Origin of the sequence: Conexibacter stalactiti (assembly GCF_033542075.1) — a bacterium.
GTDB lineage: Bacteria > Actinomycetota > Thermoleophilia > Solirubrobacterales > Solirubrobacteraceae > Conexibacter > Conexibacter stalactiti.
In genome coordinates, this window is record NZ_JAWSTH010000018.1 from 1 (window position 1) to 55,789 (window position 55,789).

Annotated in this window: 54 protein-coding genes (1 of these 54 cut by a window edge); 29 read left to right on the top strand and 25 right to left on the bottom strand. The window is 73.0% G+C overall.

Going from position 1 to position 55,789, the window contains the following annotated elements; genetic code table 11:
* On the bottom strand, positions 1–606 hold a 606-nt coding region (locus tag R7226_RS09160; RefSeq protein WP_318596770.1), incomplete at its 3' end, for a LysR family transcriptional regulator.
* A gap of 77 nt (positions 607–683) precedes the next feature.
* On the opposite strand from R7226_RS09160, the gene R7226_RS09165 reads away from it, so the two are divergent.
* The 4 genes from R7226_RS09165 to R7226_RS09180 all read left to right on the top strand — a co-directional run bounded on the left by R7226_RS09165 (position 684) and on the right by R7226_RS09180 (position 5,159).
* Positions 684–1,871 (top strand): MFS transporter, encoded by a 1,188-nt coding sequence (locus R7226_RS09165; protein WP_318596771.1) that lies wholly within the window; start codon positions 684–686, stop codon positions 1,869–1,871.
* Between the two features lie 105 nt (positions 1,872–1,976).
* Positions 1,977–2,657 carry a cupin domain-containing protein gene (locus R7226_RS09170; protein ID WP_318596772.1) on the top strand — a complete coding sequence of 227 codons (681 nt, stop codon included), beginning with the start codon at positions 1,977–1,979 and terminating at the stop codon, positions 2,655–2,657.
* 44 nt (positions 2,658–2,701) lie between these two features.
* Positions 2,702–4,078, top strand: a complete 1,377-nt coding sequence (locus R7226_RS09175; protein WP_318596773.1) for an amidohydrolase family protein — start codon at positions 2,702–2,704, stop codon at positions 4,076–4,078.
* Positions 4,068–5,159, top strand: a complete 1,092-nt coding sequence (locus R7226_RS09180) for a zinc-dependent alcohol dehydrogenase (RefSeq protein ID WP_318596774.1) — start codon at positions 4,068–4,070, stop codon at positions 5,157–5,159. Before R7226_RS09175 ends, R7226_RS09180 begins: the two co-directional genes overlap by 11 nt.
* Here the strand turns inward: R7226_RS09180 and R7226_RS09185 are convergent.
* The 5 genes from R7226_RS09185 to R7226_RS09205 all read right to left on the bottom strand — a co-directional run bounded on the left by R7226_RS09185 (position 5,156) and on the right by R7226_RS09205 (position 12,475).
* On the bottom strand, positions 5,156–6,175 hold the full coding sequence (locus R7226_RS09185) for a ketopantoate reductase family protein (RefSeq protein WP_318596775.1): 1,020 nt from the start codon (positions 6,173–6,175) through the stop codon (positions 5,156–5,158). The two genes, R7226_RS09180 and R7226_RS09185, sit on opposite strands and share 4 nt — an antisense overlap.
* Positions 6,176–6,199: 24 nt before the next feature.
* Entirely contained in the window at positions 6,200–8,713 is a 2,514-nt protein-coding gene (locus R7226_RS09190) for an ATP-binding cassette domain-containing protein (RefSeq protein ID WP_318596776.1), read from the bottom strand.
* Between the two features lie 13 nt (positions 8,714–8,726).
* Positions 8,727–9,935, bottom strand: coding sequence for a substrate-binding domain-containing protein (locus R7226_RS09195; protein ID WP_318596777.1), 1,209 nt, complete (start codon positions 9,933–9,935; stop codon positions 8,727–8,729).
* A 72-nt stretch (positions 9,936–10,007) separates the two neighbouring features.
* A complete protein-coding gene (locus R7226_RS09200) occupies positions 10,008–11,060 on the bottom strand; it encodes an ABC transporter permease (protein WP_318596778.1) in 1,053 nt (350 codons plus the stop codon).
* Positions 11,057–12,475, bottom strand: coding sequence for an amidohydrolase family protein (locus R7226_RS09205; protein ID WP_318596779.1), 1,419 nt, complete (start codon positions 12,473–12,475; stop codon positions 11,057–11,059). The genes R7226_RS09200 and R7226_RS09205 overlap by 4 nt, the downstream gene beginning before the upstream one ends.
* 137 nt (positions 12,476–12,612) lie before the next feature.
* Here R7226_RS09205 and R7226_RS09210 point away from each other — a divergent pair, with 137 nt between their 5' ends.
* The 4 genes from R7226_RS09210 to R7226_RS09225 all read left to right on the top strand — a co-directional run bounded on the left by R7226_RS09210 (position 12,613) and on the right by R7226_RS09225 (position 16,014).
* Entirely contained in the window at positions 12,613–13,308 is a 696-nt protein-coding gene (locus R7226_RS09210; protein WP_318596780.1) for a helix-turn-helix domain-containing protein, read from the top strand.
* 114 nt (positions 13,309–13,422) lie between these two features.
* The gene (locus tag R7226_RS09215; protein WP_318596781.1) at positions 13,423–14,136 is read left to right on the top strand and encodes a fumarylacetoacetate hydrolase family protein; all 714 of its coding nucleotides are present in this window, start codon (positions 13,423–13,425) and stop codon (positions 14,134–14,136) included.
* Between the two features lie 11 nt (positions 14,137–14,147).
* Positions 14,148–15,059: an NAD(P)-dependent oxidoreductase gene (locus R7226_RS09220; RefSeq protein WP_318596782.1), complete on the top strand. Its 912-nt coding sequence runs from the start codon at positions 14,148–14,150 to the stop codon at positions 15,057–15,059.
* Positions 15,060–15,108: 49 nt separating this feature from the next.
* Positions 15,109–16,014 (top strand): cupin domain-containing protein, encoded by a 906-nt coding sequence (locus tag R7226_RS09225; protein ID WP_318596783.1) that lies wholly within the window; start codon positions 15,109–15,111, stop codon positions 16,012–16,014.
* 49 nt (positions 16,015–16,063) lie between these two features.
* Here the strand turns inward: R7226_RS09225 and R7226_RS09230 are convergent, their stop codons facing one another.
* From R7226_RS09230 to R7226_RS09250, 5 genes are all read right to left on the bottom strand, one after another.
* Positions 16,064–17,092 carry a ketopantoate reductase family protein gene (locus R7226_RS09230; RefSeq protein ID WP_318596784.1) on the bottom strand — a complete coding sequence of 343 codons (1,029 nt, stop codon included), beginning with the start codon at positions 17,090–17,092 and terminating at the stop codon, positions 16,064–16,066.
* A 37-nt stretch (positions 17,093–17,129) separates the two neighbouring features.
* Positions 17,130–18,113, bottom strand: a complete 984-nt coding sequence (locus R7226_RS09235) for an alpha-ketoacid dehydrogenase subunit beta (protein ID WP_318596785.1) — start codon at positions 18,111–18,113, stop codon at positions 17,130–17,132.
* 72 nt (positions 18,114–18,185) lie between these two features.
* Positions 18,186–19,409 (bottom strand): dihydrolipoamide acetyltransferase family protein, encoded by a 1,224-nt coding sequence (locus R7226_RS09240; RefSeq protein WP_318596786.1) that lies wholly within the window; start codon positions 19,407–19,409, stop codon positions 18,186–18,188.
* A complete protein-coding gene (locus R7226_RS09245; protein WP_318596787.1) occupies positions 19,406–20,443 on the bottom strand; it encodes a thiamine pyrophosphate-dependent dehydrogenase E1 component subunit alpha in 1,038 nt (345 codons plus the stop codon). The genes R7226_RS09240 and R7226_RS09245 overlap by 4 nt, the downstream gene beginning before the upstream one ends.
* Before the next feature lie 2 nt (positions 20,444–20,445).
* Positions 20,446–21,723: a M24 family metallopeptidase gene (locus tag R7226_RS09250; protein WP_318596788.1), complete on the bottom strand. Its 1,278-nt coding sequence runs from the start codon at positions 21,721–21,723 to the stop codon at positions 20,446–20,448.
* A 200-nt stretch (positions 21,724–21,923) separates the two neighbouring features.
* Between R7226_RS09250 and R7226_RS09255 the strand changes: the two genes are divergently transcribed.
* The 8 genes from R7226_RS09255 (at position 21,924) to R7226_RS09290 (ending at position 26,666) form a co-directional block, all read left to right on the top strand.
* On the top strand, positions 21,924–22,202 hold the full coding sequence (locus tag R7226_RS09255; protein WP_318596789.1) for a hypothetical protein: 279 nt from the start codon (positions 21,924–21,926) through the stop codon (positions 22,200–22,202).
* A 70-nt stretch (positions 22,203–22,272) separates the two neighbouring features.
* Positions 22,273–22,851 (top strand): dCTP deaminase, encoded by a 579-nt coding sequence (gene dcd / locus R7226_RS09260; protein ID WP_318596790.1) that lies wholly within the window; start codon positions 22,273–22,275, stop codon positions 22,849–22,851.
* Between the two features lie 93 nt (positions 22,852–22,944).
* Positions 22,945–23,172 (top strand): hypothetical protein, encoded by a 228-nt coding sequence (locus R7226_RS09265; RefSeq protein ID WP_318596791.1) that lies wholly within the window; start codon positions 22,945–22,947, stop codon positions 23,170–23,172.
* An 86-nt stretch (positions 23,173–23,258) separates the two neighbouring features.
* Positions 23,259–24,590, top strand: coding sequence for a citrate synthase (locus R7226_RS09270; protein WP_318596792.1), 1,332 nt, complete (start codon positions 23,259–23,261; stop codon positions 24,588–24,590).
* Positions 24,591–24,740: 150 nt separating this feature from the next.
* Positions 24,741–25,250 carry a GNAT family N-acetyltransferase gene (locus R7226_RS09275; protein ID WP_318596793.1) on the top strand — a complete coding sequence of 170 codons (510 nt, stop codon included), beginning with the start codon at positions 24,741–24,743 and terminating at the stop codon, positions 25,248–25,250.
* 116 nt (positions 25,251–25,366) lie between these two features.
* Entirely contained in the window at positions 25,367–25,672 is a 306-nt protein-coding gene (locus R7226_RS09280) for a DUF4333 domain-containing protein (RefSeq protein WP_318596794.1), read from the top strand.
* Positions 25,669–26,226, top strand: a complete 558-nt coding sequence (locus R7226_RS09285) for a DUF4333 domain-containing protein (protein ID WP_318596795.1) — start codon at positions 25,669–25,671, stop codon at positions 26,224–26,226. The genes R7226_RS09280 and R7226_RS09285 overlap by 4 nt, the downstream gene beginning before the upstream one ends.
* An 86-nt stretch (positions 26,227–26,312) precedes the next feature.
* A complete protein-coding gene (locus tag R7226_RS09290; protein ID WP_318596796.1) occupies positions 26,313–26,666 on the top strand; it encodes a hypothetical protein in 354 nt (117 codons plus the stop codon).
* A gap of 39 nt (positions 26,667–26,705) precedes the next feature.
* Here R7226_RS09290 and R7226_RS09295 read toward each other — a convergent pair whose 3' ends face one another.
* Positions 26,706–27,566 carry a PfkB family carbohydrate kinase gene (locus tag R7226_RS09295; RefSeq protein ID WP_318596797.1) on the bottom strand — a complete coding sequence of 287 codons (861 nt, stop codon included), beginning with the start codon at positions 27,564–27,566 and terminating at the stop codon, positions 26,706–26,708.
* Positions 27,563–28,243, bottom strand: a complete 681-nt coding sequence (locus R7226_RS09300) for a M48 family metallopeptidase (RefSeq protein ID WP_318596798.1) — start codon at positions 28,241–28,243, stop codon at positions 27,563–27,565. Before R7226_RS09300 ends, R7226_RS09295 begins: the two co-directional genes overlap by 4 nt.
* A gap of 220 nt (positions 28,244–28,463) precedes the next feature.
* Between R7226_RS09300 and R7226_RS09305 the strand changes: the two genes are divergently transcribed.
* The 3 genes from R7226_RS09305 (at position 28,464) to R7226_RS09315 (ending at position 32,154) form a co-directional block, all read left to right on the top strand.
* A complete protein-coding gene (locus R7226_RS09305; protein ID WP_318596799.1) occupies positions 28,464–30,863 on the top strand; it encodes a hypothetical protein in 2,400 nt (799 codons plus the stop codon).
* Between the two features lie 10 nt (positions 30,864–30,873).
* Positions 30,874–31,161 (top strand): hypothetical protein, encoded by a 288-nt coding sequence (locus tag R7226_RS09310; RefSeq protein WP_318596800.1) that lies wholly within the window; start codon positions 30,874–30,876, stop codon positions 31,159–31,161.
* A 72-nt stretch (positions 31,162–31,233) separates the two neighbouring features.
* Entirely contained in the window at positions 31,234–32,154 is a 921-nt protein-coding gene (locus tag R7226_RS09315; RefSeq protein ID WP_318596801.1) for an esterase/lipase family protein, read from the top strand.
* A 59-nt stretch (positions 32,155–32,213) separates the two neighbouring features.
* Here R7226_RS09315 and metF read toward each other — a convergent pair whose 3' ends face one another.
* From metF to R7226_RS09330, 3 genes are read right to left on the bottom strand one after another with little or no spacing between them, the layout of a single operon-like run.
* Positions 32,214–33,140, bottom strand: a complete 927-nt coding sequence (gene metF / locus R7226_RS09320; RefSeq protein ID WP_318596802.1) for a methylenetetrahydrofolate reductase [NAD(P)H] — start codon at positions 33,138–33,140, stop codon at positions 32,214–32,216.
* Positions 33,141–33,149: 9 nt separating this feature from the next.
* Positions 33,150–33,926 (bottom strand): GNAT family N-acetyltransferase, encoded by a 777-nt coding sequence (locus R7226_RS09325; protein WP_318596803.1) that lies wholly within the window; start codon positions 33,924–33,926, stop codon positions 33,150–33,152.
* A 4-nt stretch (positions 33,927–33,930) separates the two neighbouring features.
* Positions 33,931–34,929: an MBL fold metallo-hydrolase gene (locus R7226_RS09330; protein ID WP_318596804.1), complete on the bottom strand. Its 999-nt coding sequence runs from the start codon at positions 34,927–34,929 to the stop codon at positions 33,931–33,933.
* A gap of 148 nt (positions 34,930–35,077) precedes the next feature.
* Here R7226_RS09330 and R7226_RS09335 point away from each other — a divergent pair, with 148 nt between their 5' ends.
* The 6 genes from R7226_RS09335 (at position 35,078) to R7226_RS09360 (ending at position 42,285) form a co-directional block, all read left to right on the top strand.
* Positions 35,078–36,289, top strand: a complete 1,212-nt coding sequence (locus R7226_RS09335) for an MBL fold metallo-hydrolase (protein ID WP_318596805.1) — start codon at positions 35,078–35,080, stop codon at positions 36,287–36,289.
* 43 nt (positions 36,290–36,332) lie between these two features.
* Positions 36,333–36,692 carry a hypothetical protein gene (locus R7226_RS09340; RefSeq protein ID WP_318596806.1) on the top strand — a complete coding sequence of 120 codons (360 nt, stop codon included), beginning with the start codon at positions 36,333–36,335 and terminating at the stop codon, positions 36,690–36,692.
* Entirely contained in the window at positions 36,689–37,798 is a 1,110-nt protein-coding gene (locus R7226_RS09345; RefSeq protein WP_318596807.1) for an aminopeptidase, read from the top strand. The genes R7226_RS09340 and R7226_RS09345 overlap by 4 nt, the downstream gene beginning before the upstream one ends.
* 119 nt (positions 37,799–37,917) lie before the next feature.
* Positions 37,918–39,822 (top strand): alkaline phosphatase, encoded by a 1,905-nt coding sequence (locus R7226_RS09350; protein WP_318596808.1) that lies wholly within the window; start codon positions 37,918–37,920, stop codon positions 39,820–39,822.
* 277 nt (positions 39,823–40,099) lie between these two features.
* Positions 40,100–41,653, top strand: a complete 1,554-nt coding sequence (locus tag R7226_RS09355; protein ID WP_318596809.1) for a DNA-3-methyladenine glycosylase 2 family protein — start codon at positions 40,100–40,102, stop codon at positions 41,651–41,653.
* Positions 41,650–42,285: a methylated-DNA--[protein]-cysteine S-methyltransferase gene (locus R7226_RS09360; protein ID WP_318596810.1), complete on the top strand. Its 636-nt coding sequence runs from the start codon at positions 41,650–41,652 to the stop codon at positions 42,283–42,285. Before R7226_RS09355 ends, R7226_RS09360 begins: the two co-directional genes overlap by 4 nt.
* 55 nt (positions 42,286–42,340) lie before the next feature.
* Here R7226_RS09360 and R7226_RS09365 read toward each other — a convergent pair whose 3' ends face one another.
* Positions 42,341–44,599: an esterase-like activity of phytase family protein gene (locus R7226_RS09365; protein ID WP_318596811.1), complete on the bottom strand. Its 2,259-nt coding sequence runs from the start codon at positions 44,597–44,599 to the stop codon at positions 42,341–42,343.
* A 218-nt stretch (positions 44,600–44,817) separates the two neighbouring features.
* Between R7226_RS09365 and R7226_RS09370 the strand changes: the two genes are divergently transcribed.
* The 3 genes from R7226_RS09370 to R7226_RS09380 are packed head-to-tail and all read left to right on the top strand — an operon-like array spanning position 44,818 to position 47,173.
* Complete coding sequence (locus R7226_RS09370; RefSeq protein ID WP_318596812.1) at positions 44,818–45,741, top strand: queuosine salvage family protein; 924 nt, start codon at positions 44,818–44,820, stop codon at positions 45,739–45,741.
* The gene (locus R7226_RS09375) at positions 45,741–46,373 is read left to right on the top strand and encodes a GNAT family N-acetyltransferase (protein WP_318596813.1); all 633 of its coding nucleotides are present in this window, start codon (positions 45,741–45,743) and stop codon (positions 46,371–46,373) included. The genes R7226_RS09370 and R7226_RS09375 overlap by 1 nt, the downstream gene beginning before the upstream one ends.
* Positions 46,374–46,384: 11 nt before the next feature.
* On the top strand, positions 46,385–47,173 hold the full coding sequence (locus tag R7226_RS09380) for an exodeoxyribonuclease III (protein ID WP_318596814.1): 789 nt from the start codon (positions 46,385–46,387) through the stop codon (positions 47,171–47,173).
* Between the two features lie 54 nt (positions 47,174–47,227).
* Here the strand turns inward: R7226_RS09380 and R7226_RS09385 are convergent, their stop codons facing one another.
* A complete protein-coding gene (locus tag R7226_RS09385) occupies positions 47,228–47,983 on the bottom strand; it encodes a TetR/AcrR family transcriptional regulator (protein WP_318596815.1) in 756 nt (251 codons plus the stop codon).
* Positions 47,984–48,072: 89 nt separating this feature from the next.
* On the opposite strand from R7226_RS09385, the gene R7226_RS09390 reads away from it, so the two are divergent.
* Positions 48,073–49,008: an oxidoreductase gene (locus R7226_RS09390; RefSeq protein WP_318596816.1), complete on the top strand. Its 936-nt coding sequence runs from the start codon at positions 48,073–48,075 to the stop codon at positions 49,006–49,008.
* 59 nt (positions 49,009–49,067) lie between these two features.
* Here R7226_RS09390 and R7226_RS09395 read toward each other — a convergent pair whose 3' ends face one another.
* The 7 genes in view from R7226_RS09395 to R7226_RS09425 are tightly spaced (at most 40 nt apart) and all read right to left on the bottom strand, a layout consistent with a single transcriptional unit that may run on beyond the window.
* Complete coding sequence (locus R7226_RS09395; RefSeq protein WP_318596817.1) at positions 49,068–50,174, bottom strand: methyltransferase; 1,107 nt, start codon at positions 50,172–50,174, stop codon at positions 49,068–49,070.
* On the bottom strand, positions 50,171–51,829 hold the full coding sequence (locus R7226_RS09400; protein ID WP_318596818.1) for a phytoene desaturase family protein: 1,659 nt from the start codon (positions 51,827–51,829) through the stop codon (positions 50,171–50,173). The genes R7226_RS09395 and R7226_RS09400 overlap by 4 nt, the downstream gene beginning before the upstream one ends.
* 40 nt (positions 51,830–51,869) lie before the next feature.
* Positions 51,870–52,535 (bottom strand): class II aldolase/adducin family protein, encoded by a 666-nt coding sequence (locus R7226_RS09405; protein WP_318596819.1) that lies wholly within the window; start codon positions 52,533–52,535, stop codon positions 51,870–51,872.
* A complete protein-coding gene (locus R7226_RS09410; RefSeq protein ID WP_318596820.1) occupies positions 52,532–53,167 on the bottom strand; it encodes an urea carboxylase-associated family protein in 636 nt (211 codons plus the stop codon). The genes R7226_RS09405 and R7226_RS09410 overlap by 4 nt, the downstream gene beginning before the upstream one ends.
* A complete protein-coding gene (locus R7226_RS09415; protein ID WP_318596821.1) occupies positions 53,167–53,748 on the bottom strand; it encodes an amino acid synthesis family protein in 582 nt (193 codons plus the stop codon). Before R7226_RS09415 ends, R7226_RS09410 begins: the two co-directional genes overlap by 1 nt.
* Position 53,749: 1 nt before the next feature.
* Positions 53,750–54,505: an isochorismatase family protein gene (locus R7226_RS09420; protein WP_318596822.1), complete on the bottom strand. Its 756-nt coding sequence runs from the start codon at positions 54,503–54,505 to the stop codon at positions 53,750–53,752.
* A 1-nt stretch (position 54,506) separates the two neighbouring features.
* Positions 54,507–55,789, bottom strand: the 3' portion of a protein-coding gene (locus tag R7226_RS09425; RefSeq protein WP_318596823.1) for a dihydroorotase. It continues 223 nt past the right edge of the window; the window shows 1,283 of its 1,506 coding nt (coding positions 224–1,506); its start codon lies beyond the right edge, outside the window; it ends in the stop codon at positions 54,507–54,509.

A 55,789-nucleotide genomic window follows, 5' to 3' on the forward strand; every position in this document is an offset into this window, starting at 1 on the left:
GGGCGCGGCCGGGGCGGCGCGCGCGGCCAGAGCCTCGCTCGCGGCCGGAGCCTCGCGCGCGGCGGGCGCCCCCGCCAGCGGATCGTCGCGCCGGCAGACGAGCACGATCTCCTCGACGCTGAGCGGCACCAGCTCGACGCCCGCGGGCGCCCGCTCCAACGAGACGAACGCGACGTCGAGCTGCCCCGCCTGCAGCTCCTCCAACAGCAGCGCCGAGCCGGCGCCACCGTGCCGCAGCCGCACCGTCACGCCCGGATGCTCGGCGTGGAAGCGCGCCAGCACCGCCGGCAGGTCGAGCGGCGACGCCGACTGGATCGTCCCGATCGTGAGCGTGCCGGCGACCGTGCCGCGCGCCCGCGCGACCGCGTCGGAGGCACGCTGCGCGGCGGCCAGCGCGGCCCGCGCCTCGGGCAGCAGCGCGGCGCCCGCGCCGGTCAGCGCGACCCGCTGCGTTGTGCGCTCGAACAGCGCGGCGTCCAGCTCCCGCTCCAGCGCGCGCACCGACGCGGAGACGCCCGACTGCACGAGGTGCAGCCGTCTCGCGGCGCGCGTGAAGCTCAGCTCTTCGGCGACCGCGACGAAGCAGGCGAGCTGGCGCAGTTCCACGCTTGATCACTCCAACGCATGAACCTCATCCTAGATCGTCGTTGGACGTGCTGAAAGCCCGGCGCCAGGATCACGCTGTGAGACGACGGCTCGACGCACGCGCAGGCTTCCTCGTCGTCGCCTTCGCCTTCGCTGCCACGACGGCGTACTCGACGGTGCCGACCCCGCTCTACGCGCTCTACGCGGAGCGCCACGACTTCGGCCCGCTGGTCGTCACGCTCGTCTTCGCCGTCTACGCCGTCGGCGTCATCGCCAGCCTGCTGCTGCTCGGCCACCTCTCCGACCGGCGCGGCCGCAAGCCGCTGCTGTGCGCGGGGCTCGTGCTCGACGCCGCCTCCGCGCTCCTGTTCGTGCTGTGGCCGGCGCTGGCCGGGCTGCTGCTGGCGCGCGTCGTCTGCGGGATCGCGACCGGGATGGTGACGGCGACCGCGACCGCCTGGCTCGTCGAGCTGTGGGGCGAGCGCCGCCCGCCCAGCCGCCCGGCCGTCACCGCGACCGCCGCCAACCTCGGCGGGATGGGCGTCGGGCCGCTGCTCGCGGGCGTGCTGGCGCAGCGGCTGCCGCAGCCGCTGCGCCTCCCCTATCTGCTCGTCGGCGGGCTGCTGCTGCTCGCGGCGCTGCTCGTCGCGGCCGTCCCGGAGACGGTCGCGCGACCGGAGCGGCCCGCGCCCTACCGGCCGCAACGGATCGTCGTGCCGCGCGCGCAGCTCGGCCGCTTCGCCGGCGCGGCGACCTCCGCGCTGACCTGCTTCGCGACCTTGAGCGTCTTCAGCTCGCTCGGCCCGGGGCTGCTCGCCGACGCCGTCGGCAGCCGCTCGTTCGCGCTCGCCGGCCTGATCGTCTTCGTCATCTTCGCCGTCGCCGCGACGACGCAGATCGCGCTCGCCGAGCTGCCGGCGCCGCGGCTGGCGGCGCTGGGACAGGCACTGGTCGCGGGCGGGCTGGTGCTGCTGGTGCTCGCGCTGGCGCTGCCGAGCCTGCCGCTGTACGTCGGTGCCGGCGTCGTCGCGGGGGCGGGCTGCGGCGCGCTCTTCAAGGGGTGCGTCGCGACCGTCGAGCGGATCGCGCCGACAGGGGCGCGCGCGGAGGCGCTCGCCGGGCTGTTCGTCGCCGCGTACTGCGGCACCGCGCTGCCGACGATCGGCCTCGGGCTGGCGACGCAGGCGCTCGACGCGCACGTCGCGCTGCTGCTGTTCGGCGCGCCGCTGCTCGCGCTGCTGGCACTGCCGGGCCGCCGGCTGCGTCAGCCGGCCGGGATAGGGTGAGCGGCGACACGTCTGGTGGCGTGCAGGGAAGATGCACGCGATACTGATTGCGTGATCGATGCTGAACAGGGGGCGCGCCGGCGCGCCAACGGTGGGTGACGAGCGATGTCCGAGAACGAGACCAGCAGAGACGGCGGCACGAGCGAGCTCGGCGTCCGCCTGCGCGGGGAGCGTGAGCGCCAGAAGATCGGCGTGCGCGAGCTGAGCCGGCGGCTCGGCGTCTCCGCCTCGATGATCTCCCAGATCGAGCGCGGCCGCGTGATGCCGTCGGTCAACACGCTCTACTCGATCACCTCGGCGCTCGGGATCTCGCTCGACGACCTGTTCGCAGAGCGGCCCGGGGGCAGGTCGCCCGCGCCGCTCGGCGTCGTGGCGGCCGTGGCCGGCGACGCACCGGCCGAGCCCGCGCGCGAGGCGTTCGTCGCCGCCGGTTCGCCGGTGCAGCGCGGCGAGGACTGCCAGAGACTGCAGCTCGGCTCGGGTGTGACATGGGCGCTGCTGACCTCCTCCCCGCGGCCCGACATCGACTTCCTGCGCACGACCTACGCGGTCGGCAGCGAGTCGACCCCGGCCGACGCGCTGATGCGCCACGCCGGCCACGAATACGGCACCGTGCTGGAGGGCCGCCTCGGCGTCACCGTCGGCTTCGACACCTACGAGCTGGAGCCGGGTGACTCGATCTCGTTCGAGTCCTCGACGCCGCATCGCCTCTACAACGCCGGCGACGAGCCGGCGGTTGCGATCTGGGTCGTCGTCGGTCGCGGCGGCGACCCGCGCGCCGACTGAGAAGCGTTTATATAGACTGCACGTTGCGTTTATCATGACGCAACATGGAGAGAACGCTGATTCGCCACGCCCACGTCGTCTCGCTCGACGCGGACGTGGGCGACCTGCCGGACGCCGAGATCCTGATCGAGGGCGACACGATCGCCGCGATCGGGGCTGACCTCGGCGTCACCGACTGCGAGACGATCGACGCCCGCGGCGCGATCGCGATCCCCGGCTTCGTCGACACCCACCGCCACACCTGGGAGGCGGTCGTGCGCGGGATCGCGCCCGACGCGACGATCGGCGACTACTTCGACATCGTGCTCGACCGGCTCGCGCCGCGCTACCGGCCCGACGACGTCTACGCCGGCAACCTGCTGGGCGCGCTCGACGCGCTCGACGGCGGCATCACGACGCTGCTCGACTGGTCGCACATCTCCAACACGCCCGAGCACTCCGACGAAGCGATCCGCGCGCTGCGCGACGCCGGCCTGCGCGCCGTCTACTGCTGCGGCACGCCCAACACCTCGGTCGCGGAGTGGTGGACCGACAGCGCGCGCGGCGCGCAGGACGACGTGCGCCGGATCCGCACCGAGCAGCTCCCCTCCGACGCTGGCCTCGTGACGATGTCGCTGGCCGCGCGCGGACCGGGGTTCTGCCTGCCCGAGGTCGTCGAGCACGACTGGCGCCTCGCGCGCGAGCTGGGGATCCCGATCAGCGTCCACGTCGGCTTCGGGCCGGCGGTGCACAGATTCGAGATGGTCCGGCGGCTGTACGAGCAGAGACTGCTCGGCCCCGACACGACCTACATCCACTGCAACCTCTGCGACGACGAGGAGCTGCGGATGATCGCCGACAGCGGCGGCACGACCTCAGTCGCGCCGACGGTCGAGATGCTGATGGGCCACGGCCTGCCGCCGGTCGCGCGGATGCTCGCGCACGGCTTGAGACCGAGCCTCTCGGTCGACGTCGTGACCGGCTCGCCCGGCGACATGTTCAGCCAGATGCGGACGCTGCTGGCGACCGAGCGGGCGCTGACGCACGACCTGCTGCTGCGCGCCGAGGAGGGCCGCCTGCCGGCCGACGCGCCGCCGCCGGGGCCGCTGCTGAGCGCCCGCCAGGTGCTCGAGTTCGCGACGATCGAGGGCGCGCGCGCCTGCGGTCTCGATCACCGCATCGGAACGCTCACGCCCGGCAAGCAGGCCGACGTCGTGCTGATCACGACCGACCGCCCGAACACGTGGCCGGTGATCGACCCGGTCGCGACGGTCGTCTGCTCGGCCGACACCGGCAACGTCGAGACGATCGTCGTCGCCGGCAGGGTCGTGAAGCGCGACGGACGGCTCGTGCGCGACGACTGGGCGCGCGTGCGCGAGGCGGCCGCTGCCGCCAGCGCACGCCTCATTCCGCACGCGAGCGCCTGCGGCCATGCCCACTGAGACGATGCGCGCCGCGCGCTTCCACGGCCTCGGCGACCTGCGGGTCGAGCAGGTCGCCGTCCCCGCCCCCGGTCCCGGCGAGCTGCTGCTGAGAGTGCTCGCCTGCGGCGTCTGCGGCAGCGATGCCGGCGAGCTGCGCCGGCCGGCGATGATCCGGTCGCTCGACGAGCCCCACCCGGCCAGCGGCCATGTCGGCCCGGTGACGATGGGGCACGAGTTCGCCGGCGAGGTCGTCGCGCTCGGAGAAGGGGTCGACGGCGTGCGCGAAGGCGCGCTGGTCGCCTGCGGCGCCGGCGTCTCGGCCGGCGGCGGGCCGGCCCGCCGCGCCGCCCGCACCAACCTCGCGCCGAGCTACTACACGCTCGGCTTCCACGCCGACGGCGGGCTCGCCGAGTACGTCGTCGCGCCGGCCGCGATCTGCTTCGACGTCGCGCCGTACGGGCTGACCGCCGACGCCGCCGCGCTCGCACAGCCGATGGCGATCGCCGTCCACGCTGCCCGCGGCGCCCGCGCGAGCGCCGGCGAGCAGGCGGTCGTGCTGGGCGCCGGAGGGATCGGCGTCAACATCGCGACCGCCCTCGCGGCGTGGGGCGTCGAGGTCGTCGTCGCCGACCTGGCGGCAGAGCGGCTGACGATCGCGGCGGCCGTCGGCGCGCACCACACGGTGCTCGCCGACGAGCTGCCCGATCTGCTCGCGCGGGAGCGGATCTCCCCCGATGTGATCTTCGAGGTCTCCGGCTCACGCGCGGGCCTCGACAGCGCCTTTGCGATCGCCCCGCGCGGCGCGCGGATCGTCCCGGCCGGCTTCCAGAAGCAGCCGTACGAGCTGGACGTGGCGAGACTGACGCTTGCCGAGCAGCAGCTGATCGGGACGGTCGCTCACGTCGCGGCGGACGACATGCCCGAGGCGCTGCGGCTGCTCGCCGGCCGCGCCGACGGCTGGGCCGACGTGGCGCCGCTGGCGATCCCGCTGGAGGCGCTGGTGGAGGAGGCGCTGCAACCGCTGCTGGAGGGCCGCGCGACGCGCGTGAAGACGTTGATCGACCCGCACGTCGCGAGCGCCCGCCCCGCCCGCACCTAGAGCATCAGCTCGGCGTTGTCGAGGCCGGTCTCCAGCTCGCCGGCCTCGATCCGCCGGGCGATGTCGATCAGCAGCGCGTTGACCGGCGCGTCGCGGCCGACGCGACGCAGCACCTCGACGACGTGGCCGTTGATCTCCTCGCCTTCCGCGCGGCGGCCCTTCATCCAGTCCTGCAGCACCGCGACACGGGTGTCCTCCAGCGACCAGCCGGCGAGCACGGCGTCGAGCAGCGCCGCCGCATAGCGCTCGGGCGGCAGCAGCTCGATGCCCTCCTGGCCGAACATCGGGACGATTCTGCAGCCGAGCGCGAGCGCGGCTTCGAGCGCCTCCGTGCCGGCGGCGTCCATCACCGCTCGCATTCCCGGAACGTTCAGCGCGTCGACGAGCGGCACGTCGAGGATCGCCGATGGCACCATCTCGGCGGCGTTGGCGACGAGCTTCATCCACTTCGCCGAGCGGATGTCGTCGGTGACGTCGGTCGTGCCGGCGTGCCGCATCAACGTCGCGACCTCCTCCTCACGACCACGCGCCGCGTCGTCGTAGGCGCCGACGCAGAACCACGTCCCGTCGCGCCCGGTCTGGCGGTTGACGATGCCCGGTTCGAACATGTTGCCGGCGATCTCGATCACCGCGCCGAGCGTCCGCCGCGGGCCGACGATCGACGCGACGTCGTCGATCGTCATGCCGTTCTGGAGGCCGACGACGAGCCCGTCGTCGGCGATCAGCGGCTTGATCAGCTCGCAGGCCCAGCGCGTGTCGTATGCCTTGACGCCGAAGAAGACGACGTCGAACGGCTCGCGCAGCATCGCCACCTCGCAGAGATGGATCGCGTTCACCTCGGTGCGGACCTCCGTGCCGTCGGGCGAGCGCACGAGCAGGCCGCCGGCGCGCATCGCCTCGACGTGCGCCGGCCACTGCTCGACGAAGGTGACGTCGTGGCCGGCGCGAACCATGTCGGCGCCGATCGCGGCGCCGTTGGCTCCGGTCCCGACGACCGCGATGCGTGGAACTGCCATCTGCACTCCTATGTCTCTGTTGATTCAGGCGCCGCCAGGCGCCGCCAGCGCCGAGGTCTTCACACCGCGGGCGCGGGAGTAGGCGCCGGCGGCGAAGAGGATCAGGATCCCCGGCAGGAAGTACTGCCACGACTGGTCGAGGCCGAGGAACGGCGTCGCGGTCGCGATCTCCTGCAGCAGCAGCGCACCGAGCAGGGCGCCGACGAACGAGCCGCGGCCGCCGAAGATCGAGGCGCCGCCGAGCACGACGGCGGTGATGCTCGTGAGCGTGTAGTTGATGCCGGCCGACGGGTCGCCGATGCCGATCTGCGCCGACAGCATCAGGCCGCCGAGCAGCGTCAGCAGCGCGCAGCCGACGTAGGCGCCGATCACGGTCACCCCGACGCGGGCGCCCATTCTGTGCGCGCGCGTCTCGTCGGAGCCGACGGCGCGCAGCTGCAGGCCCCAGCGGCTGCGCAGCAGCGCGATCTCGGCGCCGATCGCGAGCACGACCGCGATCACGAAGGCGAGTGGGACGCCGCCGACTCTCTGCGTCAGGAAGTCGGTGAAGTCGGGCGACAGCGAGCCGTCGGGCTGCGGGCGCAGCAGCAGCGAGACACCCTGCAGCACGATGTAGGTCGCCAGCGTCGCCAGCACCGGCGACAGCTTCACGAACCGCACCAGCATCCCGTTCGTCAACCCGACCGCGACCGCGACCGCGATCACGACGACGATCCCCAGCATCCACTCGCCGCCGGTCGAGCCGATCCCGAAGAAGAACGACAGCACGACGACGACGAGGCCGGCGAGCGGCCCGACCGAGAGGTCGATCCCCGCCGTCAGCAGCACGAGCAGCTGCCCGAAGGCGATGAACGCGAGCGCGCTGGCCAGCAGCAGCATGCTGGAGACCGAGCGCTCGCTGAAGAAGAACTCGTTTCTGCCGGTCGTGTAGATCGCCAGCAGGATGAAGAGCAGTGCCAGCACGAGCGCCGGGGCGCGGTCGCCGGCGGCGAAGCGGCGCAGTCTCAGCGCGCCGCGCGCCCGTTCGGCCAGCGTTCTGCGCTCGCTGGTCGCTGTCAGCGCGGCGCCGGTGATCTGCTCCTCGGTCACGTCGTCGCCCTCGAGCGTTCTGACGATCTGGCCGCGCGAGAAGACGTGGACGCGGTCGCAGAGGCCTTGCAGCTCCAGCGCGTCGGAGGAGACGACCACGACGCAGCTGCCGCCGTCGGCGACGGCGCGCATGACGCGGTAGATCTCGACGCGCGCGCCGGCGTCGACGCCGCGCGTCGGCTCGTCGGCCAGCAGGACGGTCGGCTCCTTCAGCGTCGAGCGCGCGAACAGCACCTTCTGCTGGTTGCCGCCCGACAGCGACCCGACCGGCGTGTCCTCGCTCGGCGTCTTGATCGTCAGCTCGCGGATCTGCTCCGCGACGGTCGCGCGCTCGCGCGCGGTCCGCACGACGGGTCCGCTGGCGACCTTGCCGAGCGACAGCAGCGACGTGTTCTCGCGCACGGAGAGGTCGAGGAACAGCCCCTCCTCGTGGCGGTCGCCGGGGAGGTAGACGATCCCGGCCGCCTGCGCGCTGCGCGGGTCGCGCACCGAGGCGCCCCTGCCGCCGACGGTCACCGAGCCACGCGCGGACTCGATCCCCGCGAGCGCCCGCAGCGCGTCGCGCTGGCCGTTGCCCTCGACACCGGCGAGGCCGACGATCTCGCCCGCTCCAACCGTCAGCGCGACGTCGTGGAAGCGGTCGCCGGAGAAGTCGCGCAGCTCCAGCAGCGGCGCCGCGGGGCCGGCGTCGGCCGGCCGCTTGTCGGGGAAGGCGCGCTCGATCGAGCGGCCGACGATCAACTGCAGGATCTGGTCCTCGGAGACCTCGGCGGCGTCGAAGGTGCCACGCATCTCGCCGTCGCGCAGCACGCTCAGGCGCGTCGCGATCCGCTTCACCTCGGGCAGGCGGTGGGAGATGTAGACGACCGCGGCGCCGGTCGCGACGATCTTCTGGATCCGCGCGAACAGCACCTCGGTCTCGGCCGCGGTCAGCGACTCGGTCGGCTCGTCGAGCACGAGCACGCGCGGCTCGCGCACGACCGCCTTGGCGATCTCCAGCAGGTGGCGCTCGGCGACGCCGAGCTCGCCGACGCGCGCTCCGGGATCGAGCTCGATGTCGATCGCGGCCAGCTTCTCGGCCGCCCAGGCGCGCGCTCTGCCGAGCGACGGGCGCCGCTGCGGCGGCATCCCGAAGGCCATGTTCTCGGCGACGGTGAGGTCGTCGAGCACGGAGGTGTGCTGGTAGACGACGGCCAGCCCGGCCGCCTGCGCGGCGGCCGGGGTCGGGTCCTCCAGCACCGTCCCGTCGATCTCGACGGTCCCCGAGTCGGGGACCGTCGAGCCGGCGGCGACGGCCATCAGCGTCGACTTGCCGGCGCCGTTCTCGCCCACGAGCGCGTGGACCTCGCCTTCGCGAACCTCGAAGCTGACGCGCTTGAGCGCACGGACGCCCGGATACGTCTTCTCGACGTCGGTCAGGCGCAGGACGGCGCGCGGTGTCGTCGACATGATTCGGTCGCTCCTAGTCGGTCTTGCCGAACTGCTCCAGGTCGGCCTCGCTGAGGTCGTTGGAGAAGTAGGTGTCGGGCGGGGACGCGGGATCGCATCTGGGGTCTCTGCCGCCGAGGCTGTCCTCGGTCAGGCCGAGCGCGAACAGCGACGGCTCGCCGTTCTCGATCCCCTCGGCGGAGGCGACGGCCTTGCGCGCCGCGATCCGGCCGAGCCAGTTGCGCGACGAGATCGTCGCCAGCTCGAAGTCGGGGTTCGAGGTCTTCAGTCTTCTGAACTGGCAGGCGAGGTTGTTGGCCTCGGTCGTCGCGATCGGGATCAGTCTGCGGTTGGCCTGCTGGAAGGCGCGCAGCGCGCCCTCGGTCGAAGCGCCGTAGTCGATGATCGCGCCGTCGATCTCGGGGTACTTCGCCAGCAGCGCGGCCATCGTTCTCTGCGCCTGCGCCGGATCCCAGTTGGTCGCCGGGTAGTCCTTGTCGCCGGTCAGCAGTCTGATGTCGGGGTAGTTGGCGCTGAACTCCTCGACGACGCCCTCCAGCTCGTTCTGGCTGACGGGGGTGCCGGCCGGGCCGCCGAGGAAGACGACGTTGCCTCTGCCTCTCAGCGTCTCGCCCATCCATCTCGCCCACGCGGCGCCGTTGGCCTTCGTGTCCCAGTCGACGTAGTCGAGGTAGTCGGTGCCTCTCGTGCCGCCGGGCTCCGAGGCCCACGCGACGACTCTCACGCCGGCCTGCGTCGCGGCCTTGAAGGCCGGCGCCTGCGCCGGGCCGAAGCCGGGCACGACGACGAGCGCGTCGATCCCCTGCGCGACCATGCCGTTGATGTCGGAGATCGTCTTCTGCAGGTCACCGCCGCCGGCGGCGACGATCTGTCTGACGTTGTCGCACTTGGCCAGCTCCGAGCGGACCGTCGCGTACGACGCCTGCGACCAGGCGTTGATGCCGAAGCCGTCGTGGACGCCGACCGTGATCGGTCTGTCACCGCACCACGAGGTGTCCTCGCTCTTGCCGGCGGTCGCCTCCAGCTCCTCCGTCGAGGCGGCGGCCGGCGCGGCCGCGGTCGTGTCGGCGGCGGCCGTGCTGTCGCCGCCTCCGCTCGTCGAACCACTCGACGAGCTGCTCGAGTCGCCGCACGCGGCGACGGTCAGCGCGAGCGCGCACGCCGCGACGACGGCGAGCAGCCCTCGCAGACGGCGCACGGCCGCCTTGAGCTCCAAACCCATGACTACCTCTCCTCCGAATTGATGAACTCGATGCGGTGGACGACCGCCCCACGGCCGTCCGGTGCGGCGGCGCTAGTCCGACCGCTGCGACGTCGGCACGCGCCCTGACGGCAGCGCGCGCCGCACCGCGGCCCAGGGCACGTTGCGAAGCCCCATGCCGAGCGCGATGATCAGCCCCTGGATCAGCAGCTGGACCGACGAGGCGGCGCCCATCCCGAGCACGACCTGGTTGAGCTGCGTGAGGAAGAGCGCGCCGACCGCGGTCGCGGCGACGCTGCCGCTCCCGCCGGTCAGCGCCGTGCCGCCGAGCACGACCGCCGCGATCGACGGCAGCAGGTACTGCTGCCCCGGCTGCAGGCCCGGCGTCTCGAGGAAGCCGGCCAGCAGGATGCCGGCGGCGGCGTAGAGCAGACCCGCGACGACGTACGTGCCGAGCTGGTGCTCGCGCACGCGGATGCCGGCGGCGACCGCCGCGCGCGGGCTGGCGCCGGCGGCGACGAAGCGGCGCCCGAGGATCGTGCGGCGCACGACGAAGGTCGCCAGCGCGATCAGGACGACGGCGATCACGACGGTGTTGGGGATCCCCGCGACCTTGCCGGAGGCGAGGTCGACGAGCGCCGGCGGCGCCGGGTCCGACGCGCTGCCGCTGGTGTACTGCAGCACCGCGCCGGTCAGCAGCGCGTTGACGCCGAGCGTCGCGATCAGCGGCGTGATGCCGAAGCGCGTGATCGCGATCCCGCTGATCAGCGCCGCCAGCGCGCAGGCGCCGAGCGCGATCGCGACCGCCGCCAGCAGTCTCCCGTCGGACCCCTGCGGGTACTTCGAGACGATCACCGCCGACAGCGAGACCATGCCGGGGACCGACAGGTCGAGGCCGCCCTGCTGGACGATCAGCGTCTGCCCGGCCGCGACGAGCGCGAGGATCGCCGCGAACGGCAGCATCCCCAGCAGCGCGCTGCCGTCGAGGCTGCCGCTGGCGAGGATCGGGCTGACCGCGAACAGCAGCGCGGTCGCCGGCCAGATCGCGAAGTAGGGCGTGCGCACGAAGGCGCGCAGCCAGCGCAGCGGGCTGATCTGAGTCGGCACCGCGACCGCGGTCCCCGGGTGGGCGGCTTGCTCGCTCATGCGTGGGTGTGCACCCGCGGGATCCACGTCCCGTCGAAGTTGCAGTCGGAGATGCCGGTGTCGTCGGCGGCCTTCGCGAGCAGGTGGTCGCGCGTCGCGTTGACGAGCGTCTTGGCGCGGTCGAGGTCGAAGTCGACCATCTGGCCGCCGCGCTTGACGACCCTGCCGGCGACGAGGATCGTGTCGACGAGTCCGGGATGGGCGTTGTAGACGACCGCCGCGACCGGGTTGTTGAGCGGGAACATGCCGAGGCCGTCGGCCTTCAGCAGCAGGACATCGGCCTGCTTGCCCGGCGTGATCGAGCCGGTGACGCCGTCGAGGCCGCAGGCGCGCGCGCCTTCGATCGTGGCGAACTCCAGCACGTCGCGCGAGCTGATCTTCAGCTGCTCGCCGCCGGAGAGCGTGCCGCCCGAGGCCTCCAGCGCCGCGTTGTCGATCGCGTGCTGGGTCACGAGCGTCGTGCGCATCTGGCTGAACATGTCGGTCCCGACCGCGGAGCAGACGTCGACTGAGAAGCTCGGCCGCACGCCGGCGTCGAGCAGCCGCCCGGTCGCCGGCCAGCCGTGGCCCATCTGCATCTCGACGATCGACGCGATCGAAGCGGTGCCGCCAGAGGCGGCGATCATCGCCAGCTCGTCGTCGCCGAGCGTGTTGCAGTGGACGTAGGTCGTTCTGTCGTCGAGCAGGCCGTTGGCCTTCATCCACTCGATCGGGCGCGTCTTGCCCAGCTCGCCGTCGCCGACGTGGACGGTCACGCGCAGGTCCAGCTCGCGCGCGATCGCCCAGTCGTGCAGCGCGACCTCCTCGGTCGTGAACTGCGGCCCGCGGATCGCGATCGCCATCGTGCTGAGGCCGTCCTGCGAGGAGAAGTACTGGTCGCGCACGCGGCGGACGTCGTCGGCCGGGTGCGGCGTCGTGTTGCCGGGCACGGGGCTCCAGCCGGCCGCGCCGCCGCCGTGGGCGAAGACGGTGCGGGCGCCGGAGTCGCGCAGGCCCGCGATCGCGCCGTCAGCGTGGTCGGGGGTGGCGAGGTTGTGCGACCAGTCGAGCAGCGTCGTGACGCCCGCGTCGAGCGCCTCGGCGGTCCCGAGCAGGTTGCCGGCGTAGGTGTCCTCGGGGCGGTAGTGCTTGCTGAGGCCCGTGTGGATGCCGGCGAGGTAGTGGAACAGCGACCAGTCGGAGCCGATGTTGCGGACCGGCGCCTGCCACGTGTGACGGTGGGTGTCGATGAAGCCCGGGAGCACGATGTGACCGGTCGCGTCGATGACCTCGACGTCGCCGCTGGCCTCGATGGACGGGGCCACCGCGGTGATGACGCCGTCCTCGATCAGGACGTCGCCGGTCTGCAGATCGCCGATCGCACGGTCGACGGTGATCACCGTGCCGCCGCGAATGAGCTTGCGCTGATTCGACACCTTCGCTCCGTTCTCTCCTCCGGGATACGCAACGGCAAGGTAACGAGCGGCGCACAGCGTGTCAAGCAGCAATTACCAAATTGGCGTTTCGATCATTTCCACTACACAGGCGCGGGTAATCTCCCTACACTGGCCGCGTGGAGAGGAGCGGACCTGAGGAGGGGCCGGCGTTCGACGCCGTGCAGCTCGGCGAGCGGCTGCGCGCGGCGCGCGAGCGCAACGGCATCGGACTGCGCGAGCTGAGCCGCCGCGTGCAGCTGTCAGCGAGCATGATCTCGCAGCTGGAGCGCGGCCTGACGATGCCGTCGGTGACGACGCTGTACGCCGTCACGACGGCGCTCGGCAGCTCGCTCGACGAGCTGGTGGGAGCGCCGCGGACGGCGGCGGGCGCGGCCGCGCCCGCGCTCGCGGGCGCGCCGCCGGTCACCGTGCCCGCGGGCGGCGCGCTCGCGCGGCCAACCCAGCTCGAATCGGCGCCGCTGCCGGTCGCCCGTCATGCCTCCCCGCGCCGGATCGCGCTGGAGGACGGGGTGCGCTGGGAGCTGTTGGCCGCCACGCCCAGCCCCGACGTCGAGTTCATGCGCGTGACCTACGAGCCCGGCGGCGCCTCGGCGCCGGCCGACGCGCTGCAGCGCCACGACGGCAGCGAGTACGGCCACGTCGCCGAGGGGCGGCTGGGCGTGACCGTCGGCTTTCACACCTACGAGCTGGAGGCCGGCGACTCGATCTCGTTCGCCTCGACGATGCCGCACCGGCTCTTCAACCTGCTCGACGACCGCCCCACGACCGGCTTCTGGGTCGTCGTCGGGCGCAGCGCTCGCGCGCACGCGTGAGCGGGCCAGGCGCGGCGCGCTCGCGGCGTTCCGCCCAGCGCGGCGGCTCGCGCCGCCGCTCACCGCCCGGCCGCGCGGGTGGCGCCGCCGCTTCTGTGTATCTATAGTGAACGCATGGAGTGTGAGACTGCACGTGCGCGCGATCCGCGCATCGCCGCGGGGATGGCACGCCAGCTCGCCGCGCGCGCGGCCGCGCTGCGCGACGGCGCCCGCCCGCTCGGCTGGAAGGTGGCGCTCACCACGGCCGCCAGCCAGCGCGCCGCCGGTCTCGACCAGCGCGTCGTCGGCCACCTGACCGACCGCACGCTGCTCGCCGACGGCGCGGAGGTCGCGATCGGCGGCTGGAGCAGAGCGATGATCGAGGGCGAGCTGGCGATCACGCTCGGCGCCGACCTCCCGCCCGGCGCCGACGAGGCCGCCGCCGCCGCGGCGATCGGCGCGCTCTCCGCCGCGATCGAGCTGGTCGACGTGACGCTGCCGCTCGACGCCGTCGAGGAGGTGATCGCCGGCGACGTCTTCCACCGCGCCGTCATGCTCGGTCCGCCGCAGGCATCGCGCCACGGCGGCGACGACACCGGCATCTCCGTGCGCGCCTCGCTCGACGGCGTCGAGGTCGCGCGCGAGGACGACCCGCGCGCGGTGATCGGCGCGCCGGTCGACGTCGTCCGCTTCGTCGCCGACGAGCTGGCGCGCCACGGCGAGCGGCTGTCGGCCGGCGATGTCGTGATCGCCGGCTCCGCGATCCCGCTGACGCCGGTCGCCCCTGGCCAGCGGTTGCGCGTCGAGGTCGCGCCGCTCGGCGCGCTGGAGCTGTCGTTCACCACCTAGGAGGAGATCTCGTGCGAATCGCTGTGCTTGGACTGGGACGGATGGGAGCGGCGATCGCCGAGCGCCTGCTCGACGCCGGCCACGAGCTGACCGTCTGGAACCGCTCGCCGGCCGCGACCGAGCCGTTCGCCGCCCGCGGCGTGCGCGTCGCCGCGCGGCCCGCCGACGTGTGGCAGCACGCCGACGCGGCGATCACGATGCTCGCCGACGGCGCCGCGCTGGAGCAGGTCGTGCACGGCGACGGCGGCCTGCTCGACGGTCTCGCCGCGCCCGCGTCCGGCGCCTCCCCCACGTCCGGCGGCCGCACCGTGATCGACATGGGCACCGTCGGCGCCGACACCTCCGCGCGGATCGCCGCGGTGCTCGCCGAGCGCGACGTGGCGCTGCTGCGCGCCCCGGTCTCCGGCAACCCGGCGGTCGTCGCCGCCGGCAACCTCTCGATCGTCGTCTCCGGCCCGCGCGAGCGCTTCGACGCGCTCGCGCCCACGCTGAGCGACATCGGCCCCAACCTCTTCTACGTCGGCGACGCCGAGCAGGCGCGCGTCGTCAAGCTCGCGCTCAACCTGATGCTCGCCGGCACCGCCCAGCTGATCGCCGAGGCGCTGGTGCTGCTGGAGGCCGACGGCGTCGCGCGCGCCGACGCGCTCGCGGTGATCGGCGGCTCCGCCGTCGGCAGCCCGTTCGTCAGATACAAGACCGACGCGCTCGTCGCCGACGACTACAGCTCGACGTTCACCGCCGAGCTGATGCGCAAGGACCTCGAGCTGGCGCTCGACGCCGGCAGACGCGCCGGCGTCCCGCTGCCGCTGACCGCCGCGACGCAGCAGCTCGTGCAGGGCTGCATCTCGCAGGGGATGGGCCAGCTCGACCTGATGGCCCTGCTGCCGCGCCTGCGGCGCGAGGCCGGGCTCGGCGACGCCTGAGACGACCACCGCCACGCCACCGCCACCGCCACGAAACGGAGCAGTCCCGATGCACCACGTCCAGTTCGCCGCCGACATCCGCGGCGCCGTCCCGGCCCGCTACGCCGGCCATGTCGAGCGCTTCGAGCGCGCCGAGATCGTCGGCAAGCAGGTCGGCGCCGTCCACACCGGCTTCGGGCTCTGCGCGCTCGCCGACGGCGGCATGGTCGGCGCGCACCTCCACTCGTGCGAGGAGAGCTTCTTCGTGCTGGCGGGATCGCCGGAGCTGACGCTCGACGGCCGCACGACGCGGCTGGAGCCGGGCGCCTGCGGGATCGTGCCGCTCGGTGTCGAGCACTCGTGGCGCAATCGCGACGGGCAGCCGGCCCGCTGGTTGGAGATGACGGCGCCCGCGCCGCGCCTGGACGACGAGAAGCCGGACACCTTCTTCACCGGGACGCCGCTCGCCGACGGCCCGGTCCACCCGCTCGACGTGCGTGACCCCCGCTCGCGCACCTTCTTCCGCCTCGACGCCGGCCAGATGGACGTCGACGTGCTCAAGCACGGCGCCGCGGTCGACGCGCCGCAGGTCTCCTCCAGCATGGCGACGGCGCTGCTCGCCTACAGCGGCATCGCCGTCAAGATGCTCGTCGACCAGCGCCTCGGTGCTGCGCTGCACACGATGTTCATGGTCGAGTACCAGCCCGGCGGCGTCGCCCAGCCCCACGACCATCCGCTGGAGGAGAGCTACTTCATCCTCGACGGCGAGGTCGAGGCGGTCGCCGACGGCGAGCGCTACCTGCTCAGAGCCGGCGACGCGATGTGGACCGGCGTCGGCTGCATCCACGCCTTCTACAACACCAGTGACGCGACGGTGCGCTGGCTGGAGACCTCCTCACCGCAGCCGCCGTCGAACCACTCCTACCGCTTCGACCGCGACTGGGATCACCTCGCCGAGCTGCTCGGCAGAGGCTGAGGCGGGGAGGCGAAGGCGCGGCGTCGCGAGGGCGGCGCCGCGCCCGCCCTCACAGCGCGGCGAGCAGCCGCGCGAGGTTGCCGGGGCCGGGCTCCAGCTCGCCACGCTCGACCTGGTGCGCCAGTGCGACGACGGCCGCATTGGCCGGCGCCGCGCCGCCGAGCCGCTCGGCCTCGGCGACGACGAGGCCGTTGATGTCGTCGACCTCGCTGTGGCGGCCCTTGCGCCAGTCGTGCAGGATCGTCGTCGTCGTGTGCTCCAGCACGAAGCCGGCGTAGAGCACGTCGAGCAGCGTCTCGACGACCTCCTCGGGCCGCCGCACGTGCTCCTCTCTGAGGCCGAAGATCGGCAGCACCGGATGGCCGAGCGCGGCGCCCGTGTCGAGCGCCTCCTGGCCGCAGCGGATCATCAGCTCGCGCATCCCCGGCTCGTTCAGCGCCGCGCGCATCGGCACGCCGAGCAGCGCGGTCGTGACGAGCGTCGTGCAGTTGCTGACGAGCTTCATCCACTTCGCCGCGCGGATGTCGTCGACGACCTCGACGGCGCCCGAGCAGCGCAGCAGGTCGGCGACCTCGTGCTCGCGGCCGCGCGTCGCGGGGTCGAGCGCGCCGACCGCGAACCACGAGCGCGACGGCGGCGAGTGACGCTCGACGACGCCCGGCACGGTCATCATCGAGGAGACCTCGATCACCGTCCCGAGCGTCCGCTCCGCGCCGACGACCTCGGCGATCACGTCGGCGGTCATGCCGTTCTGGACGCCCGCGACGAGCCCGCCGGGCGCGAGGTGGGGCGCGATCAGCTGCGTCGCCCAGCGCGCGTCGTAGGCCTTCATCAGCAGCAGCACGACGTCGAACGGGCGCGTGAAGGTCGCCACGTCACAGAGGTCGTGCGCCTTGACGCGCACGTGCAGCGTCTCGTCGGGCAGCTCGATCCGCAACCCGTCGGCGCGCATCGCGCGGACGTGCTCGGGCCACTGCTCGATCAGCGTCACGTCGTGCCCGGCCGCGGTCAGGTCGGCGCCGATCGAGGCGCCGTTGGCACCGCTGCCGAGGACCGCGATCCGCGGCCCGGTGGTCATCGCGCGGCGGGGCTCGGCCGCCGGTGCGCGACGCGGCTCACGCCGCCACCCCCAGCCGCGCCCGCACGGCCGCGACGATCGCGTCGGCGCCCGGCAGGAAGGGATCCTCCAGCGTCGGGCTGTACGGGACCGGCGTGTCGTCGGTCGCCAGGCGCCAGACGTCGTCCAGCTCGCCGAGCGCCTCCTCGCTGACGCGCGCGACCAGCTCGCCGGCCCAGCCGCCGGTCAGCGGCCCCTCCTCGACGACGAGCAGCCGGTTGGTCTTCGCGACCGAGCCGACGACCGTCGGCACGTCGAGCGGGCGCAGCGTGCGCAGGTCGACGACCTCCAGCTCGATCCCCTCGGCGGCGAGCGTCTCGGCGGCGGTCAGCGCGTGGTGGACGGAGGCGGCGACGGCGGCGACGGTCAGGTCGGCACCGGCGCGCACGACCTTCGCCTCGCCGATCGTCGCGACCTCCTCTTGCGGCGCCGGGTCGCCCTTGAGCGAGTAGAGCCGCTTGTGCTCCAGGAAGAGGACGGGGTTGTCGTCGCGGATCGCCGCCTTCAGCAGCGCCTTCGCGTCGGCCGGGGTGCTCGGCGCGACGATCTTCAGGCCGGGGACGCCCTGGAACCACGGCGCCGGCGACTGCGAGTGGATCGCGCCGAAGCGGCCGCCCGCGCCGAAGGCGGAGCGCACCACGATCGGCGCCGGCGCCTGCTCGTTGGAGAGGTACCAGTACTTCGCCGCCTGGTTGACCATGCCGTCCATCGCGAGCGGCAGGAAGTCGGCGAACATGATCTCGATCACGGGACGCAGGCCGCAGACGGCGGCGCCGAAGGCGGCGCCGGTGATCGCCAGCTCCGAGATCGGCGTGTCGAAGACGCGCGCCTCGCCATGGGCGTCGTAGAGACCGGGCGTGGCGGCGAAGACGCCGCCCGGCTTGGCGACGTCCTCGCCGAAGAAGACGACGCGCTCGTCGCGCGCCAGCTCCTCGTCGAGCGCGTCGCGGATCGCGCGGCGGAATTCGAGCGTGTCAGCCATCGATGGACCCCTTCGTTGCAAGTGAGGTGCTCTGCGCGCCGCACGGGCGGCGGCCGGTTGCGGTGGGCGGGCTCACAGCGCCAGCAGCTCCGGCGTCTCGAGCAGCTCGCGCACGCGCGCGAGGAATGCGGCGCCATCAGCGCCGTTGACGATGCGGTGGTCGCAGGTGAGGCGGGCGAACATCGTGCTGCCGAGCGCGAGCTGCCCGTCGCGCGCGACCGGCCGCTGCTTGACCGCGCCGACGGCGAGGATCGCCGCCTGCGGCGGGTTGAGCACGGCGGTGAAGGCGTCGACGCCGAACATGCCGAGGTTGGAGACGGTGAAGGTCGCGCCGCTCAACTCGGCCGGGGTCAGCCTGCCCTCGCGCGCACTGGCGGCGAGCCGCCGCACGTCGCCGGCGATCTGCCCGAGCGTGCGCTGGTCGGCGTCGACGACGGTCGGCACCAGCAGCGCGCCGGGCACCGCGACCGCGACGCCGACGTTGACCCGGTCGAACAGCTCGATCGCGTCGCCGCGATAGGCGCCGTTGAGGCGGGGGTGCTCGCGCAGCGCGATCCCGCACGCCTTGATGACGAAGTCGCCGAGGGACGGCGGCTTGGCCGCGCTCGCGTCAGCGCCGCCCGCTCCAGCCGCGCCCGCGAGCAGCTCCTTGAAGCGCGCGCGCATCGCGATCGCGGCGTCCATCTCGACCTCGACGTCGAGCACGAAGTCGGGCGCCGACTGCTTCGACTCCGTCATCCGCTTGGCGATCACCTGCTGGATGCGGGTGAGGGGGACGAGGTTGGCGGCTTCCACGGTGGGCGCCGGCGCCGGCTCCGCCGCCAGCACGTCCGACTTCACGACGCGCCCGTTCGGCCCGCTGCCGACGAGCGTCGCGAGGTCGATCTTCAGCTCACGCGCGATCCGCCGCGCCAGCGGCGAGGCCGACACGCGCGCCCCGCGCGCCGGCACCACAGCATGCGCGTGAACTTGTGGTCGCTCAGCGACCACAGATTCACGCGCATCGGAGGGCGCGGACGGCGGCGCGGCGTCGACTGCCACCCCTGCCGGCGCGATGTGGGCGATCGTCTCGCCGACCGGAACCGTCCCGCCGGCCGGCACGACGACGTGCAGAACCCCATCCGTCTCGGCCTCGTAGGGCATCGTCGCCTTGTCGGTCTCGACCTCGACGATCTCCTCGCCCGCCGTCACCGCCGCGCCGTCCTCGACGAGCCAGGTGACGATCGTCCCCTCCTCCATCGAGTCGGACAGGCGCGGCATCGGGACGGTGAGGACCCCGGCAGCAGTCGCGCTCATGACGTCGTCGGCGCGAACTCGCGCGCGCCGTCGCGCGCCGGGTCGGGGTACGGTGCCGCGAGCGCACGCGCGACGATCTGCTCGAACTGCGCTTCCACGGCCGCGTCGACGCCGTCGACCACGCCGGCATCGACGCCGAACGCCTCGGCCAGCCGCGCACGCGCGACCAGCAGCGGATCGCGGGCCTTCCACTCCTCCAGCTCGCCCGGCTTGCGGTACTTCCCCGGATCCGAGCGCGAGTGGCCGACGAAGCGGTACGTCATCGACTGGATGAACTGCGGCCCCTCGCCGGCGCGCGCCCGTCTGACCGCCGCGTCGGCGGCCTCGCGCACGGCCCACACGTCCATCCCGTCGATCGTCTCGGTCGGGATCCCGAGCGTCTGCGGACGGGCGGCGATCTCGCCGGCGGTGACGTCCTCGAACGGCGTGAACTCGCCGTAGCGGTTGTTCTCGCAGACGAACAGGACCGGCAGTCTCAGCACCGCCGCGAAGTTGAGGCACTCGTGGAAGTAGCCGTGGTTGGTCGTGCCCTCGCCGAAGAAGGCGACGGCGACCCCGCCGTTGCCCTGACGCGACAACGCCAGCGCGGCGCCGGTCGCGGCCGAGATCGAGCCGCCGATGATCCCGAAGGAGCCGATCAGCCGGTGCTCCAGGTCGATCACGTTCATCGAGCCGGCGCGGCCGCCGCAGACGCCCGTCTCGCGGCCGAGCATCTCGTCGAGCAGGCCCTGCGGGTCGACGCCGACGCCGAGCGCGTGGCCGTGGCCGCGGTAGGTGCCGGCGACGCGGTCGTGCTCGCCCAGGACGTCGCCGACGCCGATCGCGCCGGCCTCCTCGCCGATGTAGAGGTGCGTCGTGCCGTGCACCTCGCCCTTCTGGAAGAGCGACTGGACCGCCTCCTCGAAGCGGCGCACGACGAGCATCTTGCGGTACAGCTCCAACCCGTGCTGGGCCGGGCCGCTCAGCTCGCTGGTGGCGACGCCGCCCGCGCTCCCGGCAACGCCCTCCGCGGCGCCCTGCGTGCGCGAGGCCACCGTCACACCTCCACGCGGTCGCCGACGAGGTCGGCGCCGCGCACGTACTGACGGCCGCAGACGAGCAGCTCCTCGCCGGGGAAGCGGGTGATGATCTCGGGACCGTCGGCGGTCACGACGATCTCCTCCTCGATCCGCGCGGCGCCGCTGCCGTCTCTGGTGGCGCAGTAGGTCTCCAGCGCGAAGACCATCCCCTCCTCGATCACGATCGGGTCGTCGAACGAGTTGAGGCGCGAGATCATCGGCGCCTCGTAGAGGCCGACGCCGAGGCCGTGGCCGAACTGGAGGCCGAAGCACGATTCCTCGCTCGGGAAGCCGAGCTCCTGCGCGGTCGGCCAGACGGCGGCGATTCTGTCGGTCGTGACACCGGGGCGGACCAGCTCGATCGCGTCGTCGAGCCATTCGCGGCACTGCTTGTACGCGTCGATCTGGCCCTGGTTCGTGGAGCCGACCGAGAACGTGCGGTAGTAGCACGTGCGGTAGCCCATGAACGAGTGGATGATGTCGAAGAAGGCCTGGTCGCCGGGGCGCAGGAGGCGGTCGGAGAAGACGTGCGGATGGGGGCTGCAACGGTCGCCGGAGACGGCGTTGATCGCCTCGACCTGCTCAGAGCCCAGCTCGAACAGCAGCCGCTGCGTGTCCGCCACGATCTCGTGCTCGCGCACGCCGGGACGCAGCGTCTCGTAGATGTTCTGGTAGGCGGCGTCGACGATCCCGGCCGCCTGGTCGAGCAGCGCGATCTCGTCGGCGGTCTTGATCTTGCGCGCCGTCTGCATCACGGGCGCGGCGTCGCCGGTCGCGATTCTGCGACGGGCCAGCGAGGCGAGCGTCTCCATGTCGGTCAGGTCGATCCCGACCGGCTCGTCGAGCAGGCCGTGGTCGTCGAGGACGTCGTAGATGTGGCCGGCGAGCATGTCGGGCACGCCGCTGGACTGCGGCATCGCGCCGCGCATCGAGGTGACCCCGGCGCGCCAGCTCGACTCGGGCAGCCAGGGGGCGTAGAGCTGGTGATGCTTGGCGGCCGAGCCGAAGTCCCACAGGACCGGCTCGCCGTTGCGCGGCAGCAGCACGCAGCGCGCGCTCTTGTCGCGCGCCCACTCGCCGATGTGACTGGACGTGACGTAGCGGATGTTGTTCTGGTCGAACAGCAGCACGGCGCCCAGCTCGGACGCCTGCAGCGCGGCCTTGGCACGGGTCAGCCGGTCGCTGCGCAGGCGCGCGAAGTCGACGCGCTGCTCCCAGTCCACTGCCATCGACGCTCCGCGTGACGCGATGTTCATGCGCGAGCTCTCTCCTCTGTGATCCGACTCATAGCGTGAAGCAAGAATAAACAGTATGTGCCGGATACGTCAATCATCACTGTCCAAATGCGGCGAGATGTCCGCATACGTGCATTTCGGCTGGACGAAACAGCCGCAGCGGTCAGCGGTCCACATCACGGCGTGACGGCGGCGTCGGCGCGAGGTAGCCTTGGCCGACCATGGGATGGGGATTCGTGTGGTTGATGCTGGTGCTCAAGATCCCGATCGGGCTCTTGCTGTTTCTCGTCTGGTGGGCTGTCCGCCAGGTCCCCGACGACTTCGACGAGTCGCAGGACGGCGAGGGCGGCTCGAAGGTGCGCCAGGTGCGCGACCCGCGCCATCCGCGCCCGCCGTTCGACCGCCACCCGCGCCACCGCGGTCCGCACGGCGACCCGACGGTGAAGGCGCCCCCGCGCACGCGCACGCACGTCACGCGGGCGCGAACGCGCGAGCACTGAAGCGGCGGCGCAGCCTCCCGGCGCGCCACGGCGCACCGCTCTGCCGCCCGGACTGGCAGACTTCGGCCGCATGACGCCGACGCCGAACTCGGTGCTCTCCGATGGGACGATCACGCGTCTCGTCGAGGAGGGCCGCATCAGAATCGATCCGTGGGATCCCGCGCTCGTCCAGCCGGCGAGCGTCGACCTGCGCCTCGGCGACACGTTCCGCGTGTTCAACAACCATCGCGTGACGTCGATCGACCTGCGCGAGATGCCGGACAACCTCACCGAGGAGGTGCGCGTCGAGGAGGACCAGTCGTTCGTGATCCATCCCGGCGAGTTCTGCCTCGGCCGCACGCTCGAATGGGTCGAGCTGCCCGATGACATCGTGGCGCGGATCGAGGGCAAGTCCTCGCTCGGCCGCCTCGGCCTGATCGTCCACGCGACCGCCGGCTTCTGCGATCCGGGCTGGAAGGGCACGCTGACGCTGGAGCTGAACAACCTCACGCGCGTCCCGATCAAGCTCTACCCCGGCCTGCTGATCGCGCAGCTGTCGTTCATGACGCTCGACGCGCCGGCGCTGCGCCCCTACGGCAGCGAGGCGCTCGGCTCGCACTACCAGGGCCAGCGCGAGGCGACCGAGTCGCGCTACGGCGCGCGCGCCTGAGCGGCCGGCACGGCGCGGCCGGGCGCGACGCCGCGCGCCCACCCCTGACACAACCTTCCCGCGCGCCCCGCGCGATCGGTTAGGCTCGCGCGCATGCTCGCGTTTCTGATCTTCGCGGCCGAGGGCGCGGTCGACCACGGCTCCAAGACCGCGTTCTACGTCACCGGCCTGATCCTGGCCGGATTCGCCGTCCTCGTCGGCGCGATCGGCGTCGCCCGCCCCGCCTTCGCCGAGGGCGAGGGAACGGCCCGGATCGTGCTCGGCGCGACCGCGATCCTCGTCGTCGCGACGCTCGCGGCGGCCATCGCCACCTCTTCCTGAGCGTCGCACACCCGCGCACCGGCACCCGTCCGGAGGGTCCGATCCGGTAAAACGGGGGGAACGAGAATGCGCGCTAAGGGAGACTCATGAGCACGGACACCACGGACCAGGGCGCCGCAGGTGGCGTAGCCCAGGGCAGCAACACGCTCACGATCACGGACAACCGCACCGGTCGTCAGTACGAGGTCCCGATCGAGGACGAGACGATCCGCAGCATCGACCTTCGCAGAATCAAGGTCAACGACGACGACTTCGGGCTGATGACGTACGACCCGGCGTTCATGAACACTGCCGCGTGTCGTTCTGCGATCACCTACATCGACGGCGACAGAGGCATCCTCGAGTACCGCGGGTACCCGATCGAGCAGCTCGCCGAGAAGTCCTCCTACCTGGAGGTCGCCTACCTGCTGATCCACGGCGAGCTGCCGACGCAGCCGCAGCTGGACACGTGGACGCACGAGGTCACCACCCACACGTTCGTGCACGAGAACGTGAAGGAGTTCATGCAGGGCTTCCGCTACGACGCGCATCCGATGGGGATGCTGCTGGCGTCGGTCGGAGCGCTCTCGACCTTCTACCCGGAGGCGACGCAGATCAAGGACGTCGACCTGCGCTACCAGCAGATCGTGCGCCTGATCGCGAAGATGCCGACGCTGTCGGCCTTCGCCTACCGCCACAACCGCGGGATGCCGTACGTCTATCCCGACAACGACCTCAGCTACGCCGGCAACTTCCTCTCGATGATCTACAAGATTGCCGAGCTGAAGTACCAGCCGGATCCGCGGCTGGAGCGCGCGCTCGACGTGCTCTTCATCCTCCACGCCGACCACGAGCAGAACTGCTCGACGAGCGCCGTGCGCGCGGTCGGCTCGTCGCAGGTCGACCCGTACTCGGCCGTCGCGGCCGGCGTCGGCGCGCTCTACGGGCCGCTGCACGGCGGTGCCAACGAGGCCGTGCTGCGGATGCTGCGGCGGATCAGAACGACCGACAACATCGCCGACTTCGTGCAGGGCGTGAAGAACGGCGACGAGCGGCTGATGGGCTTCGGCCACCGCGTCTACAAGAACTACGACCCGCGCGCCACGATCATCAAGAGAGCGGCGATGGACGTGTTCGAGGTGACGGGCACCAACCCGCTGCTCGACATCGCCACCGAGCTGGAGAAGATCGCGCTCGAGGACGAGTACTTCGTCTCGCGCAAGCTGTACCCGAACGTCGACTTCTACTCGGGCCTGATCTACGAGGCGCTCGGCATGCCGGTCGAGATGTTCCCGGTCCTGTTCGCGATCGGCCGCACCTCCGGCTGGATAGCGCAGTGGCTGGAGATGATCGACGACAAGGAGCAGAAGATCGCGCGTCCGCGCCAGATCTACACGGGCGGTCGCGAGCGCGACTACGTCCCGATGAGCGCCCGCTAGGCGGCCGCTCGTCGCCCGCGCCGGCGGAACCGCCGCCGGCGCATCTCTCCCGCGGGTCCGGCGCCGGCCGGGCCCGCACGCGCCGCGATCACCCGAACGTGTGATCCCCGCCACAGTCGGATCGCACGTCAGTTCGTACGCTGACGAACGATGTCACCGACGCTGCACGACGGGCTCGCGATCACGATCCGGCCCATACGCCCCGACGACAAGGAGCGCCTGGCCGCCGGCCACGCGCTGATGTCGGCCGAGACGCAGCGGCTGCGCTACCTGATGCCGAAGCCGCGCCTCAGCGGCGCCGAGCTGCGCTACCTGACCGAGGTCGACGGCGATGACCACGTCGCGTTCGTCGCCGTCGCCGACGCGTACCCCGACGCGACGCTCGGCGTCGGCCGCTTCATACGCAGCAGAGAGCGCCCCGACACGGCCGAGTTCGCGATCGTCGTCGCCGACGCCTTCCAGGGGATCGGCCTCGGCGGCGCGATCGCCGAGCAGCTCGCTGACGCCGCCGCCGAGCGCGGCATCCGCAACTTCTCCGCGACCGTGCTGCACGAGAACACGGCCGTGCGCGCGCTGCTGGCGCGCATCTCCCGCAGGCTGGCCGACGCGCGCTGGAGCGACGGCGCCGGCGAGCTGCTGTACGAGCTGCACGCGGCGTAGTCGAACCCGCCTGGCGCGTCCGCGCGCAACCTCCTCAAGTCTCCCCCACGACGGGCGATACCTGAGCTGAGACGTCGTACGAACGGCGTAAGGCCCAGCCACGGAGGCTCCCGCAGATGAAGGTCCGTTCCCGCAGTGCCCTGCTCGCGCTCGTGCTCGCCGGCGGCCTCGCCGTCGCGGGCTGCGGCGGCACCGTGATCGACAAGGACAAGGCGGACGAGTTCGCCGAGAAGAACCTGGTCGGCGGCGACGTGAGAGAGGTCTCCGTCGACTGCCCCGACGACGTCGACGCGAAGAAGGGCACGAGCTTCCGCTGCGACGTCGTGATCGACGGCGAGAGAGGCGTGCTGACGATGCACATCACCAGCGACGAGGGCAACGTCGAGTACGACCTCGCCAGAGACCTCAGAGCGAGCAGATGACCCGCCCCCTCATCCGCGCCGCACTGGCCGCCCTGCTCGCGAGCGCCGCGCTCGCCGTCGCCGGCTGCGGCGCGAGCGTCACCGTCGGCGGCATCACGATCGACCACGAGAAGGCCCAGAAGATGGTCGTCGACAACCTCAGCGGCAACGGTGAGCAGATCAGCGCCAGAGCGGCCGTCTGCCCCGAGGACGTCGACGCCGAGAAGGGCGCGACCTTCGACTGCGCCGTGACGTGGGAGAACGGCGGCAGAGGCAGCGCCACCGTCCACATCGACTCCGACGACGGCGACGTCAGCTTCACCACCGCCGACGTGACCTTCCCGGCCGCCGCGATCGACCCCGCCGAGACCGAGGCGTTCGTGCGCGAGAACATGACCTTCAAGACGGGCGAGAGAGCCGTGGTCGACTGCCCCGACGGCATCGTCTCGACACCCGGCACGTCCTTCAGATGCGACCTCGACGTCGGCGGCTCCAAGGGCACGATCACGCTCCACATCACCTCGCGCGAGGGCGATGTGAGATTCACCGAGAGAGACGTCAGAGACGCCGCCTGACGGCAGGCCGCGCAGCGCCCGGCGCGAGCGGGCCGCCTGACGGCAGGCCGCGCCGCGCCCGGCGCCGGGCGGATAGGCTCGGCGCGATGGCGCGCTACACGCTCACCGTCCGCGACGGCCCGCGCGTCGAGCGCGACCGCTTCGACGCGCTCGAGGCGGCGCTCGACGCGCTGCAGGCACGCGTGCTGACGCTCGGCGCACGGCCGCCGCGCAAGCCGGTCGACATCCGCACGCGCAGATTCGAGCCGGTCGCCCAGGTCGTCGCGCGCGCCGAGCTGAGCGGGCCGGAGCGCTTCCTGCCGCGGATCCGCGCCGGCATCGACGTGCGCGGCGACGGCTCCGCGGAGGCGTGGACCGGCCGCGCCAGCCGCACCGTCGTGCAGCAGCAGGACGGCGAGTCGGCGCTCGCGGCGCTGCGGCGCGTGCTCACGGAGCGATGAGCGCGGATCTGTGCACCGCCCGGGTGCACAGATCCGCGCTCATCCGCGCTCGGTGGGCGTCAGCTCAGCGCGCGTGAGCTGGCGGCCGTACGGGCCGCGGCCCGTCACGCACCACGCACCGCAGCGGGCGGCGAGCAGGACCGCGCCCTCGATCCCGAGGCCGGCGCCGAGCCCGTAGGCGAGCGCGCCGGCGAACGAGTCGCCGCAGCCGTAGGCGTCGACCGGCGGCCCCGGCGGCGCGACCGGCTTCCAGCTGCCGCTGCTGCCGTCGGCGCCGCTCCAGCGGCCGCCGCGGGCGCCGTCGGTCAGCACCGTCCAGCGCGCGCCGTCGCCGAAGGCGGCGATCCCGGCGCGCTCCTTCTCGTCGCGCACGCTGCCGACGAGCACGTCGGGCACGACGCCGCCGGCCAGCAGCCCTTCGGGCGCGCGGCCGGTCGCGACGAGGAAGCGGGCGCGGCGGGCGGCGCGGGCGGCCTCGGCGTCGCCGCCGGTGTAGTAGACGCCGTCGACGTCGTCGAGCCGCTCCCACGGCAGCGGATCGGCGCCGTGCGGGACGAGCCGCTCGCCGAGCACGGTGATCGTCCGCTCGGCATTGGCGTCGACGTGCGTGAAGGCGCGCCGCTGCGGCACCCCGCGCGTCGTGGAGTGGACCGTCAGGCCGTGCTCGTCGCGCAGCTCGGCGACGCTGCGGCGGCCGAGCTCGTCGTCGCCGACGACGGTGAAGAAGTCGGCCGCGCCGGCCAGCTGCCGCAGCTGCACCGCGGCGACCGCGCCGCCGCCCGCGGGGACGGCGAAGTGCTCGCGCGCGGTGACGATCTCGCCGGGTGCTGGCAGATGGTCGACGAGCGCGAAGTCGAGCCACTCGATGTGGCCGACCACGGCGACCTTCGGCGCGCTCACAGGACGAGCGTCCCGCCGTGGGCGCGCAGCCACGCCTGGTGGACGCGGTAGTCGGGCCAGCGGTCGGCCAGCAGCGCCCAGAAGCGCGGCGAGTGGTCCATCACCTCGAGGTGGCAGACCTCGTGCCAGACGACGTAGTCGAGCACCGGCGCCGGCGCCAGCAGCAGCCGCCAGTTGAACGACATCCCACCGGTCGTCGAGCAGCTCGCCCAGCGGGTTCTCTGGCCGCGGATCGTCAGCTTCGAGTAGTAGCTGCCCGCCTGCGCGGTGGCGGCGTCGAGGCGCGGCGCGATCTCGGCGGCGGCGCGGCGGCGGTACCAGCGCTCCAGCGCCTCGCGCGGGTCGGGCCCGTCCGGCATCGGCGCGGGCACGAGCAGCGTCTCGCCGCGGCGGTGCACGCGGCTGCGGCCGGGCTCGGCGATCAGCGCGAGCGTCTCGCCGAGGTACGGCACGGTCGCGCCGCGCGCGGCGACCTGGGCGCGCGCACGCTCCAGCTCGGCGATCCGCCGCTCGATCCACGGTCGCAGCTGGCGGATCGCGGCGGCCGCCTCGCGCTCGGCGCTGCGGCGCGGCAGCACCACCTCGACGCCGTGCTGCTCGTCGACCCGCACGCGCACACGACGGGCGCGATCGGAGCGCCGCACGCGATAGGAGATGTCGCCTTCCACACGGGTCACCGCGATGAGGGTACGCTGGCGGCGGGATGGAGCGCTGGCGGGCACGACTTCGATCCCGCATCAGCAGTACGGCACACCTGTTTGCCATACATCACCGCCTAAGTTCTGGTAGTTAATCCCCATGGCGCTTCGCACACGTTCGGGGGAACGTGCGGTGGCCGACGCGGAACTTCCGCCTAGACGCTCGCTCGCCCCTGCTTGGGAACGCACGGTCGCGATCATGGCCGCGCATCAGACGGCTGTCGCGGCCGGGCTCTTCGCGGTCCTCGTGCTGATCTATCTCTGGCCGGCGCTGGTCGGCGGAGGCGTGCTCACGTCAACGTCGCTGCTCTATCAGTGGGCGCCGTGGCAGCAGGCGATGCCCGCCGACATGTCGAGCTACTACAACCTCGCGCTCAGCGACGTTCCGATGTCGTACCTCCCCTGGGACGTGCTTGCGCGCGACCTGATCCGCAGCGGGACGTTTCCGGCGTGGAATCAGCACGCGCTCGCCGGAACCCCTCTGTTCGCGAACGCCTCGGTCGCATGGCTGAGCCCGTTCAGCGTGCCCCTCTGGGTCTTCCCGCTCAAGTACGGGCTCGGCGTCGCCGCAGCAGCGAAGCTGTGGGCGGCCGCCTTCGGTACCTACCTGCTGGTGCGCGAGCTTCGGCTCGGCTTCTGGCCGGGGATCGTCGCCGGCACCAGCTTTGCGCTCTGCAGCTTCGACGTGGTGTGGCTCAGCCACGGGGCGCATGTGTCAGCTGGGGCGCTGCTGCCGTGGCTGCTGTGGCTGACCGAGCGGATCATGCGGGACCGACGGCTCTCGAACGGGATCCCCCTCGCCCTGCTGGTCGCTGTCACGCAGTTCAGCGGCCACCCCGGCACGCAGCTGCACGTTCTCGCCTTCACGCTGCTGTACGCGATCGGACGCGCCGTGGCAGTGCGCGACGCCGGTCCGCGCGAGATCCTGCTCCGACTTGGCACGATCGTGGCGTCGCTCGCGTCGGGCACGCTCGTCGCGGCCGTCGTACTGCTGCCCGCACAGCTCGCCGCGGCGGGGACCGCCGGCGAGGTGGCCCGCCGCAACGGCGCGAGCGCCCTGCCGGGCTCGACACTGCCGCTGGAGGCGATGCGCGCGGTGCCCTTCCCGGACTGGTGGGGGCGACCGAGCGAAAATCTCATAAGAGGCCCGGCGAACTACAACGAGCGTGCGTTGTACGGTGGCGCAGTCGCGACGGTCCTCGCGCTCGTCGCGCTGCTCGCCCCGGACGGCTGGCCGCGCAAAGCGCCGTTCGTCGCGCTCGGCGCGGTCGGCCTCGCGGTCGCGTTTGACCTCGCGCCGATGCGCGACCTCTTCAACGCGCTGCCGTTGTTCGACCATGTCCAGAACCAGCGCCTGCTGCTGTGGTTCCTGCTGGCGATCGCCGTCCTGGCCGCCTTCGGCCTGGAACGGGTGTTGAGCAAGGAGCGACAATGGCCGACCTGGACCGCGCTCGCGGGAGCAGGGCTCGTGGCGATCGCCGGTCTCAGCGCCCTTCAGCTCGAGGGCGGTGACGTCGGCGACGCTTTCCACCGCTTGACGTCGCGCTTCGCGGCGACGACCGACGGCGCGCTCGCGCTCGCCAGCGTCCTGCGCTGGATCCTGTTGGCCGGCGTGCTGGCCGGTCTCTGCCTGCTCGTCCGACGCCAGACGAGACACCGTGCCGCCATCGGCGCTGCGATCGCCCTGCTGGCAGCGATCGACATGCTGTCGTTCGCTGCCGGGTACCAGCCGATCACCCCGTCCGCCACAGCGTTCCCGCCGCGTACACCGGCGATCGCCTTCCTGCAGAGACGCATCGACGAGGGACGGATAGTCGGCACCGGCTACGCACTCGCGAGCGACTGGTCGACGACCTACGGGCTGCGCGACGCGCGAGGCTACGACGCGCCACAGCCGAGCTTGCGCTACCTCCGCCTCTGGAGAGCGCTCAACCAGACGCAGCAGGGATGGCAGCCGCTCGACCTCCGGGGCGTCGCGTCAGAGTCGGCCGGGATACTCGGCGCGCTCGGCGTCCGCTACGTGGTGACCGAGCCCAAGACCCTGCTCGACGAAGGCCGCTCGTCGCGCCTGCGCAGCGCCTACAGCGGCACCGACGCGAAGATCTACCGCAACGAAGTCGCCGCGCCGCGTGTCGTCGTGGCGCGCGACGTCGTGCTGGCCGCCGACGAGGACGAGGAGTTCGCCGGCGTCGTCGCCGATGGGTTCGACCCGCGACGCACCGTCGTGGCGCGCACGGACGACCTGCCGCCCGGAGTGGCAGCCGACCAACTCGCCGGCGCCGGCAGCGCCCACGTCGTCGACGAGGAGAACGCACGCGTCACGATCCGCACCGAGACCGACGCACAGGCGCTGGTGATGCTCGGCGACGCATGGGCGCCGGGCTGGAAAGTGACCGTGGACGGCCGGCCCGCGAGACAGGTCCGCTCGGATCTCGTGATGCGCGGAGTCGTGGTCCCGGCCGGCGTTCACGAGGTGGAGTGGAGCTACTCCGTTCCAGGGTTGCGTGCGGGAGCCGTCGCAAGCACGGTCGGTGTCGTCGTGCTGCTGGCGTGGGCAGGAGCAGCTCTCGTGTCGCGCCGTCGCACCCAGGCGCGATAATGCGCCCGATATGGAGCGCTGGCGCGTAGAGCTTCCACGTGGCGTCGAGCCGCCGTTCGAGGTGTTCGTCAACGGCGTGCTGCAGAGAGCGGGGGAGGACTACGAGGTCGCCGACGGCGTGCTGCTGTTCGACAGACCGCTGGCGCAGGAGGGCAGATTGGGCTTCTGGCGCTGGTTCTGGGGTGCATGGGGCATAGGGACCTACCGCGCCCACCACACCGTCGACGTGCGCTACGAACGCGGCGGGCGCAAGCTCGTCGCTCACGCGCTCAGAGCGCAGCCGCCGGAAAGGCCTTGACTCTTCCTCATTAGTCAGGTTTGCTGCGCAGCGGGGCCGGTCCAGCAGACCACCACTGACAAGGGGATGAAGATGAGGAAGACCACGCGCGCGGCCGCCGGCCGCGTTGCCCTGTTCGCGCTGCTCGCGGCGCTGCTGACGCTCGTCGTCGCACCGGCCGCACGGGCCGACCTGCCGGTCGTCTACAACTTCCCGACCGCGCTCGCGATCGGCTCGGTCGCGCCGAACACCGATCCACCCGGCTCCAACGACTTCGGCTGCAGACCAAGCGCCGCGCACCCGCGCCCGGTCGTGCTCGTGCACGGGACGGTCGAGAACAAGTTCATCAACTGGAACGCGCTGTCGCCGCTGCTGAAGAACAACGGCTACTGCGTCTTCGCGCTCAACTACGGCGCCTATCTGCCCGGCTCCTACCTCGGGCTCTCGCACATCCCCGACTCCGCCAGAGAGCTGTCGGCGTACGTCGACAGAGTGCTGTCGTCGACCGGCGCCAGAGAGGTCGACATCGTCGGCCACTCGCAGGGCGGGATGATGCCGCGCTGGTACATCAAGTACCTCGGCGGCGCCGCGAAGGTCGACAAGCTCGTCGGCCTGACGCCGTCGAACCACGGCACGACGCTGCTCGGGATCTCGACGCTCGGCAGATTCATCCCCGGCGCGAGCGCGATCCTCAACGCCGGCGCGCCGGCGCTCGAGGACCAGCGGCTCGGCTCGACGTTCAACAGAACGCTCGACGCGGGCGGCGACACGATAGCCGGCGTCACCTACACGGTGATCGCGTCGAGATACGACGAGGTCGTGACGCCGTACACGCAGAGCTTCCTCAGCGGCGCGACCAACATCACGCTGCAGAGCGGCTGCATCATCAACCTGACCGAGCACCTCGGCGTCTCCTATGACCGCCGGGCGCTGCGGCTGACGCTCAACGCGCTCGACCCGTCGACGGCGAGAACGCCGCCGTGCGTGCCGACGCTGCCGGGGGTCGGGGGCTGACGCCCCTTGCGAGTTCCACGGCGGCGTCGCGCGCCGCGTGATGCCCGTGGAACTCGCGGCTAGGCAGTAGCCAACCGCAACGCGGGATCGGTTCCGGCGCCCTTCTCCCAAGGGCGCTGGAGCCGCAGCGCGGAGAGGATCGCGCGCGTCGCCGGCGAGCGGTTGATCGTGTAGAAGTGGATGCCGGGCGCGCCGTTGGCGAGCAGCTCGGCGCACTGCAGCGTCGCGTAGGCGACGCCCAGCTCCGCGACCGCCTCCTCGTCGTCGCCGCGCGCCTCCAGCGCCGCCAGCAGCGCCGGCGGGATCGTCGAGCCGCCGAGCGCGGTCATCCGCTTGATCCCGGCGGTCGAGATGATCGGCATGATGCCCGGCACGATCGGCACGTCGATGCCGGCCGCCCGCGCATCCTCGACGAAGCGGTAGTAGACGGCGTTGTCGAAGAACAGCTGCGTGATCAGCACGCGCGCGCCGGCGTCGACCTTCTCCTTCAGGTGCGCGAGGTCGGTCGCGCGGTCGGGCGCCTCGGTGTGGACCTCGGGGTAGCAGGCGCCGACGAGGCACATCCGCGGGTAGCCGGCGGCGACGAGCTTCGTCAGGTCGGTCGCGAAGGCGAGGCCGTTCTCGGTCGCTCTGAACTCGGTCTCGCCTCTCGGCGGGTCGCCGCGCAGCGCCAGCACGTTCTCGATCCCCGCCGCCTGCATCTGTCGCAGCGCGGCGTGCAGGTCGTCGGTCGTCGCGCCGACGCAGGTGAAGTGCGCCATCGCCTCGAGATCGTGGTTGGCGCGGATTCTGGAGACGATGTCGATCGTCTTGGAGCGGGTCGAGCCGCCCGCGCCCCACGTGACGGAGACGAACGCCGGCTCCAGCGGCCGCAGCGCCTCCAACGCCTCGAACAGTCTCCGCTCGCCATCCTCGGTCTTCGGCGGGAAGAACTCGAAGGAGAAGACCGGGTCTCCCCCGGCGGCGATGATCTCGTCGATGCGCATGACGGAATTCTAGGCGAGCGCCTGCGCCGGAGTGCCCGGCGGCTCGTCCCACAGCCACATCCCGAGGCGGCCGAGCGGCTCGTAGCCGAGTCCCGTGTAGAGCCGCTCGCCCTCGTAGCTGGACTCGAGCGTCGAGCTGCGCATCCCGCGCTCGCGCGCATCGACCAGCGCCTGGTGCAGCAGCCGCGCGGCGAGGCCGCGGCGCTGGAACGACGGCTCGGTCGCGACCCACTGCACCATCGTGTTCTCGCCGTGGTCGAAGGTCACCAGGCACGCCGCCGGTCTGCCCTCGACGCGCGCCAGGTAGCGGTGGAAGCGGGGATCGCGCAGGCCGGCGAAGGCGGTCCCGAAAGCGCCCGGCAGCTCGTCGTTGGCGCGCTCGTTCAACGTCGTGATCTCGACCGGGTGGGGGTCGCGGTCGAGCGCGAACGGCACGCCGTCGGCCGGCTCACGCAGCGCGTCGAGTGAGAGCGCCATCGCCATCGGCTCGTACTCGCGGATGTGACCGGCGCGCTCCAGCAGCCGCACCGCCGCGTCCTCACCGGGCCGCGTCCACACCATCCAGTGGCTGACGCCCGCCGCGCGGTACTCGTCGGTCAGCAGCGGCAGGCCGTCGCGCAGCGCGTCGTGGCCGTCGAAGACGACGCAGTTGACGATCGACTGCGTCGGCGCGCTCGGGGTCATGAAGGCGGTCAGGCCGTCGCGCTCGATCACGCGACCGCCGGGCGAGGCGGGCGCCTCGACGCGGTAGAACTCGCGCAGCGTCGCTGTCAGCGTGCCGAGCACCGGGTCAGACGGCGACCCAGCGCTCCGGGTCGCCGGGCTCACGGCGCGCGGCGCCGATCGCTTCGAGGTGCCGCAGGTAGCAGAGCGTCTCGGCCAGCAGCCAGGCGGCGGCGTGGATCGAGTCTCTGCCGTGCACGTAGGGGACGACCTCGTAGGCGGTCAGCGGCTTGCCCTCGATCGCGACGGCGGCGGCCGCGACGCGCATCGCGACCAGCTCGCGGTTGGCCTCGATGTGCGCCTGCACGTCGGTGAAGGGGCGCGCGTGGCCGGCGAGGCAGAGACGCGGCAGCGGGTCGAGCGCCTCGATCGCGTCGAGCGAGCGCAGGAACTCGCCGACCGGATCGGGCGTCCAGCCGTAGTCGAAGTAGAGCGAGATGCGGCCGAGCAGGTGGTCGCCGGAGATCAGGATGCGGCGCTCAGGCTGGTAGAGGCAGACGTGCGAGGGGGCGTGGCCGGGCGTCTCGACGACGCGCCAGAAGCCGTGGTCGGTCTCGATCTCGATCCCCGGCAGCAGCGCCAGGTCGGGCGGGATCACGCGCGCGATCCCGGGCTCGCGCTCCTTCGACATCTCGGCGTAGCGGCGCAGCACCAGCTCCGGCACGCCCGAGGTGCGGCCGATCTCCAGCCGCCGCTGGAGCGCCTGGCCGGGATCCTCGATCGAGCGCGTCGCGTGCTCGTAGTTGGGGTGCATCCACAGCTCGCAGCCGGTGCGATCGACGATCGTCGCGGCCTGGCCGTAGTGGTCGACGTGGGCGTGCGTGCAGACGAGCAGCCTGACGTCGTCGAGGCTCAGGTTGACCATCGACATCGCCCGCTCCAGCTGCTCCAGCGAGTCCTCGTCGTGCATGCCGCAGTCGACCAGCACGATCCCGTCGCCGGCGGACAGCGCCCACGCGTTGCAGTGCGGGACGCCCGGCCACGGCAGCGGCAGACGCAGGCGCCAGATGCCCGACAGGACGCGCTCGCCGCGACCCAGCTCCCGCTTGCGCACCGGTTCGGACATGCTCAGCCCACCATATAGGCGCGCGACGGTCGCGCGCGGCCTGATCTGCGGTCGGCCGACGCACCAGTTCACAGCGTGACCGCCCGCTCGGCGAAGCGGGTAGGCTGGCCGGACAGCCAGTCAGCTGCCGGAGCGAGGAGAGACAGCGATGGGGTCAGCAGCGCAGACACGGGCCGCGACGACCGAGGAGGTCGCGCGACAGTACTTCGCGGCCGTCGCCGCGCGCGACCCCGAAGCGATGGCGGCCTGCTGGAAGGCCGGCGGCGTCGACCGTCTGCACGGCCAGGCGACGCTGGTCGCGCCCGACGACGTGCGCTCCTACTTCACCGAGCTGTTCGCCGCCTTCCCCGACATGCGCGTCGAAGTCCTGTCGACCACCGCCGACGACGAGCGCTGCGCCGTCCGCTGGCGGCTGACCGCGACCTTCGCCGGCCCCGGCCGCTTCCAGGGCTTCGCGCCCAACGGCGCGCACGTCAGCTTCGAGGCGGTCGACGTGGTGCAGGTCGCCGACGGGCTGGTCGCCGGCAACGACGCCTATCTCGACGGCGCCGACGTCGCTCGCCAGCTCGGCGTGCTGCCGCCGAGAGACTCCGGCCAGGAGCGCGGGATGACGAAGCTCGTCAACGCGCGCACGGCGCTGGCGCGGCGGCTCCAGGCCGGCGAGCCGGAGCGCGTCGCCGACGGCGTCTGGGTCGTGCGCGGCGGGCTGCCGCGCAAGCTGATGAACGTCTACCTGCTGGAGGACGAGGGCGGCGTGACGCTGTTCGACGCCGGCGTCGCCTCGATGGCGCCGGCGCTCGCCGCGATCGGCGCGCGCATGGGCGGGATCAGACGGGTCGTGCTCGGCCACGCGCACACCGACCACCGCGGCGCCGCCCCCGGACTCGACGCCGAGGTCTTCTGCCACGCGGCCGACCGCGACGACGCCGAAGGCGACGGCGGCACCCACTACATGGACCTCTCCCAGCTCGACCTGCACGGGCGGCTGCTGATGCCGCGCCTGCTGGAGCACTGGGACGGCGGCCCGGTCCAGATCGCCGGGACGGTCGCCGAGGGCGACGAGATCGCCGGCTTCGAGGTCATCCACCTGCCCGGCCACGCGCCCGGCCTGATCGGCCTCTGGCGCGCCTCCGACCGGCTCGCGCTCGCCAGCGACACCTTCTACACGCTCGACCCGCAGACGGGGATCTCCGGCGCCACGCGCGTCCCCCACCGCGCCTTCAACCACGACCACGAGCAGGCGCGCGCGTCGGTCGAGAAGCTCGCCGCGCTGAGACCGGCGACGGCGTGGTCGGGCCACGCGCAGCCGCTGACCGGCGACGTCGCCTCCGAACTGCTGCGCGCGGCCGCGGCCGGGTAGGCCGAGCGCCGGCTCCCGCGCGCGGCGCAGTAGCCTAGGCGCGATGGGACGCCGCAGCCGCCAGCGCGACAGAGCCGACAGACTCCAGGCGCCGACCTCGGACTACACGGACGCCGACGGCAACGTGCTGACGCTGCGCGGCGCGCTGAGCCCGGCGACACGCGCGCAGTACGCCGATGTGATCGCCGGCTCACCGCTGTCGGCCGAGGACGCGTGGCAGCGCGCGGTCGAGTTCCTCTTCGAGCGGCTCGCGGTCCGCTGGACGATCGCCGGCGTGCCGATCGAGAAGCAGAAGGAGCTGCTGCAGCGCTTCCGCTTCGCCTCCCAGGACGAACGCCGCTGGATCCGCGACGCGCTGCGCGAGCACCTCGCCGAGTGGTTCCCCGACATGAGATCTCCATGACCGCACCGTCCTCCGCCGCGACTTGGACCGACGCCGACACCAAGGCCTTCGCCGAGCTGCTCGCCGGCTACTGCCTCGAGATCCAGGCCGGTCAGCAGGTGTTGGTGCGCTCGACGACGCTCGCGGCGCCGCTGCTGCGCGCGCTGCAGCGGGCGATCCTGGCGCGCGAGGCCTGGCCGCTGCTGCGCGCCGCGCTGCCGGGGCTCGATGAGGAGTTCTACGCCCACGCGCGTGACGCGCAGCTCGACGGCTACTCGTCGCTGGCGCGCGCCGAGGCCGAGCAGGCCGACGTCTTCCTCTCGATTCAGGCGCCGGAGAACACGCGCGCGCTGGCGGGGATCGACCCCGCGCGGCTGTCGCGCGCCGCCCGTGCCCGCGCGCCGCTGAGCGAGCTGCGGCTGCGGAAGCGCTGGTGCGGGACGCTGTGGCCGACCCAGGCCGGCGCCCAGCAGGCCGGCATGGGCTTCGACGAGTTCGCCGCCTTCGTGCGCGGCGCGCTGTTCCTCGACCGCGACGACCCGGCCGCCGCGTGGCGTGAGCTGGGCGCCTTCCAGGCCGAGCTGATCGAGCGGCTGACGCCGGCGAGAACGCTGCGGATCGAGGCCGACGGGACGGACCTGACGCTGAGCGTCGCCGGCCGCACGTGGGCCAACTCCGACGGCAGACGCAACATGCCCAGCGGCGAGGTCTTCACCGGCCCGCTGGAGCAGTCGGCCAACGGCACGATCCGCTTCACGATCCCGTCGGCGCCGGGCGGCGTCGACGTCGAGGACGTGACGCTGACCTTCCGCGACGGCGAGGTGGTGCAGGCGCGCGCCGCGCGCGGCCAGGAGTACCTCGACCGCACGCTGCTGACCGACCCCGGCGCCAGCCGCCTCGGCGAGATCGGGATCGGCACCAACTTCGGCATCACGCGCCCGATCGGCGCGATCCTGTTCGACGAGAAGATCGGCGGCACGGTCCACCTCGCGCTCGGTCGCTCCTATCCCGAGACCGGCGGCGTCAACGAGAGCGCCGTCCACTGGGACATGATCTGCGACCTGCGCGGCGGCGGCCGTCTGACCGCCGACGGCGTCGTGGTCCAGGAGGGCGGCAGCTTCTCGTAGCGGAGGCGCTGGTCACCAGACGTTCACGCGGGCGTCACAGATCAGCAACTACATCATGTAGTAGGCACGCGACGGTACGCGGCGTCGTTCCGTACCTCTCCAAGGGAGACCTCCGCCCCATGAACAAGCGTGCCCTGTCCACCATCGCCCTGCTGGGCGCGACCGGCGCGATCGTCGCCGGCGGTGTCGCCGTCGGCGCAGGCGGCGCCAACGAGGAGCAGTCGGCGACGCTCGCCGGCAAGATCGACTCCTCGCGCCCCAGAAACGTGATCCTGCTCATCGGCGACGGCATGGGCGACTCCGAGGTCACGGTCGGCCGCTACTACGGCAAGGGCGCCGCCGGCCGCCTCAACATGGACGCGCTGCCGTTCCGCGGCAGCTCGATCCATTACGTGCTGCGTCCTGGCCCCGGCCCCAACTACGCGCCCAACTACGCCGGCGACTCGGCGCCGACCGCGACCGCCTGGTCGACCGGCAAGCGCACCCAGGACAGCCGCCTGTCGCAGAGCCCGTCGACCGCCGACAACGTCCCGGGCACCAACACCGGCTACCGCACCTTCCTCGAGATCGCGAAGGAGGAGGGCAAGGCGACCGGCAACGTCTCGACCGCGGAGATCACCGACGCGACGCCGGCCGCTCCGACCTCGCACATCTCGCAGCGCGCCTGCCAGGGCCCGAACGACGCGCGCAACACCTGCCTCAGCGAGACGAAGTCCAGAGGCGGCCTCGGCTCGATCGCCGAGCAGCAGGTCGACCACGGCGTCGACGTCACGCTCGGCGGCGGTTCCAACCGCTACAACCAAACGCTCGACAACAGCACCGACACGGTCGTCGACTACGCCAGAGCGAGAGGCTTCAGATACGTCACCGACGCCGCCGGCCTCGCCGGCGTCACGTCGCTGGCGCCGGGTGAGAAGCTGCTCGGCCTCTTCAACCCCAGCAACATGACGACCGAGTACAGACCGCTGTACGCGCGCACCGACGCGTACCTGACGGGCACGCCGGGCCTCGACCCGACCGTCAACGGCGGCGGCGACAACGTCCGCTGCACCGAGACCAACCGCCCGTCGAACGAGCCGTCGCTGGCCGCGATGACGAAGAAGGCGATCGACCTGCTGAAGAGCGACGAGGACGGCTTCGTGCTGCAGGTCGAGGGCGCCTCGATCGACAAGCGCGACCACGCCGCCGACCTCTGCGGCCAGATCGGCGAACTGCTGTCGCTCGACGAGGCCGTCGGCGTCGCGCAGGAGTTCCAGCGCAACAACCCCGACACGCTGATCATCGTCACCGCCGACCACTCGCACACGTCGCAGATCATCAGCGCGACGTCGAAGCCGGTTCCCGGCGCGGCGTACGCGACCGTGCAGACGGTCGACGGCGCGCCGCTGCGCGTCGCCTACGGCACCGCCGACACGGGCACCGGCCCGGCCGCCGGCGGCTCGCAGGCGCACACCGGCGCGACCGTCCCGGTGTGGGCGTCCGGCCCGCAGGCCGCGAACATCCAGGGCACGATCGACCAGACCGACATCTTCGCCGTGCTCAACGGCAAGACGCCGAGCAAGATCGCCGGCCAGGGCACGCCCGGCCAGGCGGGCGCGCCGGGCCTCAACGGCACCAACGGGACGAACGGCACCAACGGTCTCAACGGGACCGACGGCGCTGACGGCGCCGGGGGTGCGGCGGGTGCCGGCGGCGCGGCGGGCGCCAACGGCCTCAACGGCAAGGACGGCGCGACCGGAGCCGCCGGGACCAACGGCGTCAACGGCAGAGACGGCGCCAACGGCAAGGACGGCAGAGACGCGAAGGTGACGTGCAGACTGTCCGGCTCCAGAGCGGTCCGTTGCACGGTCGCCTACAGCGCGGCACGCGCCAAGAACGCCCGCCTCGTGCGCGGCGGCAAGACGGTCGCGACGGCGAAGGTCTCGCGTCGCGGCGCCGTGACGTTCAAGAGCAAGACGAAGCTGGCGAAGGGCTCCTACAAGCTCGTCGCCGGCGGCCGCAGCGCGACGCTGTCGCTGCGGTAGGAGGCGACTCCGAGCGGCCGCCGCGCGGCCGAGCCGGAGCGCTTCTCCAGACGGGACGCGCGTGGGCGGGGCCGGTGAGGGCCCGTCCCGCGCGTGACGGCGCATCCCGACACCTGGGGTGGTGGGAGCGCCGTGTCGACGCGCGCGGTGGCGCCAACCGCCGCTCGCCCTGGCGCCACCGGGGCGGTCCGCATGTGCGGGCCGCCCCACGCGCCCCTTGACCTCGATGTCCGAAAACCACTAGTCGTTGTCGGGACGGCCCGCCATCATGGTCGTCGTGGTCGATGACTTCGAACAGTGCTACCGGGCCGTCAGCGCGAAGGACGGCCGCTTCGACGGCTGGTTCGTCACCGCCGTCACGACGACCGGGATCTACTGCCGGCCGAGCTGCCCGGCGGTCACGCCGAAGCGCACGAGCGTGCGCTTCCTGCCGAGCGCCGCGGCGGCGCAGCGGGCCGGCTTCCGCGCCTGCAAGCGCTGCCGGCCGGACGCCTCGCCCGGCTCGCCGGAGTGGAACGCGCGCGCCGACGCGGTCGGCCGCGCGATGCGGCTGATCGCCGACGGCAGCGTCGACCGCGACGGCGTCGGCGGCCTCGCCTGCCGGCTCGGCTTCAGCGAGCGTCACCTCCATCGTCTGCTCGTGGCGGAGCTGGGAGCCGGGCCGCTCGCGCTCGCCCGCGCGCAGCGGGCGCACACCGCGCGCACGCTGATCGAGACCTCGACGCTGCCGTTCACCGAGGTCGCCTTCGCGGCCGGCTTCCCCTCGATCCGCCAGTTCAACGACACCGTCCGCGACGTCTTCGCCACGACGCCGACCGAGCTGCGCCGCCGCAGCGCCCACCGCGACGGCGCGGGCGCCGGCGAGACGGGCGCCACCGGCGCGCTGCAATTGCGGCTGCGCTGCCGCCCGCCGTTCGACGGCGCCGGCCTGCTCGGCTTCCTTGGGCTGAGGGCGGTGCCGGGCGTGGAGGTCGTCGAGGGGGCGGCGTCTGCCGCGGGCGAGAGCGGCGCGAGCGCGGCCGGGGCGAGCGCGACTGGCGCGAGCGTCACCTACCGTCGCGTGCTCGCGCTTCCGCACGGGCCCGGCGTCGTCGCGCTGACGCCGCGCGCCGAGCACGTCGACTGCACGCTGCGGCTGACCGATCTGCGCGACCTCAGCGCCGCCGTGCAGCGCTGCCGCCGGCTGCTCGACCTCGATGCCGACCCGGTCGCCGTCGACACCGCGCTCGGCCGCGACGAGCTGCTCGGCCCGCTCGTGCGCGCGATGCCAGGTCTGCGCGTGCCCGGCGCGGTCGACGGCGCCGAGTTGGCCGTCCGCGCCGTGCTCGGTCAGCAGATCTCGGTCGGCGGCGCGCGCACGCTCGCGGCCCGCCTCGCCGCCGCCCACGGCGAGCCGCTGCCGGAGGGGATGCGCGATTCCCTCACCCACGCCTTTCCCACCGCCGCCGCGCTCGCCGCGATCGACCCCGAGCAGCTGCCGATGCCGCGCGCCCGCGGCCGGGCGCTGGTGGGGATGTGCGCCGCGCTCGCTGCGGGCGACGTGATCCTCGACCCCGGCGCCGATCGCGACGAGGCTCGCGCCCAGCTGCTCGCGCTGCCGGGGATCGGGCCGTGGACGGCCGAGTACGTCGCGATGCGCGCGCTCGGCGACCCTGACGCCTTCCCCGCCACCGACCTCGGCATCCGCCATGCCTTCGCCGGCCTCGGCCAACCACATGACGCGCGCGCCGTCGCGGCGATCGCCGAACGTTGGCGGCCGTGGCGTTCCTACGCCGCCCTGCACCTGTGGGCGACGCTCTCCCCCACCACCGACCAAGGAGCGAGAAGATGACACTCGCGACAACGACGGTCCCGACCCCCACCGGCCCGTTCACGATCATCGCGCGCGAGCGCACCGACGGCAGCGCCGCGGTGCTCGCCAGCGGCTGGGCCGCCGACGCGCCGCAGCTGCTGGAGCGGATCGGCGGCGCGAGACGACTCGCGGCGGCCGCCGCGAACGACGCCGCCCCGCGCGCGGCCGCGCCGCTCGACCCTGTCGCGATCGTCCAGAGCGACGACCTCGGCCCGATCACCGACGCGCTCGCCGCATACCTCGACGGCGACCTCTCCGCGATCGACGCGGTGCCCGTCGAGCAGGCCGCGTCGCCGTTCATGGCGCGCGCCTGGGAGCAGCTGCGCGCGATCCCCGCGGGCGCACCGCAGACCTACGCGCAGCTCGCCGCCAGCAGCGGCAATCCCGCCGCAATCCGAGCGGCCGGCAGCGCCTGCGCGCGCAACACGGCGGCGCTGTTCGTTCCCTGCCACCGCGTGCTGCGCAGTGGCGGCGCGCTCGGCGGCTTCCTCTACGGCCTCGACGTGAAGCGCTGGCTGCTCGCGCACGAGGCGGAAGGCGCGGAGGCCGGCCCCGCCCCGCGTGTCGCGGAGCCCGCCGGCGCCGTCGCCGTCGCCGTCGCCGTCTCCTGACGCAAGGCGGCGCCCAGCGGCCGGCCGACCCCCGCGGGCCGACCGGCCGCTCAGCTCACCCGTTCAGCCCCGGCACGCGCACGACGATCGCCTCGACGTCGTCGGGCTTCCCCGGCACGCGGCCGTTGGAGCCGGGGAAGTTGTTGTCGTTGGCGATCAGCAGGCGGTCGCCGCTGAGCGGCAGCAGCGTCTCGACCGACTGCAGCGGGAATGCGAACGGGTCGCCGAAGCCGATCCCGCCGACCGGCGCGGGCAGCGAGATCCCGAACGGGTCGCGGATCCGCAGCAGGTCGAGCACGGTCCGCGTCGGCAGCGTGCCGTCGGCGGCCGGCGCGTCGTCGAGGTCGACCTCGATCAGCCGCTTGACGCGCGCCGCGACTCCTTCGAGGTCGTCGCGCTCGATCATCAGCAGCCGGTTGCCCGGCAGCAGCTGCGCGTCGCCGACGACGATCCCGGCCGGCGCGCTGACGTGGAAGCTCCACGTTCTCCCGGTGTACTGGCCGCTGCGCACGTCGAACTCGTAGACGCGGCGGATCGTCTGGTCGGGCTCGGTCGTGAGCGCGCCTTCGAGGATCGGGTACAGCGTGCGGCCGTCGGCGCTCGCCGCCATCGGCTCGAAGCCGCGCGAGCCGGGCAGGTTCGGCGTCTCGCCCGGCGCGAGGTCGGGGCTGGCCGGCGACTTCACGCCCGGCAGCGGGACCGGCGCGCGCAGCACGCGGCCGTCCGGCGAGGTCTGCAGCAGGTAGGGGCCGAACTCCTCGCCGAACCAGAGGTTGCCCCAGCGGTCGCGCTGGACCGATTCGAGGTCGAAGTCGGCGCCGGTCAGCAGCCGCTCTCTCGTCGCCCCGTTGACGATCTCGAACGGGATCTTTCTGTCCGGGTCGCGCAGCGAGACGAAGCGGTCGAGCAGCAGTCTGCCGCTGCCGCCGCGCGCGCCCTTCCACTGCGGCCGCACGTGGTAGAGCCGCAGCAGGAAGTCGGCCGAGTTGCCCTTCGAGCCGAAGCCGTTGTCGGGCATCCCCCAGAAGCCGTCGCGGCCGTCGCTGAGCGCGCCCGAGAAGCCGGGGACCGGTTGGCCGGGGAAGGGCGTCGCGACGCCGTTGGCCGGCGTCACCGCTCTGCCCGACTCGGGGCCGGGCTGCCACTGGAGCGCGTCGTAGGAGGCGCGCGCCTCCAGCACCGGCTCGTCGCGCAGCGTCACCGCGAGGCGGTAGAGACGCGTCACCTGACCGCTGGAGAAGTTGTCGTCGGAGAGCAGGTACAGCTCGCGCGCGCCGTCGCGCAGGCGCTCGCCGAGCGCCATCCCCTCGACGTTGTCGAGCAGCGGGTTGGCCTGTCTGCCGGGGTTGGTCGCGTCGCCGGGCGGGCAGTCGCCGAGGTCGGCCAGCAGCCGCTTGGCGACAAGGCGAACGCCGTCGCGCGCGAGCGTCGGCTCGCCGGAGACGTCGTCGGCGCCGGCAAGGAATGCCTGGTAGACGCGGATCGTGTTGCCGGCCCCGGCGACGAAGCCGCGCTCCAGCACGAGCAGCTGCTCGTCGTCGACGACCTGCACCTCGGTGATCGCGAGGCCGGGATCGGTCGCGTAGCCGAGCTGGCCGGCGAGCGTCCAGTCGCCGCGGCGATCGGCGGTGTAGCGCAGGATGCGGTTGCGGGCGCGGCCGTCGGCGGTCGTGCCGTCGGCCGACAGCGGGCCCTCCATCGCGGCGAAGAGCGTGCGGCCGTCGGGCGACGCGCCGAGCCCTTCGAGCGCCTGGTTGGTCGAGGCCTCGCCGGCCGGCGCGATGCGGAAGCGCTCGGGCACCGGCAGTTCGCCGAGCTGGCGGCCGGAGCGCGAGAAGCGGCGGATCGACGGCTCGGTCTCGGAGGAGACCAGCAGCGAGCCGTCGCGCAGCGTGACGAGGCCCTCACCGTCGAGGTCTCTGCCGGTGTACGCGGTGCCGTCGGGGCGGCGCAGCGTCGTCGTGCCGGTGACGCGCACGTCGGGCGCGCCGTCGCGACCGTGCCGGCCGCGCGCGCCGATCCGCAGGTCGTAGGTGCGCGCGTTCGTCGCGCCCTGGTTGTCGACGAGCGTGCGCGCGTTCGCGGCCCAGCCGGCGCCGCCGCCGAGCGTCAGCGCCGAGAGGCCGCCGACGTCGCCGCCGGCGAACGTGGTCTTGTCGAGCTGGTCGCTGAAGCCGAGCAGCGTGGCGTCGGGCGAGCAGACGCCGCGCACGGCCGGCGTGTCGCCGCCGTGTCTGCCGTGGGCGCCGGCCGCGGCCGGTGCGGCGAGCGCGAGCGCGGCAGCCGTCGCGGCGGCGAGGGTGCGTCGAGACATCGTCGGATGTCCTCCAGGAGTCGGATCGGATGGGCCGGACCCGATCCAATCGCGCGCGGCACGGAGAGTTGTGGCGATCCCGTCGGCGTGCTGTCACGATCGCGTGCAGATCGCGTGACGATCCGGTGAGCGGGCGTTTGGGGTCCGCGCGGTCGCCGCGCCGACGCGCCACGCGAGCGCACGCCGCCGGCGCCGACGACGCTCTACGATCGACAGCCGTGGCCCTGGTCGACGACATCCGCGACAGCGCCGCCTGGGTCGCCGCGCAGGCGACCCACGTCGTCGTCGAGCACGACGCGGTCGCCGCCTACGCCGCCGCGCTGCCGCCGCTCGGCGAGCTGCCCGGCCTCGACGAGGAGGCGCACGTCGTCGACGGGCCGGCGGAGCTGCGCGCCGCCTTCTTCCTCACGCTCGACGCGATCAACTTCGGCTCCGGCTGGTTCCCGACGATCCGCAAGCGCGACGGCCGCTCCGGCTACTTCACGGTCGCGCTCGGGCTGCGCGACCGCTTCCGCGCGCGCGGCGCCTGGAGCGCGGCCGAGCTGCGCGCGCTCGACGCCGCCGCGGTCGCCGAGGTGCTCGGCCAGGATCCCGGCCACGAGCTGATGGCGCTGTTCGCGCGCTCGCTGAACGACCTCGGCGCACATGTCGAGCAGGAGCACGGCGGCCGCTTCCTCGGACCGGTCGAGGCGGCCGGCGGCAGCGCCGTCGCGCTGGTCGAGCTGCTGGCGGGCTGGGACTGCTTCGCCGACCGCTCGCCGTACGACGGCCGTGAGATCCCGCTCTTCAAGCGCGCCCAGGTGGCGGCGTCGGATCTCTCGTTCGCGGGCGTCGCCGCCTTCGGCGACCTCGACCGGCTGACGCTGTTCGCCGACAACCTGATCCCGCACGTGCTGCGGCTCGACGGGATCCTGCGCTTCGAGCCGGCGCTGGTCGCGCGGATCGAGGCCGGCGAGCTGATCGCGCACGACAGCCCGGAGGAGGTCGAGATGCGCGCCGGCGCGATCCACGTCGCCGAGCTGATCGCCGCCGCCCGCCCGGAGCTGACGCCGCAGCTGGTCGACCAGACGCTGTGGACCAGAGGCGGCGGCGCGCGCTACAAGGCCGTCCCGCGACCGCGCTCGCGCAGCACGGCGTACTGATGCGCCGGCCCGACGACCGCGCCGCCGCCGCGCAGCCCCGCCCCGACGACCCATTCGCCCCGATCGTCACCGAGCGGCTGCTGCTGCGTCCGTGGCACGATGACGAGCACGACCTCGACGCCTACGCGCGCATCTGCGCCGACGCCGAGGTGATGCGCTACATCGGGCGCGGCGTCACGCTGAACCGCCTGCAGGCGGCCGAGCAGCTCGCCGGCTTCGTCGCGCACTGGCGCGAGCACGGCTTCGGCCTGCGCGCCGCGATCGCGCGCGACAGCGACGAGCTGATCGGCTTCGTCGGCGTCGCGCGCGCCGGCCAGCCGGGCGTGCGCCCCGGCGACGTCGAGATCGGCTGGCGGCTGGCGCGCGACCGCTGGGGCCACGGCTACGCGACTGAGGGGGCGCTGGCTGTCCGCGACCACGCCTTCCAGCGGCTGCGGCTGGCACGGCTGGTCGCCTTCGTGCGCCCGCGCAACAGCGGCTCGATCAACGTGATGGGCAAGCTCGGCATGGCGCTGGAGAAGGAGGCGCTGTGCAGCCACGAGATGCCGATGCGGATCTACGCGCTCGACAACCCACTGGCGGCGCACGATGACGCCGCGCGGCCCGACGCGCCCGTCCCGCCCACGGACTAGCCTTCGCCGCCATGCGTCTGGTGACCTGGAACGTCAACTCGCTGAGAGCGCGGCTGCCGCGCGTGCTGGAGTTCCTCGCCGAGCACGCGCCCGACGTGCTCTGCCTGCAGGAGACGAAGACCGACCCCTCTGCCTTCCCGCACGACGAGCTGGCCGCGGCCGGCTACGTCGCGGCCGACCACAGCGGCGGCCGCTGGGCCGGCGTCGCGGTGGTCGCGAGAAGCGAGCTGGGCGTCAGCGACGCGACCAGCGGACTGCCGGGCGAGCCGGTCGAGGACGAGGCGCGCTGGGTCGAGGCGACCGTCGGCGGGACGCTGCGCGTCGCCAGTGTCTACGTCCCCAACGGCCGCGAGCTGGCGAGCGAGTGGTACGCGCAGAAGCTCGACTTCTTCGACGCGATGGCGAAGCGCGTCGGCCAACTGCGCGACGACGCCGACGGCACGCCGCTGCCGCTCGTCGTCGCCGGCGACATGAACGTCGCGCCAGCCGATCTCGACGTCTACGACCCGGCCGCCTTCCTGGACGTGACGCACACGAGCGAGCCGGAGCGGGCGGCGCTCAGAGCGGTCGTCGACGCCGGCCTGCTCGACGCCTACCGCGTCCTCCATCCCGACGAGGTCGGCTACACCTGGTGGGACTACCGCCAGGGCCACTTCCACCGCGGCCTGGGGATGCGGATCGACCTCACGCTCGTCAGCCCGGAGCTGGCGCAGCGGCTGACGCGAGTCGGGATCGAGCGCGACTACCGCAAGGGCTCCAAGCCCTCCGACCACGTGCCGCTCGTCGCCGAGTGGGCGTGAGACCGCCCCGCGGGGCGCGTCGGGCTGGCTGCCGCGTGAGCGAAGCCGCGCGAGCTAGGCGCAGTCGGGCGCGCCGGCGCCCGGGCCCAGCTCGCTGAAGAGCACGCTGCGGCCGCGCACGAGCGCGCGCGTCGCCGCCGCGACGCGGCGCTCGGCGTCCGCGACGGCACCGGCCTCGCCGTCGATCCCGAACGCGTGGTCGAGCATCAGCGTCGCGTGGCCCTGTGCGAGGCCGGCCATCGCGAGCACGAGCGCCGACGCCGCCTCGGGGTCTCTCCCGGGCGCGAGCGGGAGGGTCGCGGCGACGAGGTCGGCCAGCAGCCCCTGGGTCGTCTCCTCCAGCCGCGGGTAGCGCGACTTCTCCAGCCCCGCGCCGAACAGCACCTCGAACATCGCTCTGCGCTCGGCGGCGAAGCGGACGTAGGCGACGGCGGCGGCCGCGATCCGGTCGGCCGCGCCGCCGTCGCCGGTGAGCGCGGCGGCGAAGCGGCCGCGCAGCTCGAGCGCGGCGCGCGTCGCGGCCTCGGCCAGCAGCTCGCCGCGGTCGGCGAAGTGGCGGTACGGCGCGGCGGCGCTGACGCCGGTGCGGCGGGCGGCCTCGGCGACCGAGAAGGCGTGGACGCCTCTCTCCTGCACCAGCTCGAAGGTCGCCTCGACGAGCGCCTCGCGCAGGTCACCGTGGTGGTAGCGACGTCTGGAGGCGTCGGCGGCGCTCGCGCCACTCGCGCCGCGTGCTCCGCCGGCCCCCGCGTCCGCGGTACCCGCCCCGGGGCCGCGCGCTCTCGCCGGATCTCTCGCGCTGGTCGCCATCGCGCCCCACGATATCGACCGCTTGCAATGTAAGCGAGCGTCACATACATTGTGAGAGGTCATTACATCGCGTCGACGGAGCCACCACCATGAGCAGCGACTGGACAGCCGAGCAGATCCCCGACCAGAGCGGGCGTCTCGCCATCGTCACCGGCGCCAACAGCGGGATCGGCCTGATCGCCGCCAAGCAGCTCGCGCGCCATGGCGCGCAGGTCGTGCTGGCGGTGCGCAACCCGCGCAAGGGCGAGGAGGCGCTGCGTGAGATCGCCGCCGCCGCGCCGGGCGCGACCGTCACGCAATCGGCGCTCGACCTCTCCGACCTCGACTCGGTGCGCGCCTTCGCCGAGCGGATCCGCGGCGAGCACGAGACGATCGACCTGCTGATCAACAACGCCGGCGTGATGGCGCCGCCGAAGCGGCTCGCGGCCGGCCCGTTCGAGCTGCAGTTCGTCACCAACCACCTCGGCCACTTCGCGCTCACCGGCCTGCTGCTCGACCGCGTCGAGCCGATCGCCGGCCGCGTCGTGACGCTCTCCAGCACCGCGCACAGATGGGGCACGATCGACTTCGACGACCTCCAGTCCGAGCGCCGCTACCGCCGCTGGCGCTCCTACGGCCAGTCGAAGCTCGCCAACCTGCTGTTCACGTTCGAGCTCGACCGCCGCCTGCGCGCCGCCGGCTCCGACGTGCGCGCGACCGCCGCCCACCCCGGCTACGCCGCGACCAACCTGCAGTCGGCGGTCGCCGGCGCCGCCGAGCGCGCCATCACGAACGTCGCCAACCGCCTGATCGCGCAGAGTGCCGAGCAGGGCGCCGAGCCGACGCTCTACGCCGCCGTCGCCGACGTCCCAGGCGGCACCTTCGTCGGCCCGAGCGGCTTCGGCGAGCAGAGAGGACACCCGAAGGTCGTGCAGGCGAAGGCGACCGCGCACGACACCGCCGTCGCGCGGCGGCTGTGGGAGGTCTCCGAGCAGCTGACCGGCGTCACCTACGCCCTCCCCGCCCCGGCCGCGAGCGCCGCGTAGAACGCGACGCGCTCGCCGCCGGGACGAGGCGGCGAGCGCGTGCTTCGCGGGGACGCGAGTCAGGCGTGCGCGGCGACGACGGCGATCGGGCCGTACCCGCGCCGCAGTTCGATCGAGCTGAGGCCGGCCGCTTCCAGCCAGCCGCGGTGCTCGGCCTCCGAGTAGGCGTCGCCGCCGTCGTTCTCGACCATCATCATCACCGCGAACAGCGGCAGGTCGGGCGCGCTGGCAGCGTGGTCGGGGATCCACTCGTACAGCAGCAGGGTGCCGCCCGGGGCGAGCAGCCCGGCCGCCTCTTTCACGAGCCGCGCGTTCTGCGCGGGGGTGTGGTCGTGGAGGATGTTGGCGAGCAGCACCACGTCCCACTGCTCGCCGTCGGGGCGGCCGAAGCGCGGCTCGGCGAGGTCGCCGGGCTCAAACGGCAGCTCGCCGTGGCGCTCGCGCAGGAGCGGTTCCACCTGCGGCAGGTCGAGCACGGTCGGCCGCACATCGGCGCGCAGCTCGACCAGTCTCGCGCTGTGCGAGCCGGCGCCGCCGCCGACGTCGAGGAGACGGAGCGGCCGCGAGGGCGCGGTCGGGTCGACAGCCGGGTCGGCCGCCGCGGGCAGCAGCGCTGCCGCCGCCTCGGCCAGCTCACCGCCGAAGCGGGCGGCGAGGTCGTCGAGCGCGCGCAGGAAGCCGAACGCGGTCGTGGGGTCGCGCTCGACGCGCTCGCGCCACGGCGCGATCCGGCCGCGGCCGTCTGTCATCGCCGCCGGCAGCTCGTTCCAGACGCCGTAGAAGAACCACTCCTTGCGCACGATCCAGGCGAGCGTCCGCGGATGGTCGCTGGCGAGCACGGCGCCGGCGTCGCTGAGCGCGAAGCGGGTCGTGCCGTCGACCGGCGCGCCGGCGTTGGCGCCGTCGGCGCGCGCGACGAGTCCGAGCGCCACGAGCGCGGAGAGCAGGATCCGCGTCGCGCGCGGGTCGCTGCCGGCGTCGCGCGCGACCTCTTCGACGGTGAGCCCGCCGCCCGCGTCAGTCGCGTCGCCGCCGCCCGCCCCCTCCGCGAGCGCATCGGCCACCCCGCTCTCCACGGCGGCCGCCACGACCGCCGATTGTTGGTAGGCCGTCAGCAGCGCGAGCGGATCGACGGGCGTCGCGCCCGTGCCGGCAGCGCCGCTCACGACGCCCTCCGCAGCGCGCGCGTCGCCTTGAAGGCGTCGCGCAGCAGCGCGCCGCGCTCGCGGGCGCGCCGTGCCAGCCGCGCGCCGCGCGGCTCGACGCCGAGCGCGCCCAGCGCCACGCGCGCGGCGTTGCGGCCGGGCACGCCGGTGATGCCGCCGCCGGGATGGGTGCCGGCGCCGGTCAGGAACAGACCCTCGATCGGCGTCTTGTAGCCGGACAGGGACGGGGTCGGGCGAAACCCGAGCAATTGGTCGATCGACATCTCGATGTGGTTGGGGTTGGCGTTGGCGTTGCCGTGGCGGGCGACCCACGCGGCTGGGCCGGTGATGCGCCGCTCGACGACGCCGATGCTCGCGCCGAGCGCTCTCTCGGCGACCGCCCAGGCGTGGTCGGCGGCGCGCTCGAGCGCCGCCTCGTCCCAGGCGCCGCTCGCCGGGCGCCACGGCACGAAGGTCGAGACCCACGCTACGCCCTTGCCGGCCGGCGCCCAGCCGGACTCCAGCACGGAGGGGAAGGCGATCATCACCGGCGGCCGCTCGGCCAGCTCGCCGAGCTGGACGCGCGCGAACGACTGCTCGATGTCGGTCATCGTGTTCGCCGACAGCATGAAGGCGCGCTCGAAGCCGGCCGGCTCGACCGCCGGCACGGCGTCGATCACCGCGTCGACCTTCAGCTCGGAGACGTTGCGACGGCCGGAGTGGATCCGCCGCAGCTCGCCGGCCAGCCGCGCCGGCACGTGCTCGGGCGCGACGAGCCCGGCCGCGCCGCCCGGCCGTCCGTCGCCGAACAGCCGCCGCGCGTCGACGGCGGAGACGATCCCGCGCGCGGCGGCGTAGCGCTCGCCGCCGGCGACCACGGCGACCGCGCGTCCGCCGGCGACCTCGACCGACGTCGCGCCCGCGTTCAGCACGACCCGTCCACCGGCGTCCTCCAAGCAGCGCACGAGCGCCTCGACGGTCGCGCGCGAGCCACCGACCGGCCGCGCCGCGGGCGCGCCGTGGAAGGCGGCGAGCGCGAGCCCGCCGCCGCCGGTGCCGGGATCCAGCGGCGACTGCTGCGAGTGCGCGGCCCAATGCGCCAGCGGCGCCATCAGCCGCTCGTCGGTGAAGGTCGAGCGCAGCACGTTGGAGGCAGAGCCGAGCAGCGTCTGCATGAACGGCGCCGCCTCGGCGCCGAGCGACGCCTGCGCGAGCGCGGCGAGCTGCCCGAGCGACGGCGGCGGGCCGCTGTCGAGCGAGCCGACCAGCCGCATCCCGGCGGTCGCCCAGGCGGCGAAGCGGCGGTAGGCGTCGGCCTCCTCGCGGCCGGCGACCATGGCCAGCCCGTCGACGGTGCGGTCGAGGCTGTCCCAGAAGGCGAAGCGGGCGCCGTCGTCGGCAGGGCCGAGCGTGACCTCGTCGCGCAGGTGGAAGCGCAGGCCGTAGCGAGCTTCCAGCTCGAGGTCGGCGGCGACGCCGCTGCCGCGGATGCCGCCATGCTCGTAGGCGCCCTGCTCCAGGCGGCCGCGACCGTCGGGCAGGTCGCGCGTGTCGATGCAGCCGCCGACGGTGTCGGACTGCTCCAGCACGGTCACACCGAGCCCGGCGCGGGCGAGGTAGCAGGCGCAGACGAGGCCGTTGTGGCCGCCGCCGATCACGATCACGTCGGTGCTCACGCCCGCCCTCCCGCGGCTCGCGTCACTGCGTCGGTCGCGCTCATGCGAAGGCCTCCCGCAGCCACGCCCACGCGCGCGCCTCCTCGGCGGCGAAGTGGCGGGCCCGGCTGTCGAGGTCGGTCAGCGGCGGGGCGCCTGGGCCGGCGTCGAGGGCGACGCGCGCCCGCTCCTCCAGGAACCAGGCGCGCACGACCGCCTGGCCCAGCGTCGCGCCGGTCGCGACGTTCCCGTTGCCCTGCACGAGCAGGCAGTCGGCGCCGCCGAGCCCGGCCGCGACCGCCGCGCCGAGCGTCGCCGTCGTGACGAGGTCGGCGTCGCCGCCCCACGTCGCGACCGCGCCCGCGAGCCCGCCGAGGCCGTGCAGCAGCGGCGGCACCGCGCCGCGGATCCCCCACACGACCGCCGCGCGCGAGTGCGTGCGGCAGATCGCGCGCACGTCGGGCCGCGCCGCGTAGATCGCCGCGTGCAGCGGCGCCTCCAGCGGCACGCCGCCCTCCTCGCCCGCGCTCAGCACCGCGCCGGCGCCGTCGAGCAGGTGGATCGACGCCTCCGACTGCGCCGCGAGCGGATCGGTCGAGGTCAGCAGGAAGCCGCCCGCGTCGCCGGCCGCACGCGCGGAGACGTGGCCGAAGCCCTCGACCAGGCCCGCGCCCGCGAGCACCCGCGCCGCGAGCGCGACGTCCGCTGCGGGGGCGATCTCACTCACTCGCCTTCGGGCTCCCAGACGCGCAGCGCCATCGACGTCGGATCGTAGGCGTTGCAGGGGCTGAGGTCCTGCGGACAGGCGGAGAGCACGACGAGCAGGTCGTCGAGCACCGCCAGGTCGATCGTCGCGCCGGCCTGGTGCGGCGGCTCGTACGTGACGATCCGGCCGTCCTCGTGTCTGTTGTTCATGAAGACGTTCCACGCCGTCTCGCCGCGCACCGGCCAGTCGCGCCCGCTCGCCGCGACCGCCGCCTCCAGCGACGCGAGGCAGGAGCCGTGGCCGTGGACGCCGTAGTCGCGCGAGTAGCGCTCGGGGTCGCAGCAGGGCACGATCAGGTCGTGCGAGCCGACGTCGTCGTGGAGGATCCGGAAGAGCGGCCGGCGGTGGTTGGAGAACAGCTCGTCGCCGATCCCGGGGACCATTCTCGTCAGCGCCGAGACGGTGTGGCCGGCGCTGAAGACCTCGCTCGGGTCGCTCAGCCGGTAGGCGATCAGATCGCCGACCTGCTGCCCTTCGAGGTCGACGAGCTGCAGTATCTGGCCGGCGTGGACCTCGACCGCGCGCGCCTCGCAGGCCGGCACGACGACCTCGCGCGCGAGCGTCTCGTAGGTGCGCGGCGAGGGGCCGACCATCATGATCCGGCCCCCGCTTCCGCTTCCGCCTTCGTGACGCCGCCGAGGCGCGCGTTGAGCCGCCCGCGCGTCGCGACCGCGCCGACCAGCACGATCTCGTCGGGCGCCGGCGCGTCGGGGATCGCGACCGTGATCGTGTCGTAGTGGGAGCGGACCCAGATCTCGTCCTTGAAGCAGAGCGGCACGTCGATCGAGGCGCCGGGCGCCGCCCGCTTGGTCGTCGAGGGCAGCCATGCTCTGCCGCCGCCGAAGGCGTCGCGGAAGGGGTTGCCGAAGGTCGTCGTCTTGACGGCGTTGCCGTGCTCCTGCTCGCCGGCGGTCCCGACCATCACGGCCTTGCCGTGGCTCTCGACCGGCCCGCCGGCCGCCTCGAAGCAGCGCGTCCCGATCAGCTCGCCCAGCGCGGCGCTCGGCGCGATCAGCTCGTCGAGCGCCTCACTGTACGGCCGCCCGGCGTACGGGTTCTTGAAGACGACGGCGCAGGCGACCTTGCGCAGCGGCCCGCCGTCGTCGCCGCGACCGCCGTCGCTCAGCACGTCCTCGGAGAGGACGACGACCTTGCGGATCTCCAGTTCGCTCATCTCACGCGACCGCCGGGTCGCCGTTGACACGGCCGGTCGGCGTGCGCTCTCCGCACGGCCGCTGCGGCAGCCCGTCGATGTAGGCGATCACGTCGTCGGTCTCCTTCACGTCGCCGTACTTCATCTGGATGTCGAGCAGGTTGACCTTGTGCGAGATCGTCGAGCGGTCCCAGACGCACTCGTGCGGGACGATCGAGCGGAAGTTGTATTGCGCCGCGTCGACGGCGCTGGCGCGCACGCAGCCGCTCGTCGTCGTGCCGGTCGTGATGACGGTGTCGACGCCGAGGTAGATCAGGTAGTCGAGCAGGTGGGTGCCGTGGAACGCGCTCGGCTTGTCCTTGACGAAGTAGACGTCCTGCGGCTCGGGCGCGATCTCGGCGACCAGCTCGTTGCCGAGGTGGCCCTTCATGTCGGTCGCCTCGCCGGCGCGGTGGCTCTTCCAGTTCCACGCGCCCTGGTCGAAGCCGTCGGGGCGGCGGTCCATGCCGGTGTAGAAGATCGGCACCTGCTTGGCGCGCGCCGCCGCGATCAGGCGCTGCAGCTGCGCGACGCCATCCCAGCCGCGCTCGCCGCAGGAGTAGCGCCAGCGCTCGATCGACTTCAGGATCGGCTCCGGTCTGTCGCCGACGAAGTTGTAGATCACGTCGACGACGAGCAGCGCGGGCCGCGCGCCGAAGCCGACCTCCTTGCCCCAGCCGGCGCGCTCGAAGACGAGCCGGTCCTCCTCGGGCAGGACGTCGTCCCAGACGTTTCCCATCTCAGACCTCCTCGAGGACGGGCGGGGCCTGCTGCGTGCCGCCGGGCACGCGGCGCAGGTATCTGCCGTCGGCGTCGCCGATGAACTCGGGCTTCGGCGCGCCGTCGAGCCAGCGCGACATCTGCTTGCCGCGCAGGTAGGTGGCGACGTTCCAGCCGTGGATCGTTCTGCCGTCGAGCACCGTCCAGCCGGAGCGCGTCTGCACCATGTCGTTGGAGACCTCGACCGTTCTGTCGAGGTCGACCAGCACCACGTCGGCGTCGAAGCCGACGTCGAGCGCGCCCTTCTGGCCCCAGACGCCGAAGATCTTGGCCGGGTTCTCACAGGCGACCTTGACGAGCCGGTCGAGCGTCAGCTCGCCCTGGTGGACGCCTTCGAGCATCACCGGCAGCAGCATCTCGACGCGCGAGGTGAAGCCGGTCCGCAGCTCCCAGATGTTCTCGTTGTACGAGTTCTCGTAGGAGGGGTCGCCCCAGATCACGACGTGGTCGGAGCCGACGACGTTGACGACGCCGTCGCGCAGCGCACGCCAGATGTTGGGGTTGTTCGCACGCGAGCGCAGCGGCACGTTGATGCGCCACGCGTTGTGCTCCTCCTTGCCGAAGTGCAGCCAGTGCGGACCGGTCTGCGCGTAGCATCTGACGCCGCGGCCGCGCAGCTCGAGGATCTCCTTGTAGGTCTCCGGCGTGGTCGCGTGCTGGATGTAGATCGGGCAGCCGAGGTACTCGGCGAAGTGGCCGTACTGGCGCACGTGCTGCGCTTCGAGGAAGTGCGGCGAGCGATCGGACCACGTCGCCCAGTCGGTGCGGCCCTGCGCTCTCAGGCGCTCGTCGAAGATCCGCGCGATCTCCCAGTTCTCGCAGTGCATCGCGACGACGCCGGGGTAGCCGAGCGCGGCGACCGCCTCCATCGTCTGGTAGACGACGCCGTCGTCGAAGCCCGCGCCGAGCCCGGCGCGGCGACCGGGCCAGTTCGGCTCCGCCTCCGGCGACATCGCCTGCAGGTAGAGCTTGTAGGAGGTGACGCCGTGGTCGCGCGCGTACTCGGGGATCTCGCGCGCCTGCTGGTCGGTCTCCAGCATGTAGGTGGCGAAGACGTCGACGGCGGAGTCGCGCTCGACCACGCCCGTGAAGTCGTCGATCACGGTGTGGAAGGAGACGACGTCCTCCTTCTGCACGTACTCGACGAATCTCGGCGCGCCCATCCGCGTGACGGGCGCGTGGACGCCCCAGGTCGTCACGCCCGCGACGACCGCCGCGACCGACTCGGTCGCGACGTCGTCCT

Bases quoted from the DNA above. Each gene is read 5' to 3' on its own strand.
- R7226_RS09170 (WP_318596772.1), top strand. From the start codon at position 1,977: ATGTCCGAGAACGAGACCAGCAGAGACGGCGGCACGAGCGAGCTCGGC.
- R7226_RS09175 (WP_318596773.1), top strand. From the start codon at position 2,702: ATGGAGAGAACGCTGATTCGCCACGCCCACGTCGTCTCGCTCGACGCG.
- R7226_RS09180 (WP_318596774.1), top strand. From the start codon at position 4,068: ATGCCCACTGAGACGATGCGCGCCGCGCGCTTCCACGGCCTCGGCGAC.
- R7226_RS09185 (WP_318596775.1), bottom strand. From the start codon at position 6,175: ATGGCAGTTCCACGCATCGCGGTCGTCGGGACCGGAGCCAACGGCGCC.
- R7226_RS09190 (WP_318596776.1), bottom strand. From the start codon at position 8,713: ATGTCGACGACACCGCGCGCCGTCCTGCGCCTGACCGACGTCGAGAAG.
- R7226_RS09195 (WP_318596777.1), bottom strand. From the start codon at position 9,935: ATGGGTTTGGAGCTCAAGGCGGCCGTGCGCCGTCTGCGAGGGCTGCTC.
- R7226_RS09200 (WP_318596778.1), bottom strand. From the start codon at position 11,060: ATGAGCGAGCAAGCCGCCCACCCGGGGACCGCGGTCGCGGTGCCGACT.
- R7226_RS09215 (WP_318596781.1), top strand. From the start codon at position 13,423: ATGGAGTGTGAGACTGCACGTGCGCGCGATCCGCGCATCGCCGCGGGG.
- R7226_RS09225 (WP_318596783.1), top strand. From the start codon at position 15,109: ATGCACCACGTCCAGTTCGCCGCCGACATCCGCGGCGCCGTCCCGGCC.
- R7226_RS09230 (WP_318596784.1), bottom strand. From the start codon at position 17,092: ATGACCACCGGGCCGCGGATCGCGGTCCTCGGCAGCGGTGCCAACGGC.
- R7226_RS09235 (WP_318596785.1), bottom strand. From the start codon at position 18,113: ATGGCTGACACGCTCGAATTCCGCCGCGCGATCCGCGACGCGCTCGAC.
- R7226_RS09240 (WP_318596786.1), bottom strand. From the start codon at position 19,409: ATGAGCGCGACTGCTGCCGGGGTCCTCACCGTCCCGATGCCGCGCCTG.
- R7226_RS09250 (WP_318596788.1), bottom strand. From the start codon at position 21,723: ATGAACATCGCGTCACGCGGAGCGTCGATGGCAGTGGACTGGGAGCAG.
- R7226_RS09255 (WP_318596789.1), top strand. From the start codon at position 21,924: ATGGGATGGGGATTCGTGTGGTTGATGCTGGTGCTCAAGATCCCGATC.
- dcd (WP_318596790.1), top strand. From the start codon at position 22,273: ATGACGCCGACGCCGAACTCGGTGCTCTCCGATGGGACGATCACGCGT.
- R7226_RS09265 (WP_318596791.1), top strand. From the start codon at position 22,945: ATGCTCGCGTTTCTGATCTTCGCGGCCGAGGGCGCGGTCGACCACGGC.
- R7226_RS09270 (WP_318596792.1), top strand. From the start codon at position 23,259: ATGAGCACGGACACCACGGACCAGGGCGCCGCAGGTGGCGTAGCCCAG.
- R7226_RS09275 (WP_318596793.1), top strand. From the start codon at position 24,741: ATGTCACCGACGCTGCACGACGGGCTCGCGATCACGATCCGGCCCATA.
- R7226_RS09280 (WP_318596794.1), top strand. From the start codon at position 25,367: ATGAAGGTCCGTTCCCGCAGTGCCCTGCTCGCGCTCGTGCTCGCCGGC.
- R7226_RS09285 (WP_318596795.1), top strand. From the start codon at position 25,669: ATGACCCGCCCCCTCATCCGCGCCGCACTGGCCGCCCTGCTCGCGAGC.
- R7226_RS09290 (WP_318596796.1), top strand. From the start codon at position 26,313: ATGGCGCGCTACACGCTCACCGTCCGCGACGGCCCGCGCGTCGAGCGC.
- R7226_RS09305 (WP_318596799.1), top strand. From the start codon at position 28,464: ATGGCCGCGCATCAGACGGCTGTCGCGGCCGGGCTCTTCGCGGTCCTC.
- R7226_RS09310 (WP_318596800.1), top strand. From the start codon at position 30,874: ATGGAGCGCTGGCGCGTAGAGCTTCCACGTGGCGTCGAGCCGCCGTTC.
- R7226_RS09315 (WP_318596801.1), top strand. From the start codon at position 31,234: ATGAGGAAGACCACGCGCGCGGCCGCCGGCCGCGTTGCCCTGTTCGCG.
- metF (WP_318596802.1), bottom strand. From the start codon at position 33,140: ATGCGCATCGACGAGATCATCGCCGCCGGGGGAGACCCGGTCTTCTCC.
- R7226_RS09330 (WP_318596804.1), bottom strand. From the start codon at position 34,929: ATGTCCGAACCGGTGCGCAAGCGGGAGCTGGGTCGCGGCGAGCGCGTC.
- R7226_RS09335 (WP_318596805.1), top strand. From the start codon at position 35,078: ATGGGGTCAGCAGCGCAGACACGGGCCGCGACGACCGAGGAGGTCGCG.
- R7226_RS09340 (WP_318596806.1), top strand. From the start codon at position 36,333: ATGGGACGCCGCAGCCGCCAGCGCGACAGAGCCGACAGACTCCAGGCG.
- R7226_RS09345 (WP_318596807.1), top strand. From the start codon at position 36,689: ATGACCGCACCGTCCTCCGCCGCGACTTGGACCGACGCCGACACCAAG.
- R7226_RS09350 (WP_318596808.1), top strand. From the start codon at position 37,918: ATGAACAAGCGTGCCCTGTCCACCATCGCCCTGCTGGGCGCGACCGGC.
- R7226_RS09360 (WP_318596810.1), top strand. From the start codon at position 41,650: ATGACACTCGCGACAACGACGGTCCCGACCCCCACCGGCCCGTTCACG.
- R7226_RS09365 (WP_318596811.1), bottom strand. From the start codon at position 44,599: ATGTCTCGACGCACCCTCGCCGCCGCGACGGCTGCCGCGCTCGCGCTC.
- R7226_RS09375 (WP_318596813.1), top strand. From the start codon at position 45,741: ATGCGCCGGCCCGACGACCGCGCCGCCGCCGCGCAGCCCCGCCCCGAC.
- R7226_RS09380 (WP_318596814.1), top strand. From the start codon at position 46,385: ATGCGTCTGGTGACCTGGAACGTCAACTCGCTGAGAGCGCGGCTGCCG.
- R7226_RS09385 (WP_318596815.1), bottom strand. From the start codon at position 47,983: ATGGCGACCAGCGCGAGAGATCCGGCGAGAGCGCGCGGCCCCGGGGCG.
- R7226_RS09390 (WP_318596816.1), top strand. From the start codon at position 48,073: ATGAGCAGCGACTGGACAGCCGAGCAGATCCCCGACCAGAGCGGGCGT.
- R7226_RS09410 (WP_318596820.1), bottom strand. From the start codon at position 53,167: ATGGTCGGCCCCTCGCCGCGCACCTACGAGACGCTCGCGCGCGAGGTC.
- R7226_RS09415 (WP_318596821.1), bottom strand. From the start codon at position 53,748: ATGAGCGAACTGGAGATCCGCAAGGTCGTCGTCCTCTCCGAGGACGTG.
- R7226_RS09420 (WP_318596822.1), bottom strand. From the start codon at position 54,505: ATGGGAAACGTCTGGGACGACGTCCTGCCCGAGGAGGACCGGCTCGTC.